Annotated in this window: 50 protein-coding genes and 3 pseudogenes (2 of these 53 only partly in view); 26 read left to right on the forward strand and 27 right to left on the reverse strand. The window is 70.7% G+C overall.

Features of this window, described 5'->3' with window-relative positions:
- Together NBY69_RS16430 and NBY69_RS16435 are read left to right on the forward strand one after the other, a co-directional pair.
- Positions 1-833, forward strand: the 3' portion of a protein-coding gene (locus NBY69_RS16430) for a tryptophan 2,3-dioxygenase family protein (RefSeq protein WP_250301658.1). Its footprint begins 343 nt before the window's first position; only the last 833 of its 1,176 coding nucleotides appear in the window; its start codon lies off the left edge, out of view; its stop codon occupies positions 831-833.
- 60 nt (positions 834-893) lie between these two features.
- On the forward strand, positions 894-1,307 hold the full coding sequence (locus NBY69_RS16435; RefSeq protein ID WP_250301659.1) for a heme-binding protein: 414 nt from the start codon (positions 894-896) through the stop codon (positions 1,305-1,307).
- Positions 1,308-1,464: 157 nt separating this feature from the next.
- On the opposite strand, the pseudogene NBY69_RS16440 reads toward NBY69_RS16435, so the two are convergent.
- Positions 1,465-1,719 (reverse strand): annotated as a pseudogene (locus NBY69_RS16440) (MBL fold metallo-hydrolase); the annotation flags it as partial.
- Positions 1,720-2,005: 286 nt separating this feature from the next.
- Between NBY69_RS16440 and NBY69_RS16445 the strand changes: the two are divergent.
- The 5 genes and pseudogenes from NBY69_RS16445 to NBY69_RS37380 all read left to right on the forward strand — a co-directional run.
- The gene (locus NBY69_RS16445; protein WP_250301660.1) at positions 2,006-2,407 is read left to right on the forward strand and encodes a nuclear transport factor 2 family protein; all 402 of its coding nucleotides are present in this window, start codon (positions 2,006-2,008) and stop codon (positions 2,405-2,407) included.
- A 97-nt stretch (positions 2,408-2,504) separates the two neighbouring features.
- Entirely contained in the window at positions 2,505-3,029 is a 525-nt protein-coding gene (locus tag NBY69_RS16450; RefSeq protein WP_250301661.1) for a DinB family protein, read from the forward strand.
- Positions 3,030-3,066: 37 nt separating this feature from the next.
- Positions 3,067-3,948, forward strand: a complete 882-nt coding sequence (locus NBY69_RS16455; protein WP_250301662.1) for an endo alpha-1,4 polygalactosaminidase — start codon at positions 3,067-3,069, stop codon at positions 3,946-3,948.
- Positions 3,949-4,071: 123 nt separating this feature from the next.
- Positions 4,072-4,581, forward strand: coding sequence for an FBP domain-containing protein (locus NBY69_RS16460; protein ID WP_250301663.1), 510 nt, complete (start codon positions 4,072-4,074; stop codon positions 4,579-4,581).
- Between the two features lie 89 nt (positions 4,582-4,670).
- Positions 4,671-5,054, forward strand: a pseudogene (locus NBY69_RS37380) (helix-turn-helix domain-containing protein); the annotation flags it as partial.
- A gap of 177 nt (positions 5,055-5,231) precedes the next feature.
- On the opposite strand, the gene NBY69_RS16470 reads toward NBY69_RS37380, so the two are convergent.
- From NBY69_RS16470 to NBY69_RS16480, 3 genes are all read right to left on the reverse strand, one after another.
- A complete protein-coding gene (locus tag NBY69_RS16470) occupies positions 5,232-5,837 on the reverse strand; it encodes a ClpP family protease (RefSeq protein WP_250301664.1) in 606 nt (201 codons plus the stop codon).
- A gap of 1 nt (position 5,838) precedes the next feature.
- Positions 5,839-6,492, reverse strand: a complete 654-nt coding sequence (locus NBY69_RS16475; protein ID WP_250301665.1) for a ClpP family protease — start codon at positions 6,490-6,492, stop codon at positions 5,839-5,841.
- A 188-nt stretch (positions 6,493-6,680) separates the two neighbouring features.
- Positions 6,681-8,315, reverse strand: coding sequence for an alpha-L-fucosidase (locus NBY69_RS16480; protein ID WP_250301666.1), 1,635 nt, complete (start codon positions 8,313-8,315; stop codon positions 6,681-6,683).
- 218 nt (positions 8,316-8,533) lie between these two features.
- Between NBY69_RS16480 and NBY69_RS16485 the strand changes: the two genes are divergently transcribed.
- The gene (locus NBY69_RS16485; protein ID WP_250301667.1) at positions 8,534-9,658 is read left to right on the forward strand and encodes an RICIN domain-containing protein; all 1,125 of its coding nucleotides are present in this window, start codon (positions 8,534-8,536) and stop codon (positions 9,656-9,658) included.
- Between the two features lie 94 nt (positions 9,659-9,752).
- Here the strand turns inward: NBY69_RS16485 and NBY69_RS16490 are convergent, their stop codons facing one another.
- From NBY69_RS16490 to NBY69_RS16505, 4 genes and pseudogenes are all read right to left on the reverse strand, one after another.
- The gene (locus NBY69_RS16490) at positions 9,753-10,568 is read right to left on the reverse strand and encodes an MIP/aquaporin family protein (protein WP_250301668.1); all 816 of its coding nucleotides are present in this window, start codon (positions 10,566-10,568) and stop codon (positions 9,753-9,755) included.
- Positions 10,569-10,752: 184 nt separating this feature from the next.
- Positions 10,753-11,952 (reverse strand): glycosyltransferase family 39 protein, encoded by a 1,200-nt coding sequence (locus NBY69_RS16495; protein ID WP_250301669.1) that lies wholly within the window; start codon positions 11,950-11,952, stop codon positions 10,753-10,755.
- 244 nt (positions 11,953-12,196) lie between these two features.
- A pseudogene (locus NBY69_RS16500) lies at positions 12,197-12,691 on the reverse strand (GtrA family protein); the annotation flags it as partial.
- Positions 12,692-12,748: 57 nt separating this feature from the next.
- Entirely contained in the window at positions 12,749-14,182 is a 1,434-nt protein-coding gene (locus tag NBY69_RS16505; protein ID WP_250301670.1) for an NAD(P)/FAD-dependent oxidoreductase, read from the reverse strand.
- 117 nt (positions 14,183-14,299) lie between these two features.
- Between NBY69_RS16505 and trxA the strand changes: the two genes are divergently transcribed.
- The gene (gene trxA, locus NBY69_RS16510) at positions 14,300-14,665 is read left to right on the forward strand and encodes a thioredoxin (RefSeq protein WP_250301671.1); all 366 of its coding nucleotides are present in this window, start codon (positions 14,300-14,302) and stop codon (positions 14,663-14,665) included.
- Positions 14,666-14,710: 45 nt separating this feature from the next.
- On the opposite strand, the gene NBY69_RS16515 is transcribed toward trxA, so the two are convergent.
- From NBY69_RS16515 to NBY69_RS16525, 3 genes are all read right to left on the reverse strand, one after another.
- Positions 14,711-16,147: an aldehyde dehydrogenase family protein gene (locus NBY69_RS16515; RefSeq protein WP_250301672.1), complete on the reverse strand. Its 1,437-nt coding sequence runs from the start codon at positions 16,145-16,147 to the stop codon at positions 14,711-14,713.
- Between the two features lie 248 nt (positions 16,148-16,395).
- A complete protein-coding gene (locus NBY69_RS16520; RefSeq protein WP_250301674.1) occupies positions 16,396-17,580 on the reverse strand; it encodes a thiolase family protein in 1,185 nt (394 codons plus the stop codon).
- Positions 17,581-17,720: 140 nt separating this feature from the next.
- Positions 17,721-18,803 (reverse strand): glycosyl hydrolase family 18 protein, encoded by a 1,083-nt coding sequence (locus tag NBY69_RS16525; RefSeq protein ID WP_250301675.1) that lies wholly within the window; start codon positions 18,801-18,803, stop codon positions 17,721-17,723.
- Positions 18,804-18,874: 71 nt separating this feature from the next.
- On the opposite strand from NBY69_RS16525, the gene NBY69_RS16530 reads away from it, so the two are divergent.
- The 5 genes from NBY69_RS16530 (at position 18,875) to egtD (ending at position 23,794) form a co-directional block, all read left to right on the forward strand.
- Positions 18,875-19,327, forward strand: a complete 453-nt coding sequence (locus NBY69_RS16530) for a type II toxin-antitoxin system PemK/MazF family toxin (protein ID WP_250301676.1) — start codon at positions 18,875-18,877, stop codon at positions 19,325-19,327.
- Positions 19,328-19,519: 192 nt separating this feature from the next.
- Complete coding sequence (egtA, locus tag NBY69_RS16535; protein WP_250301679.1) at positions 19,520-20,773, forward strand: ergothioneine biosynthesis glutamate--cysteine ligase EgtA; 1,254 nt, start codon at positions 19,520-19,522, stop codon at positions 20,771-20,773.
- On the forward strand, positions 20,770-22,071 hold the full coding sequence (gene egtB, locus NBY69_RS16540; RefSeq protein WP_250301681.1) for an ergothioneine biosynthesis protein EgtB: 1,302 nt from the start codon (positions 20,770-20,772) through the stop codon (positions 22,069-22,071). The genes egtA and egtB overlap by 4 nt, the downstream gene beginning before the upstream one ends.
- A complete protein-coding gene (egtC, locus tag NBY69_RS16545; protein WP_250301682.1) occupies positions 22,071-22,826 on the forward strand; it encodes an ergothioneine biosynthesis protein EgtC in 756 nt (251 codons plus the stop codon). Before egtB ends, egtC begins: the two co-directional genes overlap by 1 nt.
- On the forward strand, positions 22,823-23,794 hold the full coding sequence (gene egtD, locus NBY69_RS16550; protein WP_250301684.1) for an L-histidine N(alpha)-methyltransferase: 972 nt from the start codon (positions 22,823-22,825) through the stop codon (positions 23,792-23,794). The genes egtC and egtD overlap by 4 nt, the downstream gene beginning before the upstream one ends.
- Before the next feature lie 81 nt (positions 23,795-23,875).
- On the opposite strand, the gene NBY69_RS16555 is transcribed toward egtD, so the two are convergent.
- Positions 23,876-25,129: an extracellular solute-binding protein gene (locus NBY69_RS16555; RefSeq protein ID WP_250301686.1), complete on the reverse strand. Its 1,254-nt coding sequence runs from the start codon at positions 25,127-25,129 to the stop codon at positions 23,876-23,878.
- Positions 25,130-25,355: 226 nt separating this feature from the next.
- Between NBY69_RS16555 and NBY69_RS16560 the strand changes: the two genes are divergently transcribed.
- The 7 genes from NBY69_RS16560 (at position 25,356) to NBY69_RS16590 (ending at position 34,696) form a co-directional block, all read left to right on the forward strand.
- Positions 25,356-25,571: a dodecin gene (locus NBY69_RS16560; protein ID WP_250301688.1), complete on the forward strand. Its 216-nt coding sequence runs from the start codon at positions 25,356-25,358 to the stop codon at positions 25,569-25,571.
- A 99-nt stretch (positions 25,572-25,670) separates the two neighbouring features.
- Positions 25,671-26,699: an MsnO8 family LLM class oxidoreductase gene (locus tag NBY69_RS16565; protein ID WP_250301690.1), complete on the forward strand. Its 1,029-nt coding sequence runs from the start codon at positions 25,671-25,673 to the stop codon at positions 26,697-26,699.
- 301 nt (positions 26,700-27,000) lie between these two features.
- Positions 27,001-28,098 carry a 3-deoxy-7-phosphoheptulonate synthase gene (locus NBY69_RS16570; RefSeq protein ID WP_250301692.1) on the forward strand — a complete coding sequence of 366 codons (1,098 nt, stop codon included), beginning with the start codon at positions 27,001-27,003 and terminating at the stop codon, positions 28,096-28,098.
- A gap of 199 nt (positions 28,099-28,297) precedes the next feature.
- Positions 28,298-30,271 carry an amino acid transporter gene (locus tag NBY69_RS16575; RefSeq protein ID WP_250301693.1) on the forward strand — a complete coding sequence of 658 codons (1,974 nt, stop codon included), beginning with the start codon at positions 28,298-28,300 and terminating at the stop codon, positions 30,269-30,271.
- A 180-nt stretch (positions 30,272-30,451) separates the two neighbouring features.
- Complete coding sequence (locus tag NBY69_RS16580; protein ID WP_250301694.1) at positions 30,452-30,874, forward strand: SAV_915 family protein; 423 nt, start codon at positions 30,452-30,454, stop codon at positions 30,872-30,874.
- Between the two features lie 9 nt (positions 30,875-30,883).
- The gene (lysA, locus tag NBY69_RS16585) at positions 30,884-32,245 is read left to right on the forward strand and encodes a diaminopimelate decarboxylase (RefSeq protein ID WP_250301695.1); all 1,362 of its coding nucleotides are present in this window, start codon (positions 30,884-30,886) and stop codon (positions 32,243-32,245) included.
- Positions 32,246-32,353: 108 nt separating this feature from the next.
- Positions 32,354-34,696 carry an excinuclease ABC subunit UvrA gene (locus NBY69_RS16590; RefSeq protein ID WP_250301696.1) on the forward strand — a complete coding sequence of 781 codons (2,343 nt, stop codon included), beginning with the start codon at positions 32,354-32,356 and terminating at the stop codon, positions 34,694-34,696.
- Positions 34,697-34,802: 106 nt separating this feature from the next.
- On the opposite strand, the gene NBY69_RS16595 is transcribed toward NBY69_RS16590, so the two are convergent.
- The 3 genes from NBY69_RS16595 to NBY69_RS16605 are packed head-to-tail and all read right to left on the reverse strand — an operon-like array spanning position 34,803 to position 38,201.
- Positions 34,803-35,549, reverse strand: a complete 747-nt coding sequence (locus tag NBY69_RS16595; RefSeq protein WP_250301697.1) for a succinate dehydrogenase/fumarate reductase iron-sulfur subunit — start codon at positions 35,547-35,549, stop codon at positions 34,803-34,805.
- Entirely contained in the window at positions 35,546-37,495 is a 1,950-nt protein-coding gene (locus NBY69_RS16600) for a fumarate reductase/succinate dehydrogenase flavoprotein subunit (protein ID WP_250301698.1), read from the reverse strand. Before NBY69_RS16600 ends, NBY69_RS16595 begins: the two co-directional genes overlap by 4 nt.
- 1 nt (position 37,496) lies before the next feature.
- A complete protein-coding gene (locus NBY69_RS16605; RefSeq protein ID WP_250301699.1) occupies positions 37,497-38,201 on the reverse strand; it encodes a succinate dehydrogenase cytochrome b subunit in 705 nt (234 codons plus the stop codon).
- An 85-nt stretch (positions 38,202-38,286) separates the two neighbouring features.
- Here NBY69_RS16605 and NBY69_RS16610 point away from each other — a divergent pair, with 85 nt between their 5' ends.
- Positions 38,287-39,189, forward strand: a complete 903-nt coding sequence (locus tag NBY69_RS16610; RefSeq protein ID WP_250301700.1) for a LysR family transcriptional regulator — start codon at positions 38,287-38,289, stop codon at positions 39,187-39,189.
- On the opposite strand, the gene NBY69_RS16615 is transcribed toward NBY69_RS16610, so the two are convergent.
- From NBY69_RS16615 to NBY69_RS16625, 3 genes are all read right to left on the reverse strand, one after another.
- Positions 39,159-41,348 carry a bifunctional diguanylate cyclase/phosphodiesterase gene (locus tag NBY69_RS16615; protein ID WP_250301702.1) on the reverse strand — a complete coding sequence of 730 codons (2,190 nt, stop codon included), beginning with the start codon at positions 41,346-41,348 and terminating at the stop codon, positions 39,159-39,161. The genes NBY69_RS16610 and NBY69_RS16615 overlap by 31 nt on opposite strands.
- Complete coding sequence (locus NBY69_RS16620; protein ID WP_250301704.1) at positions 41,345-42,157, reverse strand: SAM-dependent methyltransferase; 813 nt, start codon at positions 42,155-42,157, stop codon at positions 41,345-41,347. Before NBY69_RS16620 ends, NBY69_RS16615 begins: the two co-directional genes overlap by 4 nt.
- Before the next feature lie 450 nt (positions 42,158-42,607).
- Positions 42,608-42,937 (reverse strand): hypothetical protein, encoded by a 330-nt coding sequence (locus tag NBY69_RS16625; RefSeq protein WP_250301705.1) that lies wholly within the window; start codon positions 42,935-42,937, stop codon positions 42,608-42,610.
- Between the two features lie 85 nt (positions 42,938-43,022).
- On the opposite strand from NBY69_RS16625, the gene NBY69_RS16630 reads away from it, so the two are divergent.
- The 4 genes from NBY69_RS16630 (at position 43,023) to NBY69_RS16645 (ending at position 45,753) form a co-directional block, all read left to right on the forward strand.
- On the forward strand, positions 43,023-43,787 hold the full coding sequence (locus NBY69_RS16630) for a DUF4239 domain-containing protein (RefSeq protein WP_250301706.1): 765 nt from the start codon (positions 43,023-43,025) through the stop codon (positions 43,785-43,787).
- 32 nt (positions 43,788-43,819) lie between these two features.
- Complete coding sequence (locus NBY69_RS16635) at positions 43,820-44,281, forward strand: universal stress protein (RefSeq protein WP_250301707.1); 462 nt, start codon at positions 43,820-43,822, stop codon at positions 44,279-44,281.
- 166 nt (positions 44,282-44,447) lie between these two features.
- Complete coding sequence (locus tag NBY69_RS16640) at positions 44,448-45,029, forward strand: sigma-70 family RNA polymerase sigma factor (protein ID WP_308409485.1); 582 nt, start codon at positions 44,448-44,450, stop codon at positions 45,027-45,029.
- Between the two features lie 214 nt (positions 45,030-45,243).
- Positions 45,244-45,753, forward strand: a complete 510-nt coding sequence (locus tag NBY69_RS16645) for a hypothetical protein (protein ID WP_250301710.1) — start codon at positions 45,244-45,246, stop codon at positions 45,751-45,753.
- An 80-nt stretch (positions 45,754-45,833) separates the two neighbouring features.
- Here the strand turns inward: NBY69_RS16645 and NBY69_RS16650 are convergent, their stop codons facing one another.
- From NBY69_RS16650 to NBY69_RS16690, 9 genes are all read right to left on the reverse strand, one after another.
- Positions 45,834-47,024 (reverse strand): sensor histidine kinase, encoded by a 1,191-nt coding sequence (locus tag NBY69_RS16650; protein WP_250301714.1) that lies wholly within the window; start codon positions 47,022-47,024, stop codon positions 45,834-45,836.
- Positions 47,021-48,511, reverse strand: coding sequence for a cation acetate symporter (locus tag NBY69_RS16655; protein ID WP_250301715.1), 1,491 nt, complete (start codon positions 48,509-48,511; stop codon positions 47,021-47,023). Before NBY69_RS16655 ends, NBY69_RS16650 begins: the two co-directional genes overlap by 4 nt.
- The gene (locus tag NBY69_RS16660) at positions 48,508-48,870 is read right to left on the reverse strand and encodes a hypothetical protein (protein WP_250301716.1); all 363 of its coding nucleotides are present in this window, start codon (positions 48,868-48,870) and stop codon (positions 48,508-48,510) included. The genes NBY69_RS16655 and NBY69_RS16660 overlap by 4 nt, the downstream gene beginning before the upstream one ends.
- A 128-nt stretch (positions 48,871-48,998) precedes the next feature.
- A complete protein-coding gene (locus NBY69_RS16665) occupies positions 48,999-49,751 on the reverse strand; it encodes a LytTR family DNA-binding domain-containing protein (protein WP_250301717.1) in 753 nt (250 codons plus the stop codon).
- A gap of 34 nt (positions 49,752-49,785) precedes the next feature.
- A complete protein-coding gene (locus tag NBY69_RS16670) occupies positions 49,786-50,628 on the reverse strand; it encodes an amidohydrolase (protein ID WP_250301719.1) in 843 nt (280 codons plus the stop codon).
- A gap of 4 nt (positions 50,629-50,632) precedes the next feature.
- On the reverse strand, positions 50,633-51,589 hold the full coding sequence (locus NBY69_RS16675) for an aldo/keto reductase (RefSeq protein ID WP_250301720.1): 957 nt from the start codon (positions 51,587-51,589) through the stop codon (positions 50,633-50,635).
- Positions 51,590-51,608: 19 nt separating this feature from the next.
- The gene (locus NBY69_RS16680) at positions 51,609-53,012 is read right to left on the reverse strand and encodes a wax ester/triacylglycerol synthase family O-acyltransferase (RefSeq protein WP_250301722.1); all 1,404 of its coding nucleotides are present in this window, start codon (positions 53,010-53,012) and stop codon (positions 51,609-51,611) included.
- A gap of 139 nt (positions 53,013-53,151) precedes the next feature.
- Positions 53,152-55,224, reverse strand: a complete 2,073-nt coding sequence (locus NBY69_RS16685) for a SpoIIE family protein phosphatase (RefSeq protein ID WP_250301724.1) — start codon at positions 55,222-55,224, stop codon at positions 53,152-53,154.
- A 148-nt stretch (positions 55,225-55,372) separates the two neighbouring features.
- Positions 55,373-57,016 carry the 3' portion of an alpha-L-fucosidase gene (locus NBY69_RS16690; protein ID WP_250301726.1) on the reverse strand. It continues 726 nt past the right edge of the window, so the window shows 1,644 of its 2,370 coding nt (coding positions 727-2,370); its start codon lies off the right edge, out of view; it ends in the stop codon at positions 55,373-55,375.

A 57,016-nucleotide genomic window follows, 5' to 3' on the forward strand; every position in this document is an offset into this window, starting at 1 on the left:
AGGCGCGGGAAGATGTCCGGCCCGGCGCTCTTCCCTACCTGCCGGAGCGACTTGCCCGGCTGCACGCGGTGATCGGGCAGGTGGACGACGTGGTCATCAACCCGGTGGGGCCGGTGCACGGGGCCGATGTCGCCCACGGTGCCGGGACCGACGCGGCTTTGCGGTGGCGGCTGTACGTACTCACCCGGTGCACGGCGTTCACGCAATCCGATGACGACAACGAGCACATCTTTCTGCGCTCCGTTCATGCGTGCGAACTCGCTTTCTATCTTTCCCGGTGGACCGCCTGTCGGGCGATCGTCGCCATGAACTCCGGCGACCGGGAGGAAGCCCAGTTCCGTATCGGTCAGGTGGCTGCGTGCTCCGAGCTGATCAAGGGGATTTTCCATGCCCTCAGGACGCTCTCGCCCGAGCAGTTCATGAACTTCCGAGAGGCCACCGGGGCTGCCAGCGCGGTGCAGTCATTGAATTTTCACCTGATGGAGTTGGCGCTGTTCGGATACGACCCCCGGAAATCCGAGGTGTTCGAACGAATCGATCATCTGCGCATGTTGAACGATCCACCCTATCGGGCCCATTGGTCACTCCGGGGAGCTGTTCTGGCCTCTGATTCCCCGGAGTTGAGCGCCGCATTCGCTACGGTGGAGCGTTCACTGATGACCTGGCGGGGACGGCACTACGGCTTCGGCCGACTGTATCTTCCCCGTCAACTCAAGGGATCCGGTGGGACCGAAGGAGCGGGGTACCTGAAAAGGTTCGTGGACAAAGACAGTTGCCTCCCCGGAACGCCGGGACCGCTCAATGAGGCCATGTTCCGCTTCGCCCTCCGGTAAAACTCGATCCCCCTACTCCCCCGTCCCGAGAAACGACACCACAACAACAGGAGCCATTCCGTGACCACTTCTCCGGTACTGTCCGCCGAGGTCGCCCGTCGAGTCCTGGACGCCGCACTGGCACAGGCAGCGAACCTGAAGGTCGCCGTCACCGTCGCTGTCGTGGACAGCGGCGGCAATCTCCAGACTCTCGCCCGTATGGACACCGCCACGTTCTGGTCCACGAACGTCGCCACCCACAAGGCGATCACGGCAGCCGGGCTCGGCTTGCCCACGGTGGCCTTCGCCAAGTTCGCCGCGCAGGACCCCATCCTGCTCGCCACCATGGCCACACAGCCGGGTTCCGCGCTGCTCCCCGGCGGCATCCCGATCTTCGTCGACGGAGCGATCGCGGGAGCCATCGGTGTGGCCGGCGGGACCAAGGGCGAGGACGAGCCCATCGCTGAGGCGGGTGCGGCTGCCGCGGCGGGCTGACCCGAGTACGTACAGCGTCTCCCTCCCGCGAACCACGGGAGGGAGACGCCGCTCTGCACCACGTGCCCGTCCGCGTCGGCTGCGGCGGTGCCCGGACGGAAAGCAGCCGGACAGACCGCACTGATCAGCGCCATGACGGCGATGGCGGTCGCGACGGGTATCCATGAGTTCCGGAAGCCGGAACCGGGGCGTGGCCGTGCGGCAGCACGCCGAGCAAGCCGCCGAAGTGGTCGCCGTGCGAGTGCGTGTAGATCAGCCCGGTCATGGGGCGGTCACCGCGGTGTTCGCGGTACAGCGCGAGCGCCGCCGACGCGGTCTCGGCGGAGATCTGGGGGTCGATGACGACGACACCTGTGTCGCCCTCGACCAGTGTCAGGTTCGACAGGTCCAGGTTCCGGACCTGGTAGAGACCTGGTAGATGCCGTCGATCACCTCGAACAGGCTCTGTTTAAGCCCCGCTCCGCGTCGTCGAAGTCTGACTTGTCGGCATGGTCGAATTCGCCCATATGCCATAAATGGGCCGACTTTCCCGATTTACACATCTCCTCGAGGGGAGGAAGGCGGCTTCGGATCGCGTACGGATCCCCGTATCCGGAGCCACCCGGCTCGCCCGCGCGTTCCGGTCGGCTATCCTCGGGCCGCTGTTGATGTCCGGGGGCTCCGAGCCTGTCCAGAGGCCCCACGACGAAAGGACCGTCATGGAGCTGGCCGCAGAGGACCGCGACGCGATCACCGATCTGATCTCCATGCACGGCCATCTGATCGACGCGGGAGAACTGGACCGTCTGGAAGAACTGTTCACCGCCGATGTGGTGTACGACGTCACGGACTTCGGCCAGGCCCCACTGCGGGGAGTAGCAGCCATCAAGCAGGCGGCGCTCGCGCTCGGCGAGGCGAACCCGGTAGCTCACCATGTGACGAACATCGTCCTCACACCGGCGACCGGGGACCTGGTGCACGCCCGGTCGAAGGGGATCGGCGTGAACGCGGACGGAACATGCGGAAGCGCTATGTACGAGGACACGATCGTCCGCGGTCCGCAGGGCTGGCGCATCACTCACCGCACGGTCCTCGCCCGGCGCAAGCCTCTGGGGGCATGACGCGGCGGTCAGTGGTCGTTCGGTCCGGCGCGGGCCCGGCCCGGCCTGTCGCTCTCTGCCAAGGGAGTTGTCGTACCCCGCTGGCATGATGCAGATCATGACTGCAAGCGAGCGCACCATGCCCCCGTTGAACGGCGATGAGCGGACCACGCTGGAGAGTTGGCTCGACTTCTACCGCGACACGCTCGCGATGAAATGCCAGGACCTCGACGAAGAACAGCTGCGACAGGCTTCCGTGGCGCCGTCGCCCCTCACCCTGCTCGGCCTCGTCCAGCACATGGCGGAGGTGGAGCGGAACTGGTTCCGCCGCGTGCTGGTCGGGGAAGAAGCCCCGCCGATCTATCCGTCCGAATCCGACTCCGGCCGGTCCGACGGCAGGTTCGACGGCGGGTTCGACCTCACCGACGACGGCTCCTTCGGGACAGCCCTCGCCACCTGGCACACCGAGGTCTCACTGGCTCGCGGCAACTGCGCCTCACGCGCACTGGACGGCACCAGCCCCTACATGGGAGGCGAGGTGACGCTGCGCTGGATCTACGTTCATATGATTGCCGAATACGCCCGGCACAACGGCCACGCCGATCTCGTCCGCGAACGCATCGACGGCCGCACCGGCGTCTGACAGCGGGTGTCCGACCACCACTTGCACTGGAGTACGTGTGCCCGAGTTCGCCCGACCCCCGCTCTTCCGCCGCAGGGGCGCAGTCGTCGGCATGGCGGTGGTCTCCGTAGCCGCTCTCGGAGCGGGTCTGTTGCTGTGCCACACCCTGGCCGACAGCTCTCCCGACGGTGCGGCCCCCGCCGCGGAGAAACCGGCCCGGTCCGTGGTCGCACCCACGGCCGGTATGGCCTTCGACTACCAGATCGGAGGCGCCTACCCGCCGCCGGCCGGGACGGAGGCCGTCGCCCGGGACCGTGGTGACAAGCCTGCCGAAGGCCTGTACAACGTCTGCTACGTCAACGCCTTCCAGGCTCAACCCGACGCGCTGGACTGGTGGGAACACCACCATCCGGACCTGCTGCTGCGCGACGACGACGGCAGACCGGTCACGGACGAGGACTGGGACGAGGCGCTGCTGGACACCTCGACGGCCGCCCACCGCGCCCAGCTCGCGGAGATCGTGGGTGGTTGGATCGACGGCTGCGCGGCGCACGGCTTCCAAGCCGTCGAGCCGGACAATCTCGACTCGTACGAGCGCGCGGAGGGCGGGCTGTCCCGGGCGGACAACGCTGCCTTCGCCAGGCTGCTGGCCCGGCGTGCGCACAGCGCCGGGCTCGCGATCGGCCAGAAGAACACCGCCGATCTCACCTCCGAGCACGCCGGGATCGGATTCGACTTCGCCGTGGCGGAGGAATGCGGTCACTACGACGAATGCGGCACGTACGCCAAGGCCTACGCCGATCGCGTGTTCGTCATCGAGTACAGCAGGAGCGACTTCGACAAGAGCTGTTCCGCGTGGGGGTCGAAGCTGTCCGTCGTGAACCGTGACATCGATGTGCGCCGTGCCGGTCGGAAGGGTTACGTCTTCCGGTCCTGCTGACGGGGCCGAGGTTCTGTTTCGCGCGGGGCCGCTCAGCGCCGTCCGGTGGTGCGGCGGCCGGTTCCCGGTGGGCGCGGAGAAATGCGGATGTCCGTGTCGGGGACGCCCTGTATGGTCCCGCTCGTGGAACCGCTCAGTGAGAATCAGATCCGCTCGTCGTTCGTCAACTGCACGAAGGGCGAGGCAAGCCGGCTTCGGCTCCCTCTCGACTTCGGCGAGTTGCCGTGGCCGGACCTGGACTTCCTCGGCTGGGTCGATCCTGGAGCCCCGTTGCGGGCCCATGTCGTCGTACCTCGGGAATCCGGCCCGATCGGCGTGACCTTCCGGGTCCCCGGAGCCAAGTCGGCCAGCGCCGTGAAGTCCAGCATCTGCCAGGTCTGCCTGACCAGCCACGCCTCGTCCGGTGTGAACCTTCTCGTGGCACCCCTGGCGGGTAAACGGGGGCGGGAGGGCAACTCCGTGGGCATCTACCTCTGCGAGGACCTCGCGTGCTCGCTGTACATCCGCGGCAAGCGGCAGCCCAAACTCCGGGCGGGCCGTTACGAGGAGACACTCACTCTGGAAGAGAGGGTGACCCGCACCATGGACAACCTCAACGGCTTCGTCGCGAAGGTCGCCGGACCCTCGGTCTGAGGCCGGGGCGGGGCGGGGCTCGGGGCGAATTCGCCGAGGGCAGAACGCTGCTGTCGCCCTGCCGGGCACATCGCTCCTAGTCTGGAGGAGTGAGCAGCCACGCGTCGAACCAAGCCCGCGTCCTTCCTCTGCGCCCGGTTGTCGCCGCCGCGCCGGTGCCGCCCTCCGAGGCCAAGGAGCCGCTGTGGCGTGACGTCGTGGGTGACGTCCTGCGTCGCGAGCGTCTCGCCCAGGAACGCACGCTGAAGGATGTGGCCGACGCGGCCCGGATCTCGATGCCGTACCTCTCCGAGTTGGAGCGCGGGCGCAAGGAGGCCTCGTCCGAAGTCCTCGCGGCTGCGGCCCGCGCCCTCGGGCTGGGACTCGGTGACCTCCTCGCCCTGGGCCAGCGCGAGCTGGCCCGCCTCACCGGTCCCGCCCGGCCGGGACACGCCGGGCCCCGCACCGCCCCGGCCCCTGTTACCTCGGCGCCCGGCCGCAGTTCCGGACGCGCTCTCGCTTCGGGCGGCCGGGACGGCGCCGTGACCTCCGTGACCTCCGTGACGCGGCTGAGCAGCCGTTACGCCGGACCGTCCGCCGTGTCCCGGCAGGGGAACGTGCGCCTGGCCGCCTGACCGCGCCCCTCCCGGAGCCCCGGCCGGCGCCGCGTCTCAGAATCGCCCTCCGGCGCGCCGGCTGAGGACCTGGTCGGCGAGGCCGTACGCCACGGCATCGTGCGCGGTGAAGACCTTGTCCCGGTCCATGTCCGCGCGGAGTGTCGCGATGTCGTGGTGGGTGTGCCGGGCCAGGACGTCCTCGATCTCGGAGCGGATCCGGAGCATCTCCTTGGCCCGCAGGCTGAGGTCCGAGACCGTCCCCTGCTGACCGCCGCTCGCCGGCTGTCCCAGCAGCACCCTGGCGTGGTCCAGGACGAAGCGCCGTCCCGGGTCTCCCCCGGCCAGGAGTACCGCAGCGGTCGAGGCCGCCTGCCCGACACAGAACGTCGAGACGGGTGAGGTGATGAAGGTCATCGTGTCGTAGATCGCCATGAGCGAAGTGACGGATCCGCCGGGCGAGTTGATGTAGATCGCGATCTCCGTGTCGGGGCTCGACGACTCCAGGTGGAGGAGTTGCGCGATCACCACGTTCGCGACGCCGTCGTCGATCTCGGTGCCGAGGAAGATGATCCGCTCGGAGAGCAGCCGGCTGTAGATGTCGTACGCCCGCTCGCCCTGCGCGGTCCGTTCGACGACCGTGGGAATCGTGTACTGGCTCATGTCAGAGTCCGATCCGTCGCTGCGTACCGGCCGGCCGGACGTCGTCCAGCGACTCGACGACATGGTCGACCATTCCGTACTCCTTGGCCTGCTCGGCCGTGAACCACCGGTCGCGGTCACCGTCCCGGGAGATCGTCTCCTCGTTCTGGCCGGTGTGCTCGGCCGTGATCCGTTCGATGGCCTTCTTGGTGAATTCGAGGTTCTCCGCCTGGATCGCGATGTCGGCGGCCGTCCCGCCGATCCCGGCCGACGGCTGGTGCATCATGATCCGCGCGTTCGGCAGCGCGAAGCGCTTCCCGGGCTCCCCGACCGTGAGCAGGAACTGGCCCATGCTCGCGGCGAATCCCATCGCGAGGGTGGAGACGTCGTTCGGGATCAGCCGCATCGTGTCGTAGATCGCCAGCCCGGCTGTCACCGAGCCGCCGGGGCTGTTGATGTACAGGCTGATGTCGCTCCGCGGGTCCTCCGCCGAGAGGAGCAGGAGCTGGGCGCAGACCCGGTTCGCGGAGACCTCGTCGACCTGGGTGCCGAGGAAGACGATCCGCTGCATGAGAAGTTGCGCGGCCAGATGGTCGTCGAACCGTGTCGCGGGGGTGTCTTCCTCGCTCGCCCGCGGGGCGGGTGCGGGGTCCGCGCCGGTGATGAGAGTGCGCATCGGTCCTCCTTGTGGTGGTGCGGCTGCCGTTGCCGCGCTCCTCACCACTCTCGGTCCGATCGGGCGTCCACCTCGGCTTTCTCGGCCCGCAGCAGATTCGCTGAGGGCAGAGCGACGGCCCACGCCGGACGGACGGCGTGGGCCGTGGCACTGCTCAGGGCCCCTCTGGAGGTGCGGCGTCCGGCTGTTCAGACCTGCGAGCGGTAGAGGCCGAACTCAGCGATGTGCGCGGGCAGTCGGGAGCCCGTCACGCGCAGCCGCCACTGCTGGGCGGTGACCGGGGCGGGCAGCAGGACGATGCGGTTCGCGCCGATGGTCCCGACTTCGGCGATCTGCGTCCACCCCTGTGCCGTACGGGCCTCGACGACGACCTGTTCGACCTGCTGACCGTGGTGGATGTCCTCGGCGAGGCGGATCCGGTCGACCTCGCGGGAACGGCCGAGGTCCACGTACAGGGTGCCCTTCGACGCGGCGGGCGCGGTCCATGCGGTGTCCGGGTCCCCGTCGACCGCGCGGGCCGGGGAGCGCCCGTCGCCCCAGGCCCGCGTCCGGTGCGCGAGGTCCTCGGGCAGTTCGCTGCCGATGCGCTCGTGGAAGGCCCGCAGCACGGCGACGTCCGCTGCGGGGAGTTGGCCCTGCTGGTCCGGTGGGATGTTCAGCAGCAGGACGGAGTTGCGGCCGACCGATCTCATGTAGATGTCGGTGAGCTGCTCGACCGTCTTGGGCTGCTGGTCCGCGTGGTAGAACCAGCCGGGCCTGATGGAGACATCGCACTCGGCCGGCCACCACTGAAGGTACTGCGCCACGGACCGCGACGCGGCGAGCGCGTCACGGCTGCCCTGGTCGGGGGCGTCGTAGGCGAGGGCGTAGTCGGTGCGGCCGTAGTCCGTCTCCGCCACCGGGATGGTGCTCCACTCGTTCTCGCGTGCCAGCCCGCCCTCGTTGCCGACCCAGCGCACGTCGGGGCCGGACACCGCGATGGAGGCGCCGGGGGCGAGGGCGCGGACGACCTCGTACCAGCTGTCCCAGTCGTAGCGCTCGACCTTCTCCGGGGGGATCCGGCCCTGTGCTCCGTCGAACCAGACCTCGTCGACCGGCCCGTACTCGGTGAGTACTTCGTAGAGCTGGTTGAGCATGTGGGCGCCGTAGTCGGTGGCCTGGAGCTCGAAGGTCCGCAGCTTCTTTCCTGCCCGGTCGTCCCCGTCGACGAGGGCGGGGACCGTGCGGGTGGTGCGGGCGCTGCCGTTGGCGTAGACGCCGTGCAGGTACTGGTTCTCGTCGGCCGGGGAGATGTAGACGCCGACCTTGATCCCGTGGGCCCGCATGGAGTCGGCGAAGGAGCGCAGTACGTCACCCCCGCCGCTGCGCCAGCTGCTGGAGGCGACGCTGTGTTCCGTGTAGCGGGAGGGGTAGAGGACGAAGCCGTCGTGGTGCTTGACGGTGAGGATGGCCAGCTCGAAGCCGCCGTCCCGCAGCGCCCGTGCCCACTGGTCGGTGTCGAGTCCGACCGGCTGGAACACATCGGGGTCCTCGTCGCCGGTGCCCCATTCGAGGCCGGTGAAGGTGTTCACCCCGAAGTGCAGGAAGGCCGTCTTCTCCAGGCGCTGCCAAGCTATCTGACGCTCCGTCGGGCGGAGTCGGGCCGCCTTGGCGACGAGTTGGTCCGGTGTGTCGTCCGGGCCGACCGGGATCCGGTAGCCCGGTTCGACAGGTACGGAGCGGACCCGGGCCGCAGCCCAGGCGTCCGGGCCGAGCAGGGACGTACCGGCCGTGGTGGAGACTGCGGCGAGTGCGGTGACGAAGAGGCGGCGGCTGAGAGCCATGGGCGGGTCCTCCGGTGTCAGTGAGCGTGAGACGCGGGTTCCTGTTCCGTATTCATCGGATGTTCTACGGAATGCAGCCTCTCAACTCCCGCCCACCGTCGGGGTGTCGAATGAGAAGAGTCCATCTGCCCGTTCGGAAAGTCCATCCCGCGACGGCTCCCCGAGAGACCACTCTCGACGTGAACATGCCATCATCCACGTTCGACGGAGGAGACACCGTGCTCCGTGTCAAAGCACTCTGCACCATCGCCGTACTCGCGCTCGCCGCCTGTCTGGGCTTGGCCGGGCCCGCTCAGGCAGGCGGTTCGACCCCCGGCACCTACACCAACTACGGCTTCCCGTCCGGGACCACTTCCCTCACGGATGTCACCTTCGCCACGACCGTGCAGTCCGACCCCGGGCGTGGCAATGTCTTCTGGTCGCACCAGTTCGGCTTCACCAATGGAGTCGGCGGATACATCGGACAACAGCGCTGGCGCACCGGGAACGGAATGTTCCTGTTCTCGCTCTGGGGCTCCACCGCCGCCAAGGCCGGCTCGGCAGGTACGTACTGCCAGACCTTCGACGAGAGCGGCACCGGATACACCTGCCGCTCCGAGCAGAAGTTCACGGCCGGGCACCGTTACGCGTACCACATCGAGCCCGCCGCAACCGACGGCTGGTACCAGGCGACGATCTCCGACACCACGGCCGGGACCTCGTTCATCCTCGGCAGCCTTCAGATCGGTTCGGGCGCGCAGGTGGCCGCGGGCGGGATGACCGACTGGGTGGAGTACTTCGACTGGAACAACAACGCCGCGACCTGCCAGGACGAGCCCTTCTCCCAGGCCCGTTTCGATCTGCCCACCGGAACGTCGACCAGCGGTGGCGGCGTCACGGCCTCCGTCAGCGGCACGTCGAAGAGCGGCACCTGCGACCCGTACGCCGCGGTGACCACACCCAGTGGCGGCAGTGTTCACCAGGACGGCATCGGCAACTCGTCGTCGGGGTCCATCACCGGCACGGGCGGCAAGTGCGTCGACATCACGGGCGGCAACAGCGCCGACGGCACCCCGCTGGAGCTGTGGACGTGCAGCGGCGGCGACATGCAGAACTGGGTACTCGCCGGTGACGGCACGGTGCACGCGTTCTTCAAGTGCATGGCCGTCAGCGGCACGGACGTCCAGCTCAAGTCCTGTGACGGTTCCACCGCCCAGCAGTGGAAGCGCACGGGGAACACCCTGGTCAACACGGGATCGGGGAAGTGTCTCGACGCCTCGGGCGGCGGCAGCGCCGACGGCACCGAGCTGATCGTGTACACCTGCCAGGGCAGCGCCAACCAGCAGTGGAACACCCCTGCCTGAGGGCCCTCACACCCTTCGTGACGAGCACCCGGCCGTGGTGCACCGCGCGCTGCGCGGCGGGCACCGTGGCCGGGTGCTCGTCACTGCCGGGAGGTCAGTTGTCAGCAGTCGGGATCCTGCCGGCCTCCTGCCCCTTGAGCCCGGGGAGATAGCGCCCGATCAGGAACTTGTACACCGCGGCCCCGAGCACACCACCGATCAGCGGGCCGACGATGGGGACCCAGAAGTAGAGATTGCCGTACTGGTCCCGCCAGGCGCCCCGGTACCCGGTGATGAAGCTCGCGAACCGGGGTCCGAGGTCACGTGCGGGGTTGATGGCGTATCCGGCGTCGGCGCCGAACGCCATGCCGATCGCCACGATGAGCAGCCCGATGAGCAGCGGTCCCAGGTTGGCGAGGGGCGGGTCGTTCAGTGCGTCGGTCAGTGCGAAGAGCACGAAGAGCAGGATCGCGGTACCGATGATCTGGTCGCGCAGGGCGCCCCATTCACTCACCGGCAGGGTTCCGTTCCCCGGCAGCGTGGAGAAGACGAACTGTGTCTTCAGAGTGTGCCCGGGGTCGAACTTCGCCAGCACCTCCGTGTAGTTCCAGCGGACCAGCAGAGCGGCGGCGAACGCACCGGCGGTCTGCGCTGTCACAAAGGGAACGACCTTGCGCCAGGAGAATCCCCTGAAGACGGCGAAGGCGAGCGTGACCGCGGGGTTGATGTGGGCGCCGCTGATCCGGCCCGCGACATAGACGCCGAAGGTGACACCCAGGCCCCAGGCCCAGGCGATGCTGTCGTGGTCTCCGAGACCCGCCGCGACCACCTGGGCGACGACTCCCGCCCCGAAAAGGATGAGGATGAACGTGCCCGCGAATTCCGCGGACAGCTCTTTGACCAGACCCGTTCTCTTCAGGCCTTTTGCCATGAACATCTGCCTCCAGACGGTCCGGGCCGAGCAGTGCGGCCGAAAGCAAGGGGACGGGCCGCGGACTGATACCGAATCACCGAAGCTCTCGCCGGTGTGCCCATTCGACTTCGGCGGTGGCTCCTCCGCAAGCCATGACGGGCAGCCGGGTGCGGCCGGACGCCGGATCAGCGGCCGATATCGCTCACGGGGCGGTGGTGGAGAACAACAGCAGGTACTCGCCGTACGTCAGCGAAAGTACCGTCAGGCTGCCCGTCAGAACAGCGACCGTACGCGGCCTGGCTTTCGCCATGGCCCGTGCGGCGGGAAACAGCAAAGGAAAGGCGGGGAGCAGGAATCGCGGTCTGGAGGAGTAGTAGTGCGAGCCGCCGACCGCGAGCACGAAGAGCACGAGCGTGTAGATGAGCAGGGGAAGCGGCGGGCGGTCGAGAATGAGCAGGACGAGCGCCGGTACCGCGACGAGGACTCCGGCCACGCCCATGTAGTAGGCCAGATGGGGAGTCCCGCCCTCGTCGGTGACGAGCCGCCGGATGAAGTCCAGTTCGCTCCGGCCGAAATCGAAGCGGGAGCCCCACTCGCGCTGGATCCGGAAATAGCCGAGCGGTCCGCCGGAGCGGGTGCCCACCCAGGCGACGTAGCCGAGCCAGCCGAGCGGCGCGAGGAGGGCGCCGGTCCAGATCCGCCAGTCGCGCCGGGCACCCTCCCGTTGCCACAGCACGATCAGCGCCGCGCTGAGCACGGCAGCGGCAACGGCGATGCCGCTGGGCCGGGCGAGCCCGGCGAGCAGGGCGAGGGAGCCCGCCCACAGCCAGCGGCGGGTGAGCAGGGCGTAGAGCGACCACGCGGCCAGCGCGGTCATCAGCGGCTCGCTGTAGGCCATGGTCATGACGACGGCGTGCGGAAGCACCGCGTAGAGCAGGACGAGCATGGTGGCTGCCCGGCGGCCGTAGAGCCGCTCACCGACGGCGTGGATGCCCCAGGCCGCGAACACGGCCGAGACCCAGGCCACCGTCAGTCCGGCGACGACCAGGCTGACCGGGACGAGCGCCGTGACAGCCCGTTCGAGGCCGGGGAAGAGCGGGAAGAAGGCGAGGTCGCTGCGGACGATGCCGGGGATCCGCGAGGGGCGCGTGGTGCCGTAACCGTGCTGGGCGATGCCCGCGTACCACCGGCTGTCCCAGGAATTGCCGAGCGCCGACCACATCGACCGGCCCGTGTGGTGGGCGACGATCGCCACCACGACAATGCCTGCGAGCCGCACCACCACGTAGAGCAGGAGCGCCGGAGCCGCCCTGCGCAGCGCCCCGGCCAGCCGGTGGAACGGAGGGGGCGCGTGTCCCCGGGGCGGGGACAGCGGCGGATGCGTCGCGGGATCAGCGGGCACAGCTCACCTCTGCCGTAGGTCCGACGAGTTGCCCACGCATTCGGCTCGCTCCGGGCCGGGCAGGTCCCAGGACCTGCCCGGCCGGTCTTGTCGGGTCAGCCCGGGGCGTCTGGTGCGGTGCATCGCAAGGCGCCGAAGTGTCCGCAGGGTGGTTTCCTGTGGGCACTTCGGCAACGCGGCGAGGTGCCGTATCAGACGCCCCGGGCCCGGCGAAGATCGGCCGGACAGGTCCTAATCGCCTTCGGGCGTCCCCGCCACGGGCATCGGCCGGAACCGAATCCGCGCCCTCGCTCTTCGGCAGCGCCTTGAACACCCAGGTCCGGTAGGACCAGAAGCGGAAGAGCGTGGCGACACCGATACCGAGGAACTTGAAGATATTGCTCTGCAACGTACTGTCCCAGCCGAAGCCGTACGTCGCCATGTAGAGAATGCCGTTCTCGATGACCAGCCCGATCAGGCTGAAGAAGACGAAGAGGGCGATCTCCCGCGTACGCTGCTGCCTTCCTCTGTGCCGGTAGGTGAAGTATTTGAATCCCACGTAGTTGAAGGCGATCGCGACCACGGTCGCGACGACTCCGGCCCGGATCACCTGCAGATGGGCGAAATGGCGGGCCAGATTGAACACCACGAGATTGACGGCAACTCCCGCGGCCCCGACCGTCACGAATTTGGCGACTTCCCGGTGAAGCCCGTCCGTACACTCATCTGTACGAGAATGCGCAGCGACCCGTTGGCTCATAGTTCGTCAACCTTCAGCGTGAAGATGCTCGCCCTGAGTTGTCGCCCCCCGTACGGTTCATCCGCGGTAGGTCTCCAGCAGCCGCAGCCATACCTCGCTGATCGTCGGATACGCGGGCACCGCGTGCCACAGCCGGTCGACCCGTACCTCGCCCGCGATCGCCACCGTCGCCGAGTGGAGCAGTTCGCCGACTCCCGGGCCCACGAAGGTCGCGCCGACGATCACCTCCCGGTCCAGGTCGACGACCATCCGGGCGTGTCCTCGGTAGCCGTCCGCGTACAGCCCCGCTCCGGCCACCCCCGACATGTCGTAGTCGACGCCCCGGACGCGCAGGCCCGCGCTCTCCGCCTCGGCCAGGGTCAGCCCGGCCGAGGCCGCCTCCGGGTCGGTGAAGACCACCTGGGACACCGCGGCGTGGTCGGCGGTGGCGGAGTGGGCTCCCCAGCGGTCCGTCTCCAGGAGGGGGACGCCCTGGGCCCGCGCGGTGATCGCCGCACCGGCGATGCGGGCCTGGTACTTGCCCTGATGGGTGAGGAGCGCCCGGTGGTTGACGTCTCCGACGGCGTAGAGCCAGTCACTGCCCTCCACCCGGCAGCTGTCGTCCACGGCCAGCCAGGAACCCGCTTCCAGGCCCACCGTGTCCAGGCCGATGTCCTCGGAGCGTGGGGCCCGGCCGGTGGCGATCAGGATTTCATCGGCCTCGATCCGTTCGCCGCTCTCCAGCACCACGGTCACCGGCCCGTTGTCCCGTTGGACGGACGCGGCGGACGTACCGGTACGGATGTCCACGCCCGCTTCGGTGAGCGCCGCGCCGACCAGTTCACCGGCGAAGGGCTCCATCCGCGGCAGCAGTCCGCCGCCGCGCACCAGCATGGTCACCCGGGAGCCGAGAGCCTGCCAGGCGGCGGCCATCTCGACGCCCACCACTCCCCCTCCGACGACCACCAGCCGTCCGGGCACGGCCTGGGCGCTGGTCGCCTCGCGGCTGGTCCACGGCCGGGCGTCCGCGAGTCCGGGAAGGTCCGGCACGACTGCCCGGGAGCCGGTGCACACGGCCACCGCGTGCCGTGCGGTCAGTACCTGTTCTCCGCCGTCGGGGGCGGTCACGGCGACCGTCTTCTTGCCCTGCAGACGCCCGTGTCCGCGGTAGAGGTCGGCTCCGATGGCGTCCAGCCAGGCGACCTGGCCGGCGTCCTTCCAGTGCGAGGCGTACGCGTCACGATGGGCGAGCACGGCCGGTACGTCGAGCGGGCCCTGGACGGCCTCGCGCAGTCCGGGAACCTTCCGTGCGTCGGCGCGCGCGGTCATCGGGCGCAGCAGCGCCTTGCTGGGCATGCAGGCCCAGTAGGAACACTCACCACCGACAAGTTCGCTCTCGACCACCGCCGCGCTGAGCCCCGCGGCTCTGGCCCGGTCCGCCACGTTCTCGCCGACCGGGCCCGCGCCGAGGACCACCACGTCGTACGCCCTGTCTTCCATGCGATCCGTCATGCAAGCCAGTTTGATACGGGGTGTGCGGGGCGGCCACATGGGCAGTCGGAATACGACAGCGGACGCGACGGTTGACGCGGGCGAATACACCGGTCAGTCAGAGAAAGCGGGCACAGTATGAGCACGGTGGAACTCACCAAGGAAAACTTCGACGACGTCGTCAGCGACAACGATTTCGTCCTCATCGATTTCTGGGCTTCCTGGTGCGGACCGTGCCGTCAGTTCGCCCCTGTCTACGAGGGTGCTTCGGAGCGGCATGCCGATCTGGTCTTCGCCAAGGTCGACACGGAGGCGCAGCAGGAACTGGCCGCGGCCTTCGAGATCCGGTCCATCCCCACGCTGATGATCGTGCGTGACAATGTCGCGGTCTTCTCCCAGCCCGGCGCGCTGCCGGAAGCCGCTCTGGAGGATGTGATCGGCCAGGCGCGCGCGCTGGACATGGACGAGGTCCGCAAGTCGGTGGAGGACGCGAAGAACGCGTGACGTCAGGTCTCCGTCGGGGGCCCGGCGGAGACCGGCCGGCAGGTCCTAGAAGGGATGGCCGGGCGGCTCCCGGCGGACGGTGGTCCAGCGCAGTTCGGTGAAGGCGTCCAGATTGGCCTCACCTCCGAATCGCGCTCCCGTCCCCGAGGCCGCCACTCCGCCGAAGGGTGCGACCGCCTCGTCGTTGACCGTCTGGTCGTTGATGTGGGCGATCCCGGTGGGGATGCGTTCCGCCAGTTCCAGACCGAGTGCGGTGTCCCTGGTGATGACGGACAGGGAGAGACCGTACGGGCCTGCGGCGGCCAGGGACGCGGCCTCGTCGAGGGTGGCGAAGGAGCGCACGGGTGCCACGGGCCCGAACACCTCCTCCGTGTATGCGGGCGTGTGGTCGTCGGCGCCCGCGAGCACGGTGGGCCGGTAGAAGAGGTCCTGGTGGGTGCCTCCGGCGGCGAGTTCGGCGCCACGGGCCGTGCTCGCCCGTACCAGTTCGTGGATCTTCCCGAGCTGGGCCCTGTCGATGACCGGGCCCAGGTGCACCTGCTCGCGGTAGGGGTCGCCGACGGCGAGCGATTCGGCCCTGGCCGCCAGCCGCTCCACGTACTCCTCGTACAGCGACGCGTGGACGAGGTGGCGTCCGGTGGTCATGCAGATCTGGCCCTGGTGGAAGAAGGAACCCCAGGACGCCTGGGCGACGGCCGCCTCGATGTCTGCGTCCTCCAGTACGACGAGGGCCGAGTTGCCGCCCAGTTCCAGGTGCACCCGCTTGAGCAGCCGGCCCGCAGCGGCGCCCACCGCCCGGCCCGCCGCGGTGGAGCCGGTGAAGGAGATGACCGGGACACGGGGGTCGGCGATCAGCGCCTGGCCTGCTTCGGCGCCGCCGGGCAGGATCTGCAGCAGCCCTTCGGGCACACCGGCCTCGGCGAAGACCGCACCGAGGGAGATTCCCCCGCAGACGGCGGTGCGCGGGTCGGGCTTGAGCAGTACGGCGTTGCCGGTGGCCAGGGCGGGGGCGACGGACCGGATGGAGAGGATCAGCGGTGCGTTGAACGGTGCGATGACACCGACGACCCCGACCGGGACCCGCCGCGTGTAGGAGAGACGCGGTTCCTCGCTGGGCAGCACCTGGCCGGTGGGCCGGGAGGCGAGAGCCGCGGCCTCGTAGCACTCCTGCGCCGCGACGTGCAGCTCGAAGGCGGCTTTGCCGGGGATCGAGCCGGATTCGCGGACCAGCCACTCGCTCAGTTCCTCGGCGTGTGCGGTGAAGAGGTCACCGGCCTTGCGCAGGACAGCGGCGCGCAGGAAGTGCGGGGTTCGCGCCCAGGCACCCTGCGCGAGGTGCGCGGCCTCGGCGGCCGGGGCGACGTCCTCGGCGGTGGCGAGGACGACCGTGGCGAGGGTCTCCCCGGTGGCGGGCTCGATGACGGGGGATTCATCGCCGCTGAGCTTCCGGGGCTGCCAGGTCTTGGGGTCGAGCAGGGGCATCGCACATCTCCAGCGGCTCAATGACAGCTCGGTAGCGGATCATTCGTGGCTCGGACGGCGGGTCATCAGCGCTGCGCAGGCGCGCAGAACCCGCCCGGATCGAACACGCTGCCGATGCGCCCGCGTGCAGCATCGTAACCAGTCCGTCCGGGGAAGGTCGGCCCGGGGAAGGAACGCCCTCACGCACCTGCGCCCGACCCCAAGTCCGGCCGCTTCGACGCGAGTTCGGTGCGGTCCGACCCCGGCCGTCAGCGTTCGAGTACGAGCGCGAGGCCCTGGCCGACGCCGATGCACAGCGCGGCGAGTCCCGTTCCGGAACCGGCGGCGGCCAGTTGGTGCGCCACGGATCCGGCGAGCCGCGCACCCGAGGCGCCGAGCGGATGGCCGATGGCGATGGCGCCGCCGCGCGGGTTGACGAGGGCCGGGTCGAGTTCCGGCCACTCCGCGAGGCAGCCGAGCGCCTGCGCGGCGAACGCCTCGTTCAGTTCGAAGGTGGCGAGGTCACCGAAACCCTTGCCCGCCTTCGCCAGGGCCCGCCGGACCGCTTCCACCGGGCCGAGCCCGAAGAGCTGCGGCTCGATTCCGGTGACTGCCGACGCCCGGATGCGGGCGAGGGGTTCACGGCCGGTGGCCCGCAGCCCTTCGTCGTCGACGAGCAGCAGCGCCGCCGCGCCGTCGTTGAGCGGGGAGGCGTTGCCCGCGGTGACCGTGCCTCCCGCGCGGAAGACGGGCTTCAGCCCGGCGAGGGCGTCCATGCTCGACCCCGCGCGGATGCACTCGTCGCGCGACAGAGTGGCGCCGTCGTACGGGACGACCTCACCGTCGTAGAGGCCCGCGTCCCAGGCGGCGGCTGCCTTGCCGTGGCTGGCCAGCGCGAAGGCGTCCTGCTGGGCGCGGGTGATGCCGTGTCTGTCGGCGACGAGTTCGGCGCCCTCCCCGAGGGCGACGGTCCACTCCTGCGGCATCCGCGGGTTGGTCATCCGCCAGCCCAGCGTCGTGGAGTGCATCTGCTGGTGTCCGGCCGGGAAGGCGCGTTCGGGTTTCTGGACCACCCAGGGCGCCCGGGACATGGATTCGACCCCGCCCGCGACGGCCACGGACGCGTCGCCGAGCGCGATGGCGCGGGCCGCCTGGATGACGGCTTCGAGCCCGGAGCCGCACAGCCGGTTGACGGTGACACCGGGCACGGAGACCGGAAGTCCGGCCAGGAGTACGGCCATTCTGGCCACGTCGCGGTTGTCCTCGCCCGCGCCGTTGGCATCGCCGAAGTACACGTCGTCGATGCGCGACGGGTCGAGGTCCGGGGTTCGGTCCACGAGCGCCTTGACGACATGGGCCGCGAGGTCGTCGGGACGTACCGCGGAGAGCGCCCCTCCGAACTTCCCGACCGGCGTACGGACTGCGTCGACGATGTAGACGTCGCGGATACTCATCGAATCTCTCCCACGCGCACTGTTCGCCCAGTGAACTATTGTTCATGAATGGCTGCTGCCCGAGTGTCTGTCCAACTCCGGCCCCTGTCAACGGGGCACCGGACGGGAACCCGCGGGGAAGCGGAACCCCGTCCGCCCGGTCAGCCCCGTGCGAGCACCTTCCACAGGCCGGGGTCCTCGAACCCGAGGGCCCAGAGCGAAGTGTTGCGCACCCCGTACTTCCGGAGCGGGGCCAGCTGCACACCGATCCCGCGGGCGTCCTCGTACCAGACCGTCCTGGACACCGGCCCTTCGTCGTACGTGAAGTGCGGAGTGCCGGAGGCCGGGTCCAGCGCGTAGGGCGCGCCCACCTTGCGGCGCAGCGCCTCCGCCTCCTTCCACGTCACGTGGCGCGCCGGGCGGGTGCCGTCGGCGCGCCAGTCCCATCCGTACGCGGGCAACGCCATCTCGATCTTCGCGGGTGCCACCAGCGCCGTGGCCCGCCGCAGGATCCGGTCGTACCAGCCGGTGCCGGACACGGGTCCGGGTTCCCCGCCCGACCAGTGGAGGTCGTACGCCATGATCCGCATCCGGTCGGCGGCGCGGCCGATCGCGGCGTAGTCCCAGATGCGGCCGGTGGTGGCGGTCTGCGGCGAGACCGTGACGACGCACTGCTTGTGCCTCGCGTGGAGGGCGGCGCAGAGCTCGGTCACGAACTCCGCAAAGGCGGCACGCACCTTCCGGTACGCGGCATCGGGCGTCGGGGCGATGGTCTCGTAGTCGAGGTCGACGCCGTCGTATCCGTGGCTGTTCGCGAGCCGCACCAGCGTGCTGATCTGTGCCGAGCGCAGGCCGGGCGTGGTGAGGATCGCCGCCAGCTCGCCCGGCTTCATCGTGTCCATGTCCATGACGGTGGGCACCACGTCGATCCCGGCCCGGTGCAGCCCCGCGACGATCCGGGCGTCACCGGCGCCCGGGTGGCCCTCGATGCGGTCGGCCGCCGCGGTCCTGTACCAGAAGGGGCTCACGGTGTGCAGTTGGCCGGCGTGGCGCAGCGCGTCCCGGTAGGCGTTCTCCCGGTCCCAGTACGGGAGCCAGGCCGACGCCGTACGGGGTACCGGTCCGGCGGCCGGGGCGTCCGGCGGGGGCGAGAGCGCCGTGGTCGCGGGCAGGGCGGCAAGCAGCAGGGACACCAGGGCGGACACCGGGCGGAGCGCCCGACGGGAGGTACGCGGCAGGGGCATGGCCCGAGCCTGGAGCCCGGTCGGAGGTCCCGCCCCGCGGAGTGGTCCGTCCAGGCTCTCACGTGACCCGGATGACTACGTATCAGGGTGACCGCACCGATCTGCCGGGCAGCTCCGGCCCGACCGCCACGACCGAGGCCGAGCCCCGCGACATCGGCCCCGTCCGGACCTCCTACGCCCCCGACCGTGACGGCGCTCCCGACCCCGGCGAGATCGTCTGGGCCTTCGTGCCGTACGAGGAGAACGACGGCCGCGGCAAGGACCGTCCGGTCCTGGTGGTGGCCAGGGAGGAGGCCGGCACCCTGCTCGCGGTACGCCTCTCCAGCAAGCCGCACGACCGCGACCGGGAGTGGCTGGCGATCGGGGCCGGGCCCTGGGACCGCGAGGGCCGGGAGTCCTGGGTCGACCTGGACCGGGTCCTGCGGGTGTACGAGGACGGAATGCGGCGTGAGGCGTGCGCGCTCGACCGGCCGCGGTTCGACGCCGTCGTGGAACGACTCAGGGAGCGCTACGGCTGGCGCTGACCTGCGTGATCGCACCGAGGGCCGCACCCGGGTGGCCGGGTGGGGCCCTGTCGGGCACCGTGGACCCGTGAACGATCCGGTCTCCCGGGGCGCACTTGTGCGGACGATCGACAGTGGCTTAGGTGGAACGGAGCGTTCTCCGAAAGGCGACCGGAGGACGCCGGAAGGTGTCTTCGGAACGAGGAGCCGATCATGCCCCCACCCCTGCTCACCGAAGCGGACGCGGAGCATCTGCTTCGATGTATCTGCTTCAAGACGGGCCCGCCCCGGACCGTCGGTGTCGAGCTCGAATGGCTCGTCCACGACCGGTACCGGCCACACATCCCTCTGTCCGAGGCCCGGATCGAGCAGGCGTACACCGCGGTGCGGGCGCTGCCTCTCTCTTCGGCTCTCACGTTCGAACCCGGCGGCCAGCTGGAGCTCAGCTCGCTTCCCGCCGCTTCCCTGACACAGTGCATCGAGTCCGTCTCCGCGGATCTGGACGCCGTTCGCGCCTCGTTGCGCGGCTCGGACCTGGTGCTGACCGGTCTGGGCCAGGACCCCTGGCATCCTCCGCGCAGGTTGCTGCGTGAGCCGCGGTACGACGCGATGGAGATCTGCCTGGACCGCAACGGGACCGCGGGCCGCGCCATGATGTGCGGTTCGGCCTCCATCCAGGTCTGTCTGGACGCGGGGCACGCGGAGCCGGGGCCGCTCGGCTATGGCAGGCGCTGGCAGCTGGCCCATCTGCTGGGCGCGGTGCTGGTGGCCGCGTTCGCCAACTCCCCGCACCGCCAGCGCCGTCGCACCGGCTGGCTCTCCACCCGCCAGTCCCAGTGGGCGGATCTCGACCCGGTCCGCTCCCTGGCGCCGCCCGGCGACCGGGAGCCGCGGGAGGCCTGGGCGGCGCACGTCCTGGACGCCCCGGTGATGTGCATCCGCGCCGAACAGGGCCCCTGGCCGGTGCCGGAGGACCTGTCGTTCCGCGACTGGCTGCGCACGGGCCTGCCCCGGCCGCCGACCCGCGAGGACCTCGACTACCACCTGACCACGCTGTTCCCTCCGGTACGCCCCCGTGGCCATCTCGAACTGCGCATGATCGACGCCCAGTCCGGTGAGGACGGGTGGATCGTCCCGCTGGCGGTGACCACCGCGCTCTTCGACGACCCGGCGGCGGCCGAGACGGTGTACCGGGCCGTCAAACCCCTCGCGGAGACGGCAGGTCGGGCTCCCGCCCCCTGCAATCCGCTCTGGGTCACCGCCGCCAGGTCCGGACTCGCCGACCCGGAACTGCGGGCGGCAGCCGCGGCCTGCTTCGACGCCGCGCTGGAGGCACTCCCCCGGCTCGGCGCCGGCGTCGCGGTGCAGGACGCGGTCGCCTCGTTCGCCGACCGCTATGTCGTACGGGGCCGCTGCCCGGCCGACGACCTGCTCGATCCCGACCAGGGGAAGGAACACTGCCGATGACCGCCGACCCGACGGCGCTGCGCCGGACCGCGCTGGACGCGCTCACCACGGCGCGCAGCCGTACCAGCGCCCTGACGGACTGTGTCGACGACGATGAACTCACCGCCCAGCACTCGCCTTTGATGTCCCCGCTGGTCTGGGACCTGGCGCACATCTCCAACCAGGAGGAGCAGTGGCTCCTGCGGGCGGTCGCGGGCCGGGAGGCGATGCGCCCGGAGATCGACTCGGTCTACGACGCCTTCGAGCACCCGCGGGCGACCCGCCCCTCGCTGCCGCTGCTGCCCCCGGCCGAGGCGCGCCGCTACGCCTCGGACGTACGCGGCCGGGTCCTCGACGTACTGGAGAACACTCCGTTGCACGGCCGTCCCCTGGTCGACGCGGCCTTCGCGTTCGGCATGATCGCCCAGCACGAACAGCAGCACGACGAGACCATGCTGATCACCCATCAGCTGCGGCGGGGCCCGGTCGCGCTCACCGCTCCCCCGCCGCCGTCCACCGATGCCGCCGGGCTCCCCGGCGAAGTCCTGGTGCCCGGCGGCCCGTTCACCATGGGCACCTCGACGGAGCCGTGGGCGCTGGACAACGAGCGGCCCGCGCACCAGCGCCTGGTACCGGCCTTCCATATCGACACCACCCCGGTGACCAACGGCGCGTTCCTGCACTTCATCGAGGACGGCGGGTACCGCGAGGAGCGCTGGTGGCAGGCGAAGGGCTGGGACCTGGTCCGCGGGCAGGAGCTCGGCGCGCCGCTCTTCTGGCACCGCGAGGGCGGCCAGTGGCTGCGCCGGCGGTTCGGCGCGGTGGAGCCCGTGCCGCTCGACGAGCCGGTGCTGCACGTGAGTTGGTACGAGGCGGACGCGTACGCCCGCTGGGCCGGGCGGCGGCTGCCGTCCGAGGAGGAGTGGGAGAAGGCCGCCCGGCACGACCCCGCGACCGGCACGTCGTACCGCTACCCCTGGGGCGACGCCGACCCGACCCCCGAGCGGGCCAATCTCGGCCAGCGGCACCTCGGCCCCGCCGTGGCAGGAAGCTATCCGGAGGGCCGAGCACCGTCCGGTGCACGCCAGTTGATCGGTGACGTGTGGGAGTGGACGTCCAGCGACTTCCTGCCCTATCCCGGCTTCGTCGCCTTCCCCTACCGGGAGTACTCGGAAGTCTTCTTCGGCCCGGACCACAAGGTGCTGCGCGGCGGCGCCTTCGCCGTGGGCGAGGTGGCCTGCCGGGCCACCTTCCGCAACTGGGACCTGCCGGTGCGCCGTCAGATCTTCTCCGGTTTCCGTACCGCGAAGGATGCCTGATGTGCCGTCATATCGCCTGTCTGGGACCGGCGGAACCACTCGGCGAGGTCCTCGTGAAACCCGGACACGCGCTGCTGCGCCAGTCCTGGGAGCCACGCCGTCAGCGCCACGGCACGGTCAACGCGGACGGATTCGGCGTCGGGTGGTACGCGCAGGACGATCCGGTCCCCGCCCGCTACCGCCGCGCCGGGCCGATCTGGGGCGACCTCTCCTTCGCCGATCTGGCCCGGGTGGTGCGCAGCCGGGCGTTGCTCGCCGCGGTGCGCGACGCCACCGGGGCGGGCGCCGACGGGGAGGCCGCGGCGGCGCCGTTCGCCGCGGGCCGCTGGCTGTTCAGTCACAACGGCGCGGTCAGCGGCTGGCCCGCGAGCGCCGCTCCGCTCGCCGCTTCGCTCCCGGTCGCCGAACTGCTCGCCCTGGAGGCGCGTTGCGACTCCGCGCTGGTCTGGGCGCTCGTCCTGCACCGGCTGCGCGAGGGGGACCCGATGGGGCAGGCCCTCGCCGACACCGTGACGGAGCTCGCCGAGGCGGCGCCCGCTTCCCGGCTGAATCTGCTGCTGACCGACGGCGATGCGATCATCGCCACCGCCTGGGGCGACACCCTCTGGTACCGCGTGGAGCCCGGTCACCGCACGGTGGTGGCGTCCGAGCCGTACGACGACGATCCCGCCTGGCGCGAGGCACCGGACCGCACCCTGCTGGTGGCCACCCGCACCGAAGTCCTGCTGACCCCCCTCAAGGAGCCCACGGCGTGAGTCCGTTCCTGCTGACCCGCACCCTGCCCGAGGACGCCACGGACGCCGCACTGCGCGCCGACGTCCTCGACGGCCTGACGCGCGCGCCCAAGACCCTGCCGCCCAAGTGGTTCTACGACGCCCGTGGCAGTGATCTCTTCGAGGAGATCACCGCGCTGCCCGAGTACTACCCGACGCGTGCGGAGCGGGAGATCCTGCTCGCCCGCGCCGACGGGATCGCACGGGCCACCGGGGCACGCACCCTGATCGAGCTGGGTTCGGGGTCCTCGGAGAAGACCCGGCATCTGCTCGACGCGCTGCCGGAGCTGGAGAGCTACGTTCCGGTGGACGTCAGCGGGAGCGCGCTCACCGCCGCGGCCGACGCGCTGCTCGCCGAGCGTCCCACCCTCGCCGTGCACGCGCTGATCGCGGACTTCACCCGCGAACTGGCGCTGCCCGCGGCGCCCGGCCCGCGGCTCGTCGTCTTCCTCGGCGGCACCATCGGCAATCTGCTGCCCGCCGAACGGGCCGCCTTCCTGCGGTCCGTCCGGGATCTGCTGGAACCCGGCGACAGCCTGCTGCTCGGCACCGACCTGGTGAAGGACGAGCGGGTCCTCGTGACTGCCTACGACGACGCGGCCGGGGTGACCGCCGCGTTCAACAAGAACGTCCTGAGCGTCATCAACCGTGAACTGGGGGCCGACTTCGATCCGGCCGGCTTCGCCCATGTCGCGCTCTGGGACCGGGAGAACGAGTGGATCGAGATGCGGCTGCGGGCACGCCGGGCAGTCACCGTGAAGATTCCCGAACTGGATCTGGTGGTGCCGTTCGCGGCGGGCGAGGAGGTACGGACCGAGGTGTCCGCCAAGTTCCGGCAGGACGGGGTCCGTACGGAACTCGCCGCTGCCGGGCTGGAGCTGCATCACTGGTGGACGGACACCGGGGGCAGGTTCGCCCTGTCGCTCAGCGGACCACCGGCCCGTCCGTGAGCCGCGTCGCTCACCATCCACCAGCCCGTCCGTGAGCCACGTCGCTCAGCGGTCCACCAACTCGTCCGTGAGCCACGTCGCTCAGCGGTCCACCAACTCGTCCGTGAGCCGCTTCGATGCCTTCTTCGCAGCCGCCTCGGGGTCCTGGCCGGTGAGGACCTCCGTCATGTAGGGCTTGATCGGGTTGTCCGCCTCGACCGCCGCCCAGCGCGGCGAGTTCGGGGTGGCCCTGCCGTGCGCGGCGCCCGCGGCCATCGCGGCGGTGCCCTCCTCGCCCTGCACCACACCGGCGAGGCCGGCCTTGTTGGGGACGTAGCTCATGGTCCGGGCGAGTTCGGTCTGCCACTTCTTTCCGGCCAGGGCTTCGACGACCTTGACCGCAGCGTCACCGTCATGGGCCTTGTCGGGGATGATCAGGTCCGATCCGCCGGTGAACACCGCCGCCGGTCTGGCGGCCGTCTTCCCCGGAATCGGGAAGAAGCCGAGCTTGCCCTTGAGTTCCGGATTCTTCTTCAGGATGGTCTGGGCGGTGCCGGGCACCGCGACGATCTGGGCGACATCGCCACCCGCGAACACGTCGGCCTGCTGCGGGTGGGCCTCGTCCGCGTTCCTCGGCCCGTCGCCGAGGGACTGCAGTTCCTTGTAGAAGGACATCGCCCGGAGGGCGGCCGGGCTGTCGAGGACGCCGGTGTAGTTCCCGCCCGCTTCCTCGGCCAGTTCGCCGCCCTCGTCCCAGATGAAGCCGGAGAGGGTGTACCAGTCCTGCCCTGCCAGGTAGATGCCCTGCCGACCGCCCTGGTTGAGCAGCCCGGTGTCGTGGATCCACTCCGCGCGGGTCTTGGGCGGCTTGGTGATCCCGGCGTCCTTGAACAGGTCCTTGTTGTAGATGACGACGCGGTTGGCGGCGTACCAGGGGATGCCGAACTGCGCGCCGTTGATGCTTCCGGGATCGGCGAGACCCGGCAGCCAGTCCTTGCTTCCGAGGTCGCGGACGGCTTCGAGGGTGAGATCGCGCAGACCGCCGCTCTGCGCGTACATCGCGACCTGGGTGTTGCCGACCTCGATCAGGTCGGGGCCGTCACCGGACTGGAGCGCCGCGGTGACCTTGGCCCCGATGCCGCCCCACTCCTGGATCCGGACATCCAGCTTGATGTCCTTGTGCTCGCTCTCGAACTGCTGGGTGAAGTCATGGATGAAGCCGTCGGACGCGCTGCCCTTCATCAGCCAGACAGTGACCGTGCTGGTGTCACCGCCGGTGCCCGGCAGATAGCCGCAGCCGCTGAGGGCGGTGGCGGTGAGCAGGACGGTGCAGCACAGACCGGGACGGTTCTTCACGGAGGTCACCTCTGACGTAAGGACACGACAGTTCATGACCCGACGTGGGGGAAGCACTGACGGCTTGAACGGGTTGGCTGGATTTTGGTACATACCAATAGTCGTGGTCAAGTCACTGAACGCACACTCTTGCGATTCCTGATGTTCATGAGGCTCCTGGGTCGCCTCGCGGAGCCGCGCCGGGTGGGGGACGGTGGAGTGGGGCGACCAAAGGAGTGTGACGCGCATGTCGGGAAACACCTACCGGGTGACGGAGATCGTCGGCACCTCGCACGAAGGCATCGACCAGGCCATCCGCAACGGTCTGGGACGGGCGTCCCGAACGCTCAGGAGCCTCGACTGGTTCGAGGTCACCCAGGTGCGCGGCCAGATCGTGGACGGCCAGGTCGAGCACTACCAAGTCGGCCTGAAGGTCGGCTTCCGGCTGGAGGACAGCGAGTGACCGGCCCTTGGCCCCCCGCGCCGCTCTGCCCCCCGCCCCGGCCGGGGTGCACCGGACCGGGCCGGGGAATGCCCGCGCTCTCCGCGCGTTGAACCCTGCGTGAGCTCTGTGATCTCCTCGACCCGGTTCTCCGTACTCGACCGGTCCCGCACCCGCGAGGGGCACGACGCCCCGCAGGCGCTGCGCGACACGGTGCGCTTCGCCCAGCAGGCGGAGTCGCTCGGCTACCACCGGTTCTGGGTCTCGGAGCATCACAGCGTGCCGGGCGTCGCGGGCTCGGCACCCACTGTCCTGGCCGCCGCGGTCGCCGCCGCCACCTCGACGATCCGGGTCGGTACGGGCGGGGTGATGCTGCCCAACCACCAGCCCCTCGTCGTCGCCGAGCAGTTCGGGGTGCTGGAGTCGCTCTTCCCCGGCCGGATCGACATGGGCCTGGGGCGGTCGGTCGGATTCACCGACGGCATCCGCAAGGCTCTGGGCCACGACCGCGGCGACGCCGAGCACTTCGCCGCCCAAGTGGCCGAACTGCAGGGCTATTTCTCCGGCACGCAGGACGTGCACCCGCAGGTCCACGCCCACCCCGCAGAGGGGCTGCACCTGCCCGCATTCATTCTGGCGACGGGCGCGGGCGCCCAGGTGGCGGCTGCTGCCGGGTTGCCGCTGGTGATCGCCGCCGTGCGGGGCGAGGACGAAATGCTGCGCGCCGTCGACGGCTACCGGGACGCCTTCCGGCCCTCCGCGTGGAGCGAGCAGCCGTACGTCGTGCTCTCCGGCACCGTTGCCGTGGCCTCCTCCACGGAGGAGGCCCGGCGGATCCTGCTGCCCGAGGCGTGGTCGACCGCCTACTCCCGTACGCACGGCGCGTTTCCCCCGCTCGCCCCTGCCGAGCAGATCGCGGGCCGGCGGATGACCGAGCGGGAACGGGCGCTCTTCGAGAAGGCCCAGCGCGGTCAGCTGCACGGCACCGAGGACGAGGTGGCCGACGGGCTGGAAAAGGTCCTCGGGCGCAGCGGTGCCGACGAGTTCCTGGTGACGACCAGTACGTACGACCGGACGGCGATGCTGGACTCCTACCGGCGGCTGGCCCGGATCACCGGCCGCCGCACGGCCCCGCCCGCTACCGGGTGACCGGCTCTTCCGTCGCCCATCAGGCGCAGGTGTCCTCCGGCACCGACCGCCCGGACGGGTTGCCGGGCTGTCCGCACGCTCTGCTACGGTCTCTCCCATGTCCGCAGTGAACTGTTGGTATTGGCGCTATGAGCCGGCTCCGGGTGGAGCCGGAGGTCACGTGCGCTGACCCACCGATCACCCGGAGCCAGCAAGGCAGAGACGCATCCGTCTCTGCCTTTCGTCGTACAGGCGGGCTGGTACCGGGTGACACACACGTCACTGCCGACGGCCTCCCGCCGCAGCAGAAACGGGAAGCACCATGCACACCGCCACCACCGCCGCCTCGTCCACCGGCACGTCCGACACCGGCGACCTCCGGGTCACCGACTTCCAGCGGCTCGTCCCACCCTCCGCGCTGCGGGACGAACTCCCCCTCGGCGCCGAGCGCGTGGCGCTGGTCCGCGAGAGCAGGCGTGAGGTACGGGACGTGCTCACCGGAGCGGACGACCGGCTCCTGCTCGTCGTGGGGCCCTGCTCCGTCCACGACCCCGCCGCGGCCCTGGAGTACGCGCGGCTGCTGGCCGCGGCCACTGCTCCGCTCCGCGGTGAGCTCTGCGTCGTGATGCGCGTCTACTTCGAGAAGCCGCGGACGACGCTGGGCTGGAAGGGACTCATCAACGACCCCGGTCTGGACGGCACGCACGACGTGCAGCGGGGGCTGCGCCTCGCCCGTCAGGTGCTGCTGGACGTACTCGACACGGGGCTTCCGGTCGGCTGCGAATTCCTGGAGCCGACGAGTCCGCAGTACATCGCCGACGCGGTGACCTGGGGCGCCATCGGTGCGCGAACGCCGGAGAGCCAGGTGCACCGGCAGCTGGCCTCGGGGGTGTCGATGCCGGTCGGGTTCAAGAACGCCACGGACGGAGACGTGCAGTCCGCGGTCGACGGCTGTCGCACCGCCGCGGGCAGTCATGTGTTCTTCGGGATCGACGGCGACGGCCACGGCTCGGTCGTCTCGACGTCCGGCAACCCCGACTGCCACGTGATTCTGCGCGGGGGCCGCGGCGGCCCCAACTACGGTCCGCAGGACGTCCGCGAGGCGCTCGCGCTGCTGGACGCCGCGGGCATGCCCGGCCGGCTGGTGGTGGATGCCAGCCACGCCAACAGCGGCAAGGACCATGTGCGTCAGGCCGAGGTCGTACGGGAGATCGCCGCCCGGGTGGCCGCGGGCGAGCAGGGGATCGCCGGGGTGATGCTGGAGAGCTTCCTGCTGGCGGGGCGCCAGGAGCCCGGCCCGCTGGACACGCTGGTCCACGGACAGAGCGTGACGGACGCCTGCGTCGGCTGGGAGGAGACCGAACGGCTGCTGGGCGAGCTGGCGGCTGCCGTCGCCGAGCGGCGCGCGGCACGCGGCTGACGCACCCGGGCCGGGCGCCGCGGCTCGCCGCGGACCTCCGCCGTGACGGCGCCCGGTACCGGGCGGCGGTGCCGCCGCCCGGGGACACGCCGGGGAAGGGGCGGCGGCCGGGGCCCGGCGGCGCGCCGGGTGACGATGTGGGGAACGCTCACCGCCCGTTGCCCTTCCGTCGTCCGACCGTCCGCCAGGGGGACCCCGCATGACCGGCACCCAGGCCGAGCCCACCCCGGAAAAGGCTGCCGGGTCCTCCCGTTCCTGGCGCGCCTGGCTGCTGGAGGGGCTGAGCGAGCAGACGGCGCGGCACCCCGGTCCGCACGGCACTCCCCCGGCCGAGCACAAGGGACATGCCTGGTGGCGGGTCATGTGTCTGACCGGTGTGGACTACTTCTCCACACTCGGTTACCAGCCCGGTATCGCCGCGCTGGCCGCCGGGCTGCTCTCCCCTCTCGCCACCCTGGTGCTGCTGGCCCTGACGCTCGGCGGGGCGCTGCCCGTCTACCGGCGGGTGGCGCACGAGAGCCCGCACGGCGAGGGCTCGATCGCCATGCTGGAGAGACTGCTGCCCTGGTGGGCGGGGAAGCTCTTCGTCCTGGTGCTGCTCGGTTTCGCGGCCACCGACTTCATGATCACCATCACTCTGTCGGCCGCCGACGCCTCCGCCCATGTGGTGGAGAACCCGTTCGCCCCGCACTGGCTGCACGGTGCCAACCTCTGGATCACCCTCGGCCTGATCTCCGGACTCGGCGCGATCTTCCTGAAGGGCTTCAAGGAGGCGATCGGCATCGCGGTCGTCCTGGTGGCGATCTACCTCGGGCTGAACCTGATCGTCCTCGCCGACGCCGTCTGGAACGTGGCGAACAAACCGGTGGACGTGAGCAATTGGTGGCAAGCGGCGAGGGCGGCGCACTCCTCGCCGCTCGCCATGATCGGCGTGGCGCTGCTGGTCTTCCCCAAGCTCGCGCTCGGTATGTCCGGCTTCGAGACCGGGGTCGCGGTGATGCCGCAGATCCGCGGTGCCGCCTCCGACACCTACGCGAACCCCGCCGGGCGGATCCGGGACACCCGCAGGCTGCTCACCACGGCGGCACTCATCATGAGCGGCTTTCTGCTGGTGTCCAGCCTGGCCACCACGATCCTCATCCCCGCCCCCGAGTTCAAGGCGGGCGGCCAGGCCAACGGCCGCGCGCTCGCCTATCTCGCCCACACGTATCTCGGCGAGGCCTTCGGGACGGTCTACGACGTCTCCACGATCGCCATCCTGTGGTTCGCGGGCGCGTCGGCGCTGGCCGGGCTGCTCAATCTCGTACCGCGCTATCTGCCGCGCTACGGCATGGCCCCCGAGTGGACCCGCGCGGTCCGCCCCCTCGTGCTCATCTTCGTGGCCATCGCCTTCTTCATCACCTGGCAGTTCGACGCCAACGTCGACAAGCAGAGCGGCGCCTACGCCACCGGTGTGCTGGTCCTGATGCTCTCCGCGTCGTTCGCTTCCACGGTCGCCGTCCTCCACCGGCGCCGCCGCCGGGCCGCGCTGGGCTTCGGCGCCATCACCGCGGTCTTCGCCTACACCCTGGTCACCAATGTCATCGAGCGCCCCGACGGCCTGAAGATCGCCTCCCTCTTCATCGTCGGGATCCTGCTGACCTCGTTCGCCTCGCGGGTGCGGCGCGCCTTCGAACTGCGCGCCGCCGAGGTGACGCTCGACGCCGCCGCGGTCCGGCTGGTCGACCTGGCCGCCCGTTCCGGACCGTTGCAGCTCATCGCCAACGAACCGCACGAGCACAGTGCGGCCGAGTACCGCGCCAAGGAGAACAGCCAGCGCGAGGCGACGTACATCCCGGGCGGACGGGCGGTGCTCTTCCTCGAAGTCACCGTCCAGGACTCGTCCGATTTCACCGTGGACGTGGCCGTACACGGCGAGGAGCGCTACGGGGTCCAGATCCTGCGGGTCGTCGGGCCGGGGGTGCCGAACACCATCGCGGCCGTGCTGCTCCAGCTCCGGGAACACACCGGCGAGGTTCCGCACGCCTACTTCAACTGGACCGAGGGCAACCCGGTCGGGCATCTGCTGCGCTTCCTGGTGTTCGGTGACGGAGAGGTGGCCCCGGTGACCCGCGAGGTCCTGCGCCGCGCGGAACCCGACCCGGCGCTGCGGCCCCGCGTGCACGTCGGCTGACGTCCGCACGCGCCTTTTCGCCCTCCGGCGTCAGCGTCGCGTCAGTACCGGGCAGCCGCGCGTCAAGCATCCGTCAGCGGGACGGGAGGTCCCCCGGGACAGGGGCATAGCGTCACCGATGTGTCCGCGGCCCGACCGGGCCGAGGGCGCCGACCCACCTCTTCGTCCAGGAGAACCGCCATGCCCACGAGTGAGAACGCCGACACCACAGAACCTCCCGAACAACTCCCGGCCGGACCCCTCTTCGTGCCCGTCCGGCCGGGATGCACGAGCTGCTCGGTCCGGGTCTTCCGCACTCCGCCCGGTGTCCGTACGGCAGTCGGCTTCACCTCGGAGGCACGGCTGCGGAACACGCTGGGCGGCGGCCAGCCGTGGATCAGGCTCTCCGAGGCCGCGCTGCGGGCGCTGGTCGGGCCGCTCGGGATCGCCGCGCTCACCGTCGACCCGCCGTTCTCCGCGCCCGCGGCCCAGTCGTACCCGTACCCGTACCCGGAGTCCGGCGGACGGGAGGCCGTCCGGCCCGACCGGGGCGAGCGGCCCGCCGCCACGCCGCGCGCCGCGAGTCCGTCGACGGGCTCCGCTCTCCGTCCGCTGATCGGCTGAGGAGTACCCATGACTGTCTCCGTCCCCTCTCCCCTCTGCGCGGCCTCCACCCCGTCCGGTCAACAGCCGGACACCGACGGGCTCTCCGTCTGGCCCGCCTCCGCCCGGTCCGTGCCCGACGGGGACGTGACCGTGGGCGGGGTCTCGCTCGCCGAGGTCGCCGACCGGTTCGGCACCCCGGTGTACGTGCTCGACGAGGCCGAGGTCCGGGGGCGCTGCCGCGCCTACCGCGCGGCCTTCCCGGAGGCCGATGTCGTCTACGCCGCGAAGGCGTTCCTGTGCCGGGCCGTCGCCCACTGGGCCGAGGAGGAGGGCCTGGGCCTCGACGTCTGTTCCGCGGGCGAGCTGGAACTGGCGGTCACCACGGGCTTCCCGCCCGAGCGGATCGTGATGCACGGCAACGCCAAGAGCCCGGCCGACCTGCGTGCCGCTGTCCGGCTGGGCGTGGGACGGATCGTCGTCGACAGCGCGTCCGAGATCGCCCGGCTGGCCGCGATCGTCGCCCCGGGCGAGCGGCAGTCGGTGATGGTCCGGGTGGTGCCGGGGATAGCCGCGGGCGGGCACGCCGCGGTCCGTACCGGTACGGAGGACCAGAAGTTCGGTCTGTCGATCACCGACGGCTCCGCGCAGCACGCCATCGCCAAGATCCTCGGCCAGCCGCACCTCGAACTCGTGGGCCTGCACTGCCACATCGGGTCCCAGATCTCCTCGGCCAGACCGTATGTCGCGGCGGTGCGGCGCATGGTCGGGCTGATGGCCCGGGTGCGGGAACAACACGGCGTGGTACTGGGGCAGTTGGACATCGGGGGTGGCCATGCCATCGCCTACCGGCCCGGCGAGGAGAGCCTCGACGCCGCCGTCCTGGCTTCCCGGGTCCACGCGGAGCTGGCGGACGGCTGCGCGCGGAACGCACTGCCGGTGCCGCGGCTCACCCTGGAGCCGGGCCGCGCGGTCATCGGGCCCGCCGGGGTCGCCGTCTACCGGGTGCTCTCCGTCAAACGCACCGGTGGGTGTACGTTCGTGGCGGTCGACGGCGGGATGAGCGACAACCCCAGACCGGCCCTGTACGGCGTCCGGTACGCACCGCGGCTGATCGGCCGCCGTCCGACCGCGGGGCCCGCCGTGGTCACCGTGGTGGGGCGGCACTGCGAGGCGGGCGACGTGCTGGCGGACGCGGTGGCGCTGCCCGCGGACGTACGGCCCGGTGATCTGCTGGCGGTACCGGCAGCCGGCGCCTACCACCTCTCCATGGCCTCCGCCTACAACCTGATCGGCCGGCCGCCGGTGATCGCCGTACGGGACGGCTCGGCCCGGGTGCTGGTGCGGCGGGAGTCGCTGGACGACATGCGGCGCCGGGACGTGGGGATCTAGACCGGGCGAGGTACGGGGTTCGGGCGGGGCCGGGGTGCCTCGCGGTGCGGGGGCCGCGGGGCGCTCCTCGACCGGCCGGCAATCGCTGGTCGGTCTTAGAATTCCGGTATGCAAAGCCCTCATGACCCGTACGTACGCGTCCGTGGCGCCCGTGAGCACAATCTGCGCGACGTCGATGTGGACATCCCCCGTGACGCCCTGGTGGTGTTCACGGGGGTCTCGGGTTCGGGTAAGTCCTCGCTCGCTTTCGGGACGGTCTACGCCGAGGCCCAGCGCCGGTATTTCGAATCGGTCGCGCCGTACGCCCGGCGGCTGATCCACCAGGTGGGCGCGCCCGCGGTCGGCGAGATCACCGGGCTGCCGCCCGCGGTCTCGCTCGAACAGCGCAGGTCGGCCCCGACCTCACGGTCCTCCGTGGGCACGGTCACCACGCTCTCCAATTCCCTGCGGATGCTCTTCTCCCGCGCGGGCGACTACCCGGCGGGCGCCGAGCGGCTGGACTCGGACGCCTTCTCACCGAACACGACGGCCGGGGCCTGCCCGGAGTGCCACGGACTGGGCCGGGTGCACCGCACCAGCGAGGCGTTGCTCGTGCCCGATCCCTCGCTGTCGGTACGGGAGGGGGCGATCGCCGCCTGGCCCGGTGCCTGGCAGGGCAAGAACCTCCGCGATGTGCTGGACGCGCTCGGGTACGACGTGGACCGGCCGTGGCGCGAGCTTCCCCAGGAGGAGCGGGACTGGATCCTCTTCACCGACGAGCAGCCGGTGGTGACCGTGCACCCGGTGCGGGACGCGGGGCGGATCCACCGGCCCTACCAGGGCACGTACATGAGCGCCCGGCGCTATGTCCTGCACACCTTCGCGGACTCCAGGAGCCAGTCGCTGCGCGCCAGGGCGGAGCGGTTCCTGGCGAGCACGCCGTGTCCGGTGTGCGGCGGGAACCGGCTGCGGCCGGAGTCCCTCGCGGTGACCTTCGCGGGCCGGACCATCGCCGAACTCGCCGCGCAGCCGCTGTCCGTGCTGGCCACAGTGCTGGCCGGAGAGCACAGCGGTGAGACGGCCCGGGTGCTGACCGCGGATCTGCTGGCCCGTATCGCGGTCGTCACCGAGCTGGGGCTGGGATATCTGAGCCTGGACCGCGGCACGCCCACCCTGTCGTCGGGCGAGCTGCAACGCCTGCGGCTGGCCACCCAGTTGCGCTCCGGACTGTTCGGTGTCGTGTATGTGCTGGACGAGCCGTCCGCGGGGCTGCACCCGGCCGACACCGAGGCCCTGCTGGTGGTACTCGACCGGCTGAAGGCGTCCGGCAACTCCGTCTTCGTCGTGGAGCACCAGCTGGATGTCGTACGCCGTGCGGACTGGCTCGTCGACGTGGGACCGCACGCGGGCGAGCACGGCGGCCGGGTGCTGCACAGCGGGCCGCCCGGACTCCTCGCGGAGGTGGCCGAGTCCGTGACCCGCCGCTATCTCTTCGGTGAATCCGCCGCTCCCGCGCGAGCCGTGCGGGAGGCGTCCGGGCTGCTGGAGATCGGCCCGGTCACCCGGCACAACCTCGTCGCCCTGCGGGCCACGGTCCCGCTGGGTGCCTTCACCGCCGTGACCGGCGTCTCGGGCTCCGGCAAGTCCACCCTCGTCGGCGAGATCACCGAGGAACTGCCCGGCGTGAAAAGGCTGGTGACGGTGGATCAGAAACCGATCGGCAGGACGCCGCGGTCCAACCTCGCCACGTACACCGGCCTCTTCGACGTCGTGAGGAAGCTCTTCACCGCCACCGAAGAGGCACAGGCACGCGGTTACCGGGCGGGCCGGTTCTCCTTCAACGTGACGGGCGGGCGGTGCGAGACCTGCCAGGGCGAGGGGTTCGTCTCCGTCGAACTGCTGTTCCTGCCGAGTACGTACACCCCGTGCCCGGACTGTCACGGCGCGCGCTACAACCCCGAGACCCTGGAGATCACCTACCAGGGGCTCGACATCGCGGGGGTGCTGGATCTGACGGTGGAGTCGGCGGCGGACTTCTTCGCCGGTTCACCCGCGGCCGTGCGCAGTCTGCGGGCGCTGCTCGACGTGGGCCTGGGCTATCTGCGGCTGGGACAGCCCGCGACCGAGCTGTCCGGCGGCGAGGCGCAGCGCATCAAGCTGGCGGCCGAGCTCCAGCGTGCCCGCCGCGGTCACACCCTGTACGTCCTGGACGAGCCGACCACCGGGTTGCACCCGGCCGATGTCGAGGTGCTGATGCGGCAGTTGCACGGGCTGGTCGACGCGGGGCACTCGGTGGTGGTCGTGGAGCACGACATGGCGGTGGTGGCCGGGGCGGACTGGGTGATCGACCTGGGGCCCGGCGGTGGCGACGAGGGTGGACGGATCGTCGCCGCGGGGCCGCCGGAAGAGGTGGCGCTGACGGCCGGCAGCCGGACCGCTCCCTATCTCGCGCGGGCGCTGTCCCGGTCGTGACCGGCCGGTCCGTGCCGCCGGCCGGTCACCCGTCTTCCGCCGGCCGGTTCAGCGGCCCGGGGTGCAGGGCCCAGGGTTCAGCGGGCCGGGGTGCAGCGGCCGGGGTTCAGCGGCTGACCTTGCGGGCCGCCCGCAGCCACTCCTTGTTCATCGCGGTGATCGACGGCAGCGGGATGCCCTTGGGACAGGCCGTGGCGCACTCGCCGGTGAGGGTGCAGCCGCCGAAGCCCTCGTCGTCCATCTGGGCGACCATGTCGAGGACACGGGTCTCGCGTTCGGGGGCGCCCTGCGGGAGCACGTTGAGGTGGTTGATCTTCGCCGAGGTGAAGAGCATCGCGGAGCCGTTGGGGCAGGCCGCGACGCACGCTCCGCAGCCGATGCACTCGGCGTGCTCGAAGGCGAAGTCGGCGTCCGGCTTCGGCACGGGCGTGGAGTGCGCCTCGGGGGCCGCGCCGGTGGGCACGCTGACGTACCCGCCGGACTGGATGATCCGGTCGAAGGCCGACCGGTCGACGACGAGGTCCTTGACGACCGGGAAGGCCGAGGCCCGCCACGGCTCGACGTCGATGGTGTCGCCGTCCTGGAAGGAGCGCATGTGGAGCTGACAGGTGGTGGTGCGCTCCGGGCCGTGGGCGTCGCCGTTGATGACCAGGCTGCACGCTCCGCAGATGCCCTCCCGGCAGTCGTGGTCGAAGGCGACGGGCTCCTCGCCCTTGAGCGTGAGCTCCTCGTTCAGGGTGTCGAGCATCTCCAGGAACGACATGTCCTGGGAGATGCCGTCGACCTGGTAGGTGGTCATGGCTCCGGCGGCGGTCGCGTTCTTCTGGCGCCAGACGCGCAGGGTGAGCTTCATGCGTAGCTCCGCTGAGTGGGGTGGACGTACTCGAAGACCAGGTCTTCCTTGTGCAGGACGGGGGCGTCGCCGGTGGCGGTGAACTCCCAGGCAGCCGCGTACGAGAACTCCTCGTCGCGGCGCGCGGCCTCGCCGTCCGGGGTCTGCGACTCCTCGCGGAAGTGGCCTCCGCAGGATTCCGACCGGTGGAGGGCGTCGAGGCACATCAGTTCGGCCAGTTCCAGATAGTCGACGACGCGGTTGGCCCGCTCCAGCGACTGGTTGAACTCCTGGCCGGTGCCCGGCACCTTGATGCGGCGCCAGAACTCCTCGCGGATCTGAGGCAGTCGGGCGAGGGCCTTGCGCAGGCCCTCCTCCGTGCGGGCCATCCCGCAGAACTCCCACATCAGTTCACCGATCTCCCGGTGGAAGGAGTCCGGGGTGCGGTCGCCGTCGACGGCGAGCAGCAGATTGAGCCGGTCCTCGGTCTCCGCGACGGCCTCGGCGACGGCCGGGTGGTCCGCGCCGATCTCGTCGTGGTGCGGGTTGCGGGCGAGGTAGTCGTTGATGGTGGACGGCAGGACGAAGTACCCGTCGGCGAGCCCCTGCATGAGCGCGGACGCGCCCAGCCGGTTGGCGCCGTGGTCGGAGAAGTTCGCCTCGCCGATCGCGAACAGGCCGGGCACGGTGGTCTGCAGGTCGTAGTCGACCCAGAGTCCGCCCATCGTGTAGTGCACGGCCGGATAGATGCGCATGGGGGTCTCGTACGGGTTCTCCGCGGTGATCCGCGCGTACATGTCGAAGAGGTTGCCGTACTTCTCCTCGACGGCCTTGCGCCCCATGCGGCCGATCGCGTCGGCGAAGTCCAGGTAGACGCCTTGTCCGCCGGGGCCGACGCCGCGGCCCTCGTCGCAGACGTTCTTCGCGGCGCGCGAGGCGATGTCGCGCGGTACGAGGTTGCCGAACGACGGGTAGGTGCGCTCCAGGTAGTAGTCGCGTTCGTCCTCGGGGATCTCGTTGGCCGGGCGGGCGTCGCCCTTCGCCTTCGGTACCCAGATACGGCCGTCGTTGCGCAGCGACTCGCTCATCAGGGTGAGTTTGGACTGGTGGTCACCGGTGCGCGGGATGCAGGTGGGGTGGATCTGGGTGAAGCAGGGGTTGGCGAAGTACGCGCCGCGCCGGTGGGCGCGCCAGGCCGCGGTGGCGTTGGAGTTCATGGCGTTCGTCGACAGGTAGAAGACGTTGCCGTAGCCGCCGCTGGCCAGCACCACGGCGTCCGCGAAGTAGCTGGAGATCTTGCCGGTGATCAGGTCGCGGGCGACGATCCCGCGGGCCTTGCCGTCGATGACGACGAGGTCGAGCATCTCGGTGCGCGGGTGCATCTCCACGGTGCCGGCCGCGATCTGCCGCGACAGCGCCTGGTAGGCGCCGAGGAGGAGTTGCTGTCCGGTCTGGCCGCGGGCGTAGAAGGTGCGCGAGACCTGGACGCCGCCGAAGGAGCGGGTGTCGAGGAGTCCGCCGTACTCGCGGGCGAACGGCACGCCCTGGGCGACGCACTGGTCGATGATCTCCACCGAGATCTGGGCGAGCCGGTGGACGTTGGACTCGCGGGACCTGAAGTCGCCGCCCTTGACGGTGTCGTAGAAGAGCCGGTGCACCGAGTCGCCGTCGTTGCGGTAGTTCTTCGCGGCGTTGATGCCGCCCTGTGCGGCGATGGAGTGGGCGCGGCGCGGCGAGTCCTGGTAGCAGAACTGCACGACGTGGTAGCCCTGTTCGGCGAGCGTGGCGCCCGCGGAACCGCCCGCGAGTCCGGTGCCGACGACGATGACGGTGTGCTTGCGGCGGTTGGCCGGGTTGACCAGTCTGGCCTCGAAGCGGCGGGTGTCCCAGCGTTCGGCGACGGGCCCCTCGGGGGCCTTGGTGTCGGAGAGCGGCGCGCCGGTCCCGTACTGCGTGTAGTCGGTCATGTCAGCTCACCACTCCGGTCATCACGGCGACGGGTACGGATATGAAGCCCACGGTCAGCACCAGCGCGAGGACGTTGGCGACGGCCTTCAGGACGCGGTCGCGGGTGGCCTTCCCCGCGCCGAGGGTCTGGGCCGCGCTCCAGAAGCCGTGCCGGATGTGCAGGCCGAGCGCGAGCATCGCGACGATGTAGATGACGTCGCCGTACCAGGTGTGGAACGTCGCCACGACGTTCTCGTACGGGTGGCCGGGCTGGGCGTTGTCGTTCACCGTGAGGGTGGTGAAGTCGAGCAGGTGCCAGACGATGAACAGCGCGAGGATGATGCCGCCCCAGCGCATGGTGCGGGTGGCGTAGCTGGCGCGCGGGCGCTTGTGCACATAGGCGACCGGGCGGGCCCGGAGGTCGCGGCGGCTGAGCTGGTAGGCGCAGACGGCGTGCAGCACCACGGCGGCGACGAGCACGACGCGGATGATCCACAGCGCCCACTCGTAGTGCAGGAACGGCTCTCCGAGGGTGCGCAGCCAGTGCGCGTAGCTGTTGAACTGCCCCGACCCGAAGAAGATCTTGAGGTTGCCCAGCATGTGGACCACCAGGTACAGCAGCATGACCAGACCGCTCACGGCCATGATCGTTTTTTTGCCGACGGTCGATCCCCAGACCGATTGCGCCATGGACGGCCGTCGATCCGTCTTGGTTGCCAGTGCCATGTCACAAGACGTTACGGCTCCACCTGGCCAGAGGTCCAAGACATGACACGGCTCATCTCCATAGCCATCGTCTATCGTGGAATCCATGCAGCTCCAGCAGCTCAGCTATTTCGTCGCGGTCGCCGAGACCCGCCACTTCACCCGCGCCGCCGAGGAGGTGCACGTCGCGCAGCCGTCCCTCTCCCAGCAGATCAGGGCGCTGGAGAAGGAGTTGGGGGCCGAGCTGTTCAGCAGGGCCCGGGGCAACATCACCCTGACCGACGCGGGCGAGACCCTGCTCCCGCTCGCCCGGCGCATCCTCGCGGACGCCGAGACCGCCCGCCACGAAGTGCAGGAACTGGCCCAGCTGCGGCGCGGCCGGGTGCGGCTCGGCGCGACGCCGAGCCTCTGCACCGGGCTGCTCCCCGACGTCCTGCGTTCCTTCCACGACCAGCACCCCGGCATCCAGCTGCTGATCGAGGAGGGCGGCTCCCACGACCTCGTACGGGAGCTGGCGCGCGGCGCCCTCGATCTCGCGCTGGTCGTCCTTCCGCTGCCCACCCCGTCACCGGCGCTCACCACGATCGAGCTCCTCCAGGAGGATCTCGTCGTGGTCTCGTCGCCCGCCGCCGCCGCGCCGCGCTCACCGCTGCGCATCACCGACCTCGAAGGCGAGCCGATGGTGATGTTCCGGCACGGCTACGACCTGCGGGACCTCACCCTGTCCGCCTGTCGCGCCGAGGGCTTCGAGCCGTACTTCACCGTCGAGGGCGGCGAGATGGACGCCGTGCTGGGGTTCGTGCGGGCCGGTCTCGGCATCGCCGTCGTCCCCAGCATGATCGCCGTCCGCGCCGGCCACGGCCTGCGCGTGACACCGCTGGCCCGTCCGGGGCTGCGCCGCACGATCGCGCTCGCGCACCGCAGCGACGTCGCGCCGCCGCGCGCCGCACGGGTCCTGCAGGACGTCCTGCTCGGGCATCACACGGCGTCGGCCAGCGACAGGCGGTGAATCCGGTCGGGCGCTCCCGGCCTGGCGTAGTACCAGCCCTGCGCGGTGTCGCAGCCCAGCTCCTTCAGCTGGTCGGCCTGCGCCCCGGTCTCCACCCCCTCGACGGTGACCGCGAGCTGCAGGCTGTGGGCCAGCGCGACGATCCCCTCGACGATCTTGAGGTCGACCGGGTCCGCCGGATGCTGCTGCATCGACCGCGTGAACGACCGGTCCAGCTTCAGCACGCTCACCGGCAGCCTGCGCAGATTGGCGAGGTTGGAGTACCCCGTGCCGAAGTCGTCCAGCGCGATGTCCACGCCCATCTCGGCCAGTTGCCGCAGCGGCTTCAGCAGATCGTCGTCCGCGCCGATCAGCGCCGACTCGGTGACCTCCAGGCAGAGCGCCCCGGGATCCAGACCGGTGCGCTCCAGCACGGCCACCGTGTCGGCGACCAGGCCGGGGTGGTAGAGCTGGGTCGGCGACAGGTTGACGTTGATCCGCAGCGGGCCGCCGTCGGTGTGTGCCGGATGCAGTTGCTGCCAGCCCCTGGCCTGCCGTACGGACTCCTCCAGGACCCAGCGGCCCAGCGGCACGATCAGTCCGGTGTGCTCCGCCAGCGAGATGAACCGGTCGGGTCCGAGCACCCCGTGCTGCGGATGGGACCAACGCACCAGCGCCTCCGCCCCGTGCACGCTGCCGTCCCCGAGGTGGACCAGCGGCTGGTACTCGATGAAGAACTCACCGCGCTCCAGGGCCGCGGGCAGCGCGGTCGTCAGCCCGTGCCGGGTGATGGCACGGGCGTCCGCCTCGGCGTCGGCCCGCTGGAAACGGTTGCCGCCCGCCGCCTTCGCCCGGTACATCGTGATGTCGGCGCTGCGCAGCACCTCGGCGGGGCTCTGGGTGCCCGCGAGCCCCTCGACCACACCGATGCTGCCCCGCACGGTCAGTTCCCGGCCGTCGATCCTGATGGGAGTGGCCAGGACCGACAGGATGCGCACCGCGAGTTCCTCGACCGCGTCCGGCGACTCGTACCCCGTGGTGAGGGCGACGAATTCGTCACCGCCGAGCCGGGCCACCATCTCGCCGGATGCCGTCGCACAGCTCTGCAGCCGGTCGGCGACCTCCACCAGCAGCCGGTCGCCCGCCGAGTGTCCGAGACTGTCGTTGATCGCTTTGAACCCGTCGAGGTCCAGATAGCAGAGGCCGAAGGGCATCCCCTGCGCCTGCCCCGCGGAGAGCGCCTTGTCGAGCCGTTCGAAGAAGAGCGTCCGGTTCGGCAGCCCGGTCAGGGCGTCGTGCGTCGCCTCGTAGCGCAGCCGCAGATTGAGCAGCCGGCGCTCCGTGGTGTCCTCCATCAGCGCCAGCTGGTACTGCGGGCAGCCCTCGGCGTCGCGCAGCAGCGACACCGTGAGATTGGTCCACAGCACGGTGCCGTCGTTGCGGTAGTACGGCTTCTCCACCCGGTAGTGGTCCCGCTCGCCGCGTACCAACTCGGCGTGCATTCCCCAGACCTGGGGGGCGTCCTCGGGGTGCACCCATTCGTTCACGTTGCGGCTGCGCACGTGGTGGTCGACCCCGCCGAACATCCGCAGCAGCGCGTCGTTGACCTCCAGGACGTTGCCGTCCAGGTCCGCGATGCCGATGCCGACCGCAGCTCCTTCGAAGACCGCGCGGAAGCGCGTCTCGGTGATGTGCAGCGCCTCCTCGGCGGCGCTGCGGGCGGAGAGCGCCGAGCGGGCGATGGCCTCCTGCTCGCTGAGCGTGCGCTCGCGCAGCGCCTGGGCGAACCCGGCGGCCAGCGCGTGCTGGAGACGCGAGCAGCGGATCCGGATCTCCTCGGGGGCCAGCGCGGGATCCGCCCCGCTCGTGCCGCAGTAGAGCACCAGATACGAGTCGACCACCCCGAGAGTCTGGCTGAGCGCATCGGAATCCGTGCAGTGGGCGGCGACGAGGTCACCGCCGACGCGGTGGGCGGGCGCCGGGTCGAAGGGCCGGGCGTGCAGCGCGGCGCTCAGCCGGCCGGCGAGAGGCAGCAGGTGCCGCTCGAACTCGGGACGGGTCAGGGAAGTGGCGGTCGACGGGAAGATGGCCCGGCTCCAGATCGTCGCGAAGCGGCCGAGTCTGTCTTCCGGGCTGTCCTGGTCCGCCAGGGACGCCGACTTCTGCTGCGGCACGTTCACGCCTTTAGCCCCACGCCCACGAAGCCTGCGAAGGCATACGGGTCCTCCTGGTCGACCGGGGCCTCGGGCCGCCACTCCGGCATGGCGACCAGTCCGGGCTCCACCAGTTCGAAGCCGTCGAAGAACCGGGCGACCTCCTCGCGCGAACGCATCACCAGCGGATTGCGGATGTTCCGGTAGACACCGACCGCACCGCCCGCCTGCTCCTCGGGGACCGGGATGCCCTCGTACGACGCGTGGGTGAGGATCAGCAGACTTCCGGGAGCCAGCGCGTCGCGCAGGGCGGCCACGGCCGCACACGGGTCGTCGGCGTCCTCGATGAAGTGGAGGACGGCGACGAGCAGCAGTGCCACCGGCCGGTCGAGATCGAGACCGGCGACGACTTCCGGGCTGTCCAGGATCTCCTGCGGCTTGCGCAGATCGGCGGCGACCACCGAGGCCAGTTCGTTGCCGTCGAGTACGGCCTTGCTGTGGGCGACGGCGACCGGGTCGTGATCGACGTACACCACCCGGGCCTCGGGGGCCATGGCCTGGGCGACCTCGTGGACATTTCCGAAGGTCGGTATGCCGGAACCGATGTCGAGAAACTGTGTGATGCCGGACTCGACGGCGAATCGGACCGCGCGGCGCATGAAGGCGCGGTTCGCCTGCATCACCTTCGGGAGCCCCGGCATGAACTCCATGGCTTTGCGCGCGGCCTCCCGATCCACCTCGAAATTGTGCGAACCGCCCAAGTAGTAGTCGTAGATCCGCGACACACTCGGCACCGAAAGATCGATGCCCTGCGGGGCCCAGGCAGGACGCTCCATCAATGTCTCCAACAGGTCGGTGCGACGGTCCGGCCATGTCCATGGCCAGTGTTCGAGCCGAATCTACTGACCGCCTGCCAAGAGAGCGAGCAGAAACGGAAATTGGCGGTCCGTTATTCGTCACACGCCTGTGGCAAGTGCCTCCGGCCACACGCTGTGTGGTTGGCCGGAAACGTTGTGTTCAACGCCTCCGATGACAATTCCCTTGCCGGGTATGCGAGATGACCGATTCAAACACAAAGCCAGAGATCTCCCCCCTTCCGGCGAATCCACGGCAACACCCGGATGCCACCCGCTCGTCCGGATCATGCTGCTCGGCATGTACCGATCGCCGCGGACGTTCGTTCCGCTCGCCAGGCTGCTGGCGGCCTCGGGCCTCCTCTGGCTCGCCCTGATACCCGTACCCGCAGCAGCGGACGACTGTTCCTACGCCTACGTCTCCCAGTCAGGTCAGGCCCCTTCGGGGACCGCGGTCGCCATCGGCGGGAGCGGCAGCTGTACGGCGGAGCACACCACCCCCGTACCGAAAGCCCCGCCCCGCCCGAAACCGCCCCCACCACCGGCGCCCCCGCCTCCGCCTCCCCCGCCCCGGCACGTGTACCGCCCGGCCCCCGGGCCGACGCCGCCGCCCCGGCCGTCGAAACCGCCGGCGCCGCCGAGAGCACCCGCACCGCCGAAACCGTCGGTACGCCCGGAGCCGCCCACGCTGAAGCCGGTGGCCCTCCCTGCGTACCGGGCGCCTGCGCGCAAGAAGCCGCGCAACGACTCGCCGGTGCTCACCCGCGTTCTCCTGATCATGGCTCCCGCGGTCTTCGCCGTGGCTGTGCTGCGCCCTCGTTCCTCCCGATGACCGACGGAGACACCCGTGTCGGAATGGCTTGTTCTCACGATCGCGATGGCGGCGGCCTGCGCCGTCGTCCTGACCATCACTCTCATCAACAACCGCCGGATCGGCGATGACGACGACCCCTCGGAGACCCCAGACGTCATCGAATACATGACCATGATGATCGGCGTGATCTACGCGATCGTGCTCGGTCTGGCCATCGCCGGCGTCTGGGAGGGACGCGGCGCCGCGCAGGAATCCGTACGTACGGAGGCCCAGGCGCTGCACGAGGTCGACGCCCGCTCGGCCGTCTACCCCGCCGATGTCCGGCAGCGCATCCACACCGATGTCGGCACCTATGTCAGCTATGTCCTGGACACCGAGTGGAAACACATGGGCGAGCACGGCGACCTCACCCCGCGCGGCGGTCAACTCCTGGACCAGGTACGGCGGGACGTCACCGACTACAAGCCGAGGAATGACCACGAGGGCGAGGCCTACCAGCCCCTCGTCGACCAGGTGGCGGCGGCGGACGACGCCCGGAGTTCCCGGGGGCAGAACGCCGGGGCCACCATGCCGGGGGTGGTCTGGTTCGGTCTGGTCGTCGGGGCCGTCATCACCGTCGGACTGATCTTCACGTTCCAGATCAGGCGCACTCCCAGAGAGCTGCTTCTCGCCGGACTGTTCACCGCGCTCATCGCTTTCCTGCTCTTCCTGATCTGGGACTTCGACGCACCGTTCGGCCGCGGCATCGCCGCCACCGCCGAGCCGTTCCGCGCGCTCTTCCCGAACCTCTCGAAATAGGTGCCCGAACGGGGAGGCGATAGCCTCTGCGCGTGACAGATCAGCAGCCTCACCAGTTCGAACGCGGCACGGACGGCCCCAAGGTGATCGTCGTCGGCATAGACGGATCGGAGTCGTCCCTGCGGGCCGCCTCGTACGCCGGCGGGCTCGCCCGACGGCAGAACGCGCTGCTCGCCATCGTGTACGTACAGCCGGTACTCGCCGCCGGGGCCTCCCTGGGGGCCCCGGTCGCCGACACCACGGGTGAGATCGCCGAGGGGTTGGTCAACGAGATCCGGACGGCCACCGAGCGGGTGAAGGAAATATTCGCCGTGCGCTGGGAGTTCCACACCTTCCGCGGCGACCCGTACAACGGTCTGGTCACCGCCGCCGACGAGCTCAAGGCGGACGCCGTGGTGGTCGGGGCGTCGGAGTCGGCCGGGCACCGGATCATCGGATCGGTGGCCGTCCGGCTGGTCAAGGCCGGGCGCTGGCCCGTCACCGTCGTGCCGTAAACCGCCCGTCCCGCACTCGACGTGCAGGAGGGCTGACGTCGCCGAATCGGACGCGTGTTTCCCCCGCCGACCGCTCGGCGTGCCGCTCGTCGCACGTTTCAACCGCTCGTCGCAGAGCCGTGCCGGGCCGCTGTCCGTTCCCGCCGTGCTGCGCTCGTATACGCCCGTGACCTTCACACCGATACCCCACGGAACCGACGAGCGGGCGCTCCGGGAACTCCAGCGCACCCACGGCGCAGCGTTGTTGCAGTTCCTGCTGGGGCTGTCGTACGGCGACCGGCAGCGCGCCGAGGACCTGCTGCAGGAGACACTGCTGCGCGCCTGGCAGCATCCCGAGGCCTTCGAGGGCCCCTACGAGTCCATGCGGCCCTGGCTGTTCACCGTGGGCCGTCGGCTGGCCATCGACGCACGCCGGTCCCGGCTCGCCCGGCCGGCCGAGGTCAGCGATCACGTACTGGAGTCCACCGCGGCCCCGGGGGACCTCACCGAGCGCTCGGCCGCCGCGCTGGACGTGCGCCGGGCCGTGCGGGCGCTGAGTCCCGAGCACCGGGCGGTGCTGGTGCAGATCTACTTCCGCGGGCTGAGTGTGCGGGAGGCGGCGGGCGTCCTGGGTATACCGCCCGGAACGGTCAAGTCCCGTTCCCACTACGCGCTGCGCGTCCTGGGGCGGAATCTGCCGGGCTACACGGAACGCACCGCCGGAGCCGGCGCACCGCCCGGCGGTGCCCGTCGGGCGGCAGTGCGCTGAGCGCCGGTGCGCGGAGCGGCCGTCGCCCGTGCGGGGCCGCAGAATACTCGGCGGACATGAACACCTCGCGCAGGAACGGGAAATCCTGTGCTTCTGGCGACGTGGGGCCTCCTGCACCGGTTCAATGCTCCCTGGAGGTCCGGCGGAGTGCTGACGCGCGCGCCTGGACGGTGACCGGAAGTGCCTGGCCAAGAGATGAAAGAGGCGAGACGGGATGCGTCCCGAGAGCACCAACGGGACCAGTGGTGGCGAACTGCTGGTACCGATGGACTGGATGTACGCCGAGTACATCGCGGATGAACTGCTGCGCACCGGCGATCTGATGCCGCCCACGACGATCGAGTACCGGGCGGGACGGGACGCGCTGGCGCTGACCGTCTTCCTGTCGGACGGTGCGGTCACGGGGGCCGGGTCGGTGCTGCGGCTCGACGAGTGGCTGTCGCTCACCGCGTACGACACCGGGTGGCGGGAATGGGTCTGCGCCCGGCTCGGAGAGCTGACGGCGGGGGGCGGTCACGGCCCCGATCTGCCGCTGGCCAGGGCGGCCTGGCAGTGGCTTGAGGACACCGAACTGCTGGCCGCGGACCTCGACGCGGTCACGCCGGTCGCGGTGTCCGGCCAGGAGGGCGGGCCGCAGATCTGGACCCCGGCCTGGCAGTTGGGGCTGCCGTTGGGGCATCTGGCGATCCATCTCTTCCAGCCGGATCCGTTCGGGTGCGGATGAACCGGGGACTCCCTCCGGTGCGGATGAACCCCCGGCTCGTCCGGTGCGGATGAACCGCGGACTCCTCCGGTGCGGTCGCGCTACGAACCGTGCACGCCCGCACGGTACTTCGGTATCCGCAGGGTGACCTTCATCCCCGCGCCCACACCCGTCTCGATGACCAGCCCGTAGGCGTCCCCGTACACCTGACGCAGCCGTTCGTCGACATTGAGCAGCCCGATGCCGGACGAGGGCCCGACCTCGCCGCGCAGGATCCGGCGTAGCCGGTCGGGCTCCATGCCGATGCCGTCGTCCTCGACGACCACCTCCGCCTCGGAGCCCGCGTCGAGAGCGCTGATGGTGATGCGGCTGTGCCCTGCGTCGCCCTCGATGCCGTGCTTGACGGCGTTCTCGACCAGCGGCTGCAGACAGAGGAAAGGCATCGCGACGGGCAGCACCTCCGGCGCGACCTGGAGCGTGACGTCCAGCCGGTCACCGAAGCGGGCCCGCACCAGCGCCAGGTACTGGTCGATGGAGTGCAGTTCGTCGGCGAGCGTGGTGAAGTCGCCTCGGCTGCGGAACGAGTACCGGGTGAAGTCGGCGAATTCCAGGAGCAGTTCACGGGCGCGTTCGGGGTCGGTACGGACGAAGGAGGCGATGGCGGCGAGCGAGTTGAAGATGAAGTGCGGGGATATCTGGGCCCGCAGCGCTTTGATCTCGGCTTCGATCAACCGGGTCCGTGAGCGGTCGAGTTCGGCGAGTTCCAGCTGCACGGAGACCCAGCGGGCCACTTCACCGGCCGCCCGCGCCAGTACCGCGGACTCACGTGGCGCGAAGGCCACGAGGGCGCCGAGCACCCGGTGGTCGACGGTCAGCGGGACCGCGACGGCCCAGCGCAGCGGACAGTCCGGATCGTCGCAGGCGCTGCTGAACGCCCGGTCCCTGCCGTTCTCCAGCAGGCCGCCCAGCTGGTCCATGACCTGGGCGCAGTGGTGCTCCGCCAGCCCGTCCCAGGCGAGGACGCGCTCGCCGTCGGTGAGGCAGAGCGCGTCCGTGCCGAGCAGCGACCGCAGTCGGCGGGCGGATCTGCGGGCGCTCTCCTCGGTGAGCCCCGCGCGCAGCGGGGGCGCCGCGAGCGAGGCGGTGTGCAGGGTCTCGAAGGTCGCGTGTTCGACCGGTGTGCCGACGTCGCTGCTGCGGGCGGGACGTGCGGTGCGCCTGCCCAGCACGAACCCGCCGACGAGCAGGAGCGGCCCGAGCACGATCAGCGCGGCCTGCGCCGCCCCGCTCATCTGCGGGCTCCCCTGGCGACGGCCAGCGCCTCGGGCAGGTGGAAGCGGGCCATGGCGGCGCTGGTTCCCGGCGGGACGCGGCCGGGGGTGGCCAGTGAGACCAGGATCATCGCGAGGAAGCCCACCGGCACGGACCACACGGCGGGCCAGGCGAGCAGGGTGTGGGCCCAGCCCGGTCGTACGGCGCCGCCCATCGTGACGGCGACGGCGATCAGCGCCGAGCCGCCGCCGAGCAGCAGACCCGCCACGGCGCCCGGCGGGGTGAGCCGGCGCCACCAGATGCCGAGCACCAGCAGCGGACAGAAGGAGGACGCGGAGACGGCGAAGGCCATCCCGACGGCGTCGGCCACCGGTACGCCGCTGACCAGCAGGGCGCCCGCGAGGGGAACTCCCATCGCGAGCAGGGTGGCCAGCCGGAAGTGGCGTATGCCGCGGGAGCCCTGGGTGAGGACCCCGGCGACGGCCATGGTGAGCCCCGAGGCGGTGGAGAGGAACGCCGCGAAGGCGCCGCCCGCGACGAGCGCGCCGAGCAGATCGCCGCCCGCGCCGCCGATCACCCGGCCGGGGAGGAGGAGCACGGCCGCGTCGGCGTCGCCGGAGAGCGGCAGCTCGGACGCGTACAGGCGCCCCAGCGCGCCGTACACCGGCGGCAGCAGATAGAACACGCCGATCAGCGCGAGGACCACCACGGTGGTACGGCGCGCGGTGCGCCCGTCCGGGCTGGTGTAGAAGCGGACGACCACGTGGGGCAGCCCCATCGTGCCGAGGAAGGTCGCGACGATCAGTCCGTACGTCGCGTACAGCGGGTGGTCGGCACGGCCGAAACCGGCGGACAGCGCGAGCGAGGGCCCGTCCGACGGCACGCCCGGCCGCCCGTCGCCCGTCCAGGCGAGCACCAGGAAGAGCGCGGGGACCAGCAGCGCGGTGAGCTTGAGCCAGTACTGGAACGCCTGGACGAAGGTGATGCTGCGCATCCCGCCCGCGGCCACCGAGAGCACGACGACCGCGGCGACGATCACCGGGCCCAGCCAGTCGGGCGCCCCGGTGAGGATCTTCAACGTCAGCCCGGCACCCTGGAGTTGAGGCACCAGGTACAGCCAGCCCGCCCCGGTGACGAAGATGCTCACCAGGCTGCGGACCTGCCACGATTCGAGCCGCCCCTCGGCGAAGTCGGGCAGTGTGTACGCCCCGGAGCGACGCAGCGGCGCGGCGACGAGCACCAGCAGGACGAGGTATCCGGCGGTGTAGCCGACCGGGTACCAGAGCATGTCGGGGCCGTGGACCAGCACCAGGCCGGCGATGCCGAGGAAGGAGGCGGCGGAGAGGTACTCGCCGCTGATCGCGGCGGCGTTGAGCCGGGGTCCCACCGTGCGGGACGCCACGTAGAAGTCGGAGGTGGTACGGGAGATCCGCAGCCCGAAGCCGCCGACCAGGACGGTGGCGAGGACGACGGCGGCCACTGCCACCACCGCGTACGTCCGGCTCACTGCGCGGGGCGGCCTTCCACGAGACGGGCGAAGTCCTGTTCGTTGCGCTCGGCGCGGCGTACGTACCACCAGGCGATGAGCACCAGCAGAGGGTAGGCCCCGCAGCCGAGCACGACCCAGACGGCCAGGTCGCTGCGGAGCGCGACGAAGGCGAGCGGCAGAGTGCCGGCGAGGAGCGCCAGCAGGGCGAACGCACTGAGACCGGCGCGGAGTTGACTGCGCATCAGAGAGCGTACATAGGCGTCGCCGAGTGCGGTCTGCTCGTCGATCTCCGACTGCGCCCGGTAGCGCGGCAGCGGTCGCACCCGCCGGGGCTCGCCGGTCACGGTCTCGCGTCGGGGCACCGGCTCTGCTGACATGGCGCGGAGTGTACGCAGCGCGGCGAACCGCTGGGAAGCTCTGCCTCGGAGGCTGACGGGTGACCGCCGGCCGGGCGGCCGGGCCCCGGCACGCACACGTGTCCGGTCCGAGGCCACCCGACAGCCTGTCAGCGGCCCGCCCCGCGCATGAGCCGGTCGCGCAGCGCACGGGAGTGGCGTCTGCTGACCGGGAGTTCGACCGCGCCGACCCGGACGCTCATGGATCCGGCGTCCAGGCGCAGTTCGTCGATCCGGTCCAGCGCGACCAGATGGCTGCGGTGGATCCGCACGAAGCCGCGCGTACGCCAGCGCTCCTCCAGGGTGGACAGCGGGACGCGGACGAGATGGCTGTCGTCCGTGGTGTGCAGGCGGGCGTAGTCGCCCCGGGCCTCGGCGTAGGTGATGTCGGAGACGGCGACGAAGCGGGTGACGCCTCCGCGTTCGACCGGGATCTGGTCGGCCGCGGTGTCCAGGACCGGGGCGGCCCGGTCGGTGACCAGTTCGGCCGCCCGGCGTACGGCTTCGGCGAGGCGCTCCCGGCGGACCGGTTTCAGTACGTAGTCGACCGCCTTCAGGTCGAAGGCCTGGACGGCGAAGCCTTCGTGCGCGGTGACGAAGACGATCAACGGGGGTCTGGTGAAGCCCGCGAGCAGCTGGGCGATGTCCAGGCCGGTCAGCCCCGCCATGTGGATGTCGAGGAAGACGACGTCGATGGCCGCGGTGTCGTCGGCGTCCGCTTCGAGGGCGCCGCCTATCCGGCGCAGCGCCTCCGTGGCGCTGACGGCGCCCTCCGCGCTACGGACGCGGGTGTCGGAGCGGAGGAGGTAGAGCAGCTCTTCGAGGGCGGGTGCTTCGTCGTCCACGGCCAGTACGCGCAGCATGAGGCTGGAGTGTAGGCGCCGGCCCGGTGGGCTCTCAGACGATTCCGTAGACCCGTGAGGCGGTGGATTCGAAGACCTGGCGGCGCTCGTCGGCGCTCAGTCCTTCCGTCAACCGCTTCGCGGTGTCGACCACTTCACCGTACGAGGCGCCCAGGACGCACACCGGCCAGTCGGAGCCGAACATCAGCCGCCCGGGGCCGAAGGCGTCCAGCACGGTGTCGGCGTAGGGACGCAGCCCCTCCGTCGTCCAGCCGGCGCCCGCCTCGCCCACCATGCCGGAGAGCTTGCAGACGGTGTTGGGGCGTGCGGCCAGGGCGCGTACGTCCGCGGCCCACGGCTGAAGCGTCCCGTCGGCGATGGGCGGCTTGCCCAGATGGTCGAGTACGAAGGTGAGTTCGGGCAGTTGCTCCGCGACAGCGGCGGCGACGGGCAGCTGGTGCGGGAGCACGACGAGGTCGTAGGCGAGCCCCGCCGCGGCGACCGCCGCCAGTCCGCGCCGGACGTCGGGGCGCAGCAGCCAGCCGGTGTCGGGTTCCCCCTGCACCTGGTGGCGGATCCCCACGAGGTGCTCCCCGCCCGGCAGTTCGCGCAGGGCGGCGAGTGTGTCGGCGACGCCGGGGGCGGTCAGGTCGGTCCAGCCGACGACTCCGGCGACCAGGTCGCTTCCGTGGGCGAGGGCCAGGAACTCGGGGGTCTCCTCGGCGACGGTGACGGTCTGCACGAGGACCGTGGCGTCCACTCCCGCGGCGCGGGCCTGCGGGGCCAGCTCGTCGAGCTCGAAGTTCCTTCTCAGCGGGGCGAGTTCCGGACCGGTGATCCAGTCCTGGTCCCGCACGGAGAGGTCCCACACATGATGGTGCGCGTCGATGATCCGCATCTGCTCAGACCTCCTGGAGCTCGGCGAGCTCGCCCCACAGGGCTTCCGGTATGTCGCGACCCAGCAGTTCGGCGGCGTCCCGTACCTCGGCCGCCGACCGGGTGCCGACGAGGACACCGGCGACCGCCGGATGGCGCTGGGGGTAGCGGAGGGCCGCGGCCCGCAGGGGGACGCCGTACCGTTCGCAGACCGCCTTCATCCGCAGGGCGCGGTCGAGCACGGCGGCGGGCGCCGCGCTGTAGTCGTAGGTCGCTCCGGGCCTGGGATCGGCCAGCAGCCCGGAGTTGAAGACTCCGCCGACGACGACGCTCCTGCGCCGGGCGGTGGCCTCGGGCAGCAGGGTGGTGAGCGCGGAGCCGTCGAGCAGGGTGTAGCGCCCGGCGCAGAGCACCAGGTCGACATCGGTGTCCCGCAGGAAGCGGGTCAGCATCGCGGTCTGGTTCATCCCGGCGCCGATCGCACCCACGACGCCTTCGGAGCGCAGCTTCTCCAGGGCCGGATACGCGGCGCCGAATGCCTCGGCGGCGTGGCCGTCCGGATCGTGCAGATAGGCGATGTCGATCCGGTCCAGGCCGAGCCGGACCAGGCTGTCCTCGATGCTGCGCCGTACTCCGTCCGCGCTGAAGTCCCAGACCCTGCGGTGCGTGGCGGGGACCGCGAATCCGTTCCCGAGGTCGTCGCCCTCGCCGCTGTCGGGCTCCAGCAGTCGTCCGACCTTGGTCGAGATGACGTACTCCCCGCGCGGTCGGTCACGCAGCGCTTCGCCGAGCCGCCGCTCGGAGAGCCCGAGGCCGTAGTGCGGCGCTGTGTCGAAGTACCGGATGCCTGATTCCCAGGCCGCGTCGACTGCCTCCCGGGCCTCCTCCGGGGCGACCTGAGTATAGAGATTGCCGATACCGGCTGCCCCGAAGGCCAGTTCGGTGATGTCGACCGTGCTGTTTCCGATCTTGTTGCGCCGCATAGGACGAATATTCATCGGATCACTTCGGGGCGTCAACACCTGGGAGGGATCTCGCGGCCGTGACTTTCAGCAGTTCACCGAGCTCGTCCGAGAAACACGCCGCCAGCCGTCCGGCATCCGGGACCGCCTTGCCGTCCGCGACCAGGCCGACATGCACCTGCCCGCCGTACGTCGACAGCGCCACCGCCAGGGACTGTCCGTGGGCCAGCGGCGCCAGCGGGTACAGCTCGCGGAGCGGGCAGCCGCCCAGGGACAGGGTCGAGCGCGGCAGCGGCACGCTGGTCACCAGGACGTCGAAGAGGACGCGCGCCGCGTTCCCGGCCAGTTGGGCGCCGACCCGGTGGGCGAGCGGGGGAAGCCGGTCGGCCAGGACGGCCACCGCACCGGCGCCGCGCGAGGGCCCTGCGGCCTTGTTGCGGTCCATGGCGGTACGTACCCGGCAGAGCCGCAGCCAGGGATCGGGCTCGGAGACCGGCAGTCCGAGCAGATAGGCGGAGAGCTTGTTGGCGGAGCCGGGCGGGGAGCCGGGACGCCGGCGGGACACCGGCACCAGGGCGCGCGGATCGGCCCCGGGCAGTCGCTCACCGCGCTCCAGCATCCAGCGCCGCAGCCCGCCCGCGACCACCGCGAGCAGGACGTCGTTCGCCGTGCCGCCCACGGTCCTGCGGACCCGCAGGACGTCCTCCTGGTCCAGCACGGCGGTGGCGAGCCGCCGGGTGCCGCTGGAGCTCGCGGCCAGCGCCGAGCCGCCCCGCAGATCGAGCCGGCTCGCCCGCATCACGGAGGCCCCGATCCCCACGGCCTGCCCGAGCTCCTCGATCCGCTCCCTGGCGAACCCGGCGAACTGCCGCGGTCCGGGCATCCACGACCGGGGCGGTACGGCGCGCACCAGCCGGCCGGGGGCCGCGCGCCCGCCGGCGATCTGGTCGAAGATCCCGGCGCCGATCGCGACGGCACGCATCCCGTCGGCCAGCGCATGGTGCAGCTTGACCAGTACGGCGAAGGGGCCGCCCGGTTCCCGGCCGCCGGTCAGGACGTACATCTCCCAGGGCGGCCTGCCCCGTTCGAGCGGTCGCTCCATCAGCTCTCCGGCGAGCCGGTTGGCCCCGGCCGCGAAGTCACCGAAGTCACCGGCGCCGTCGGCGTCCCCGAGGGGGACAGCGACCGGCCGGACATGACGGCGCACGTCGAAGTGCCGGTCCTCGGACCAGGCCGCCCCGCCGAGCGGCAGCCACACCGTCCGTACGCACATCCGCAGCCGGGGAATCGCAGCGGCCCGGGACGCCAGCAGGTCCACGGCCTCCTCGGGCCCGAAGCCGGGAGCGGGCCCGAAGACCGCGAGGGCCCCGAGGTGCATGGGGTGCTCGGCGGATTCGAGGTGCCAGAACGCGAGATCAAGCGGGGCCAGAAGCTCGGTGCTCAACAGATCCTCAGATCCTCGATGTCGTCGGGAGCCGGTACTGCACGTCCGGGGGCGGAGTCTCCGGACTCAGCAGCCAACCCCCGATGGTCGGTTACGGTCAAGTGCGATCCCAATACTGACAGTTACCGTTCGGTATCCGTCACATTTCCGTCTGGTCCGGTACGTCGAATGCGCACCAGACGCACTTGCCCGCGCCCCGGGATTCGACGCCCCATTCGTCCGCGAGCTGGTCCACGAGCAGCAGCCCGCGCCCGGAGACCCCCGACTCCCCCGCCTCCCTGCGGCGCGGCAGCGCGCTGGAGGTGTCGTCGACCTCGATGCGCAGCCTGCGGCGCGGCAGCGAGAGCATCCTGATGGTGACGACGGCGCCGCCGTCGGTGTGTATCAGGGCATTGGTCATCAGCTCGTCCGCGGCGAGTTCGACCGCGTCCGCGCGCTCTCCGGCCCCCCATGCCTGTACCGCCGCCCGGAGCATGTGGCGGGCGGAGCTGAGCGCTGCGGGATCCGACTGCCCCACCTGCTGCTGGAGACGGCCACCGTCCTGGGGCGCGTCGAGGCCCTGTCTGCGGAGCAGCAACAGCGCGACGTCGTCCTCGCCGCCCCGCTCGTCGACCACCTCGCACAGCTGGTCGGCGAGCAGTTGGAGATCCCGGGGGCCGCCCTCCACGAGCCGGGTGAGCTGCTGCATCCCGTCGTCCAGATCGGCGCCCGGCTCCTCCACGAGACCGTCGGTGAAGAGCAGCAGGGTGTGCCCCGGGTCCAGTTCGGCGGTGGTGACCGGGTAGTCGAGCTCCCCGAACTCCGCCGAGAGCCCCAGCGGCAGACCGCCGTCCACCCCTACCCGGCGACAGGTCCTGTCGGGTGCCCGCAGCAGCGGGTCGACGTGCCCGGCCCGGACGAGCTGGACGACGCCGGTGGCGAGATCGGCCTCGGCGTAGAGACACGTCGCGAACCGATCGGTGTCCAGGTCGTGCAGGAATTCGGAGGCGCGCGCCATCACCGTCGCCGGGCTGTGCCCCTCGGCGGCGTAGGCCCGGAGCACCGTGCGGAGCTGGCCCATCACCGCCGCGGCATGGATGTCGTGCCCCTGCACGTCCCCGATGACGGCGCCCACCCGGCCGCTGGGCAGCGGGATCACGTCGTACCAGTCGCCGCCGATGTCACGGCCGATGCGGGCCGCGCGGTAGCGGACCGCGAGCTGTGCGCCGGGAACGGAGGGGATCCGGCGCGGCAGCATGGCCTGCTGGAGGCCCTGGGCCAGGTCGTGTTCCTGTTCGTAGAGCATGGCCCGCTGAAGGCTCTGGCCGACGGAGCTGCCGAGCGCGATCAGCAGATTGCGCTCGTCGGCGCTGAAGCCGGTCTTGTCGCGGTAGAGCAGCCCGATCGCCCCGATGGGGCGGGCCTGCGCGATCAGCGGGAGGTAGGCGGCCGAACTGATGCCGAGACCCTTGATCTGCCGCCACAGCTGCGGATAGGAAGCAGCGAAGTCTTCCGCCGATTCGATGAAACGGGGGGCGAAGGTCCGGACCACCTCACTCATCGGGAAGTGTTCGTCCACGCGGGTGTAGCGGGTACCGGGCACGAAACCCCCCACCGGCCCCTCGGCGACGAGCACGAGCCGGCCCGCCTCGACGAGCCCCATCACGAGGCTGGCCGCGCCGAGGTATTCGAGCCCGCGGGAGTCGTTGAGCACATCGATGACGTCCTGCACGGTACGGGCGTGCGCCAGGGCAGCGGTGGTGCCCGCGACGACGCTGGTCCTGCGACGGCCCTCGGTGTCGAGCGCGATCCGGACGGAGGCGTCCGCGAGTTCCTGGGCCGCGTGTCTGACGATGCCGATGATGCGGTGCGGCCGGCCGGTGGTGTCCCGGCGGACGACGCCCTGCGTATGGGTCCAGCGCAGCGAACCGTCCCGGCGGCGGATGCGGAAGTACGCACCGTAGAACGTGCTGCCGTTCTTGAGCGCCTGGGACACCAGCGCGTCCAGCCGGGAGGACTCCTCCCGGGGTACCCGCCGGGCGAGCGAGCCGGGCCGGCCGTCGTACTCGTCCGCGTAGAGGTCGAACACGTCGAGCGCGGCCTGATCGAGGTGCATCAGCCCGCTGTCGAGGTCCCAGTCGAAGCTGCCCATGCGGTTGAGGGCAAGACTCAGATCGGGATGGGCGGGCCAGTCCGCAGGAAGGGAGAAGGCGCCCGGTGCCCGTTCAACCATGCGATCACTCTGCCATGGTTTGTCCCATTCTTCGAGGGGTCCCGTTCAGCCGGGGACGGGCTCGGCACACCGGCCTGCGGGTCCGCCGGTTCACGTGCTCCGGCGGACCCGCCACCCGTCACCCGAGGGGCTCCGGGAGGGGTTTCCCCTACTTGACCTGCTCGACCTTGAAGACCCACGCGTACCTGCCCGCCGAACGGGCCGCCGCGGGTACGTCGATCACGAGCTTGGCGCCGCTGGTGCGCCAGTTGAGCGGGCGCCCGTGGCCGAGCATGGTGATCTTGTCGCCACTGCGGGCCGGTACCGGCGCCTCGACCGTGAGCGTGGCGCCGGGCCGGGCCAGCGAGTGGATGTAGAACGCCTTGCCCGGCCGGACCGTGAAGCGCAGGTCCTGACCCAGCTGCGGCATCCGCGCCCAGTAGGTGCTGCCGTAGATCGCCTCCCCGTTGACCTCCAGCCACTTCCCCGTCTCACGCAGCCGGGTCTGCATGATCTCGGGGATGGTGCCGTCCGCGCGCGGTCCGATGTCCAGCAGGAAATTGCCGTTCTTGCTGGACGTGTCGACGAGCGTGTGCACGATCTCCTCAGCGGTCATGTACATGCTGTCGGGAGTGGCCTGGTTGTAGCCGTAGCTGTACGGGTCGAGCCCCCGGCTGGCCTCCCACTTGTCGGTGACGATCGAGTCGTACGTCGCGTACTCGGGCGTCGTGAAGTCGTGCGGGCCGATGCCCGACCGGTTGTTCACGGCGACCTCGATCGGCCGGGCACGGTTCTTGGCGTGGTTGTAGTACTCCGCCAGCACCCGGTGGCTGTCGTTCGCCCCGCCGATGTCGCACCACAGCACCTCGGGGTCGTAGCCGTCGATCAGTTCCAGCATCTGCGGGGCCTGGTAGTCCTTGATGTAGTCCTTGCCCGCGGTGTAGCCGGTGTACGGGACGGGCTCCAGGGTGTACGGGTTGCGCGGCGCGTACCCGCTCCAGGGGTTGTCCGGGTTGAACCACTCGGGCATCGAGAAGTACAGGCCCCGGTGGAGCTCCGGCGCGTATCTGCGGGACGCGTCGAAGAGCTCCTTGACGAGATCGCGCTTCGGGCCCATCTTCACGGCGTTGCGGTCGGAGACCTTGGTGTCCCAGAGCGCGAAGCCCTCGTGGTGCTTGGAGGTGAGCACGTGGTACTGGGCTCCGGCGTCCCGGAACAGCTCGACCCAGGAGCGCGGATCGAACTTCTCGGCCTTGAACCGCGGGATGAAGTCGTCGTAGGTGAAGTTCTCGCCGTAGACGTCGCGGTGGTGGGCGTAGGTCGCGTTGTTCGGGTCCTGCATCTGGTTCCAGTACCACTCGGCGTACTGCTTGCCGACCGGCGCCCAGGCGGGTACCGAGTAGACCCCCCAGTGGATGAAGATCCCGAACTTGGCGTCCTGGAACCAGTAGGGCGCCTGATGGGTGGAGAGCGACTCGTCGGTGGCCGCGAAGTCCGGCACCCCGAGGGTGAGCCTGCTCCGGGCCGTGGCCGCGTCCTGGCCGCGGCCCCGCGCCACGACCTGGCCGTCGCGGGCGGTTCCGGGCTTCACGCCGGGCTTGTTGCGGATCCCGATCCGCACCCTGGCCTGGTCGCCGGGGGCAAGCCTCGGGATCCGGGCGGGGATCACCGTCCCGGCGCCGTCGACATCCACGGAGACGGTGAGTGCGTCGGCGCCGAGGATCGCGACGGTCCCCGCGTTGACGACGGTGACCTCGACGCTCTGCGCGCGGGAGTCGAGGAGGCTGGTGGTGGAGTGGGCGTCCCGCAGGGC

Origin of the sequence: Streptomyces sp. A 4/2, from assembly GCF_940670765.1 — a bacterium.
Classification (GTDB): domain Bacteria; phylum Actinomycetota; class Actinomycetes; order Streptomycetales; family Streptomycetaceae; genus Streptomyces.

What these genes read in the sequence shown, in the direction of transcription:
- NBY69_RS16445 (WP_250301660.1), top strand. Translation starts at nt 2,006, where the DNA reads ATGGAGCTGGCCGCAGAGGACCGCGACGCGATCACCGATCTGATCTCC.
- NBY69_RS16450 (WP_250301661.1), top strand. Translation starts at nt 2,505, where the DNA reads ATGACTGCAAGCGAGCGCACCATGCCCCCGTTGAACGGCGATGAGCGG.
- NBY69_RS16470 (WP_250301664.1), bottom strand. Translation starts at nt 5,837, where the DNA reads ATGAGCCAGTACACGATTCCCACGGTCGTCGAACGGACCGCGCAGGGC.
- NBY69_RS16475 (WP_250301665.1), bottom strand. Translation starts at nt 6,492, where the DNA reads ATGCGCACTCTCATCACCGGCGCGGACCCCGCACCCGCCCCGCGGGCG.
- NBY69_RS16480 (WP_250301666.1), bottom strand. Translation starts at nt 8,315, where the DNA reads ATGGCTCTCAGCCGCCGCCTCTTCGTCACCGCACTCGCCGCAGTCTCC.
- NBY69_RS16490 (WP_250301668.1), bottom strand. Translation starts at nt 10,568, where the DNA reads ATGGCAAAAGGCCTGAAGAGAACGGGTCTGGTCAAAGAGCTGTCCGCG.
- NBY69_RS16505 (WP_250301670.1), bottom strand. Translation starts at nt 14,182, where the DNA reads ATGACGGATCGCATGGAAGACAGGGCGTACGACGTGGTGGTCCTCGGC.
- trxA (WP_250301671.1), top strand. Translation starts at nt 14,300, where the DNA reads ATGAGCACGGTGGAACTCACCAAGGAAAACTTCGACGACGTCGTCAGC.
- NBY69_RS16515 (WP_250301672.1), bottom strand. Translation starts at nt 16,147, where the DNA reads ATGCCCCTGCTCGACCCCAAGACCTGGCAGCCCCGGAAGCTCAGCGGC.
- NBY69_RS16520 (WP_250301674.1), bottom strand. Translation starts at nt 17,580, where the DNA reads ATGAGTATCCGCGACGTCTACATCGTCGACGCAGTCCGTACGCCGGTC.
- NBY69_RS16525 (WP_250301675.1), bottom strand. Translation starts at nt 18,803, where the DNA reads ATGCCCCTGCCGCGTACCTCCCGTCGGGCGCTCCGCCCGGTGTCCGCC.
- NBY69_RS16530 (WP_250301676.1), top strand. Translation starts at nt 18,875, where the DNA reads ATGACTACGTATCAGGGTGACCGCACCGATCTGCCGGGCAGCTCCGGC.
- egtA (WP_250301679.1), top strand. Translation starts at nt 19,520, where the DNA reads ATGCCCCCACCCCTGCTCACCGAAGCGGACGCGGAGCATCTGCTTCGA.
- egtB (WP_250301681.1), top strand. Translation starts at nt 20,770, where the DNA reads ATGACCGCCGACCCGACGGCGCTGCGCCGGACCGCGCTGGACGCGCTC.
- egtC (WP_250301682.1), top strand. Translation starts at nt 22,071, where the DNA reads ATGTGCCGTCATATCGCCTGTCTGGGACCGGCGGAACCACTCGGCGAG.
- NBY69_RS16560 (WP_250301688.1), top strand. Translation starts at nt 25,356, where the DNA reads ATGTCGGGAAACACCTACCGGGTGACGGAGATCGTCGGCACCTCGCAC.
- NBY69_RS16570 (WP_250301692.1), top strand. Translation starts at nt 27,001, where the DNA reads ATGCACACCGCCACCACCGCCGCCTCGTCCACCGGCACGTCCGACACC.
- NBY69_RS16575 (WP_250301693.1), top strand. Translation starts at nt 28,298, where the DNA reads ATGACCGGCACCCAGGCCGAGCCCACCCCGGAAAAGGCTGCCGGGTCC.
- NBY69_RS16580 (WP_250301694.1), top strand. Translation starts at nt 30,452, where the DNA reads ATGCCCACGAGTGAGAACGCCGACACCACAGAACCTCCCGAACAACTC.
- lysA (WP_250301695.1), top strand. Translation starts at nt 30,884, where the DNA reads ATGACTGTCTCCGTCCCCTCTCCCCTCTGCGCGGCCTCCACCCCGTCC.
- NBY69_RS16590 (WP_250301696.1), top strand. Translation starts at nt 32,354, where the DNA reads ATGCAAAGCCCTCATGACCCGTACGTACGCGTCCGTGGCGCCCGTGAG.
- NBY69_RS16595 (WP_250301697.1), bottom strand. Translation starts at nt 35,549, where the DNA reads ATGAAGCTCACCCTGCGCGTCTGGCGCCAGAAGAACGCGACCGCCGCC.
- NBY69_RS16600 (WP_250301698.1), bottom strand. Translation starts at nt 37,495, where the DNA reads ATGACCGACTACACGCAGTACGGGACCGGCGCGCCGCTCTCCGACACC.
- NBY69_RS16605 (WP_250301699.1), bottom strand. Translation starts at nt 38,201, where the DNA reads ATGGCACTGGCAACCAAGACGGATCGACGGCCGTCCATGGCGCAATCG.
- NBY69_RS16610 (WP_250301700.1), top strand. Translation starts at nt 38,287, where the DNA reads ATGCAGCTCCAGCAGCTCAGCTATTTCGTCGCGGTCGCCGAGACCCGC.
- NBY69_RS16620 (WP_250301704.1), bottom strand. Translation starts at nt 42,157, where the DNA reads ATGGAGCGTCCTGCCTGGGCCCCGCAGGGCATCGATCTTTCGGTGCCG.
- NBY69_RS16645 (WP_250301710.1), top strand. Translation starts at nt 45,244, where the DNA reads ATGCGTCCCGAGAGCACCAACGGGACCAGTGGTGGCGAACTGCTGGTA.
- NBY69_RS16650 (WP_250301714.1), bottom strand. Translation starts at nt 47,024, where the DNA reads ATGAGCGGGGCGGCGCAGGCCGCGCTGATCGTGCTCGGGCCGCTCCTG.
- NBY69_RS16660 (WP_250301716.1), bottom strand. Translation starts at nt 48,870, where the DNA reads ATGTCAGCAGAGCCGGTGCCCCGACGCGAGACCGTGACCGGCGAGCCC.
- NBY69_RS16665 (WP_250301717.1), bottom strand. Translation starts at nt 49,751, where the DNA reads ATGCTGCGCGTACTGGCCGTGGACGACGAAGCACCCGCCCTCGAAGAG.
- NBY69_RS16670 (WP_250301719.1), bottom strand. Translation starts at nt 50,628, where the DNA reads ATGCGGATCATCGACGCGCACCATCATGTGTGGGACCTCTCCGTGCGG.
- NBY69_RS16675 (WP_250301720.1), bottom strand. Translation starts at nt 51,589, where the DNA reads ATGCGGCGCAACAAGATCGGAAACAGCACGGTCGACATCACCGAACTG.
- NBY69_RS16685 (WP_250301724.1), bottom strand. Translation starts at nt 55,224, where the DNA reads ATGGTTGAACGGGCACCGGGCGCCTTCTCCCTTCCTGCGGACTGGCCC.